This is a genomic window from Candidatus Dependentiae bacterium (genome assembly GCA_020431705.1).
GTDB lineage: Bacteria > Babelota > Babeliae > Babelales > Vermiphilaceae > JAGQHQ01.
The window spans coordinates 1-57,671 of sequence record JAGQHQ010000006.1 but is presented as its reverse complement, the minus strand read 5'-3'; the positions used below and the strand labels follow the sequence as shown (position 1 = coordinate 57,671).

The following is a 57,671-nucleotide window of genomic DNA, read 5'->3' as shown; positions in this document are numbered from 1 at the left end:
ACGAAAAGAAAATCCAAGTATGAGTATTGTTTTGATCACTCATTATCAGCGTATTTTACAGTATATTATTCCTGATGTTGTATATGTTTTGAAAGATGGTCATATTTGTAGTTCTGGTGATGCAACACTTGCACTAAAAATTGATGAACATGGCTATGCGGTATGAGTTTACAAAAAGGCCTCAACAAAAAAATTGTAAAAGATATTTCTACACAAAAAAATGAACCGAGTTGGATGACAGATTTTCGTTTAAAAGCGCTAGAAATTTTTGAGCAAAAACAAATGCCGCAATGGGGTAGTGATCTGTCGGGGTTAGATCCAAGCGATTTATATTTTTACGTTAAGCCATTAGTTGAAAAAAAAACATCGTGGGATGATGTACCAGATAAGATAAAAAATACGTTTGATAAACTGGGAATCAGAAAAGCGGAGCAAAAATATTTGGCTGGTGTTGGTGCGCAATATGAATCAGAGGTTGTCTACAAACAGCTAAAAAAAAAATGGGCAGACTGTGGTGTCATTTTTTGTGATACTGAAACAGCACTTAAACAATATCCTGAACTATTCAAAAAATACTTTGCAACTGTTGTACCGCCACATGATAACAAATTTGCTGCTCTTAATTCTGCTGTATGGTCTGGCGGTAGCTTTGTATATATTCCTAAGAATATAAAGATTGATATGCCGCTACAAGCCTATTTCAGAATTAATGCCCAGAGTATGGGACAATTTGAGCGGACGCTTATTATTGCTGAAGCTGGTAGTTTTGTACATTATGTTGAAGGGTGTAGTGCGCCAATTTATAAAAAAAACTCATTGCACAGTGCGGTAGTGGAATTAATTGCATTGCCCGGTTCGCATATTCGCTATACTACAATTCAAAATTGGTCAAATAATGTATATAATTTGGTAACCAAACGCGCAGTTGCACATGAAAATGCTACAGTTGAATGGATTGATGGTAATTTTGGTAGTAAAGTTACTATGAAATATCCGTGTGTTATTTTAGCTGGTAAAAAAGCGCAGGCACAGATTATTTCTATTGCTGTTGCTGGCAAGGGGCAACATCAAGATGCGGGTGGTAAGGTTATTCATCTAGCACCACAGACTATCTCTTCTATTGTTTCAAAATCAGTTAGTAAAAATGGTGGTCGTTCTAGTTATCGCGGTTTATTAAAGGTTACAGAAAAAGCGCAACATGCATATTCGCGTGTGCAGTGTGATGCGTTATTACTGGACGATATTTCTCGTTCTGATACATATCCTATTGTTTCAGTTAATAATAATAATACTTCTGATGTGGGCCATGAGGCGTCAGTTTCTACATTATCTGAAGAACAATTGTTTTATGTGATGTCTCGTGGATTTTCAGAGCAAACAGCACGTACAATGATTGTAAATGGTTTTATTGACGCGTTTACTCAGCAGTTACCTATGGAATATGCGGTTGAGATTAATCGACTTATTGCTATGGAGATGGAAGGATCTATAGGATAATGCAGCATATAATTGAAAAAAATTCAATTATTGTACTTTCTGAGTTAGAAAACGCAAAGCATAGTATCAAGCACTTTTCAGTGCATGAAAATGCTCATCTTACGTATTTTTTTTTAGTAACTGATTCTGCTGATATTACTATTTTTATTCAATTGCTGGGGCCTAAAGCGCAGGCTACTATTTTTTGTATTTGTTTGCTTTCTGAAGAGCAAACAGTAGTTATTAATACTCAACAAAAGCATAGTTCATCCCGAACTGAAAGTCAGGTGCTTGTCAAAAGTATTATGTGTGATGCGGCACGCTTAACCTATAATGGATCAATTATTATTGAAAAAGATGCTCATAAATCAGTAGCACAACAGCACAATAAAAACATGCTATTGAGTTCAGAGGCTTATATATGGGCAAATCCAAGTCTTGAAGTATTGACCAATGATGTGCAGTGTGCGCATGGTAGTGCTAGTGGTCAAGTATCTCAAGATCAGTTATTTTATCTGCAAAGTAGAGGATTAGGTGATGATGTGGCAAAAAAGCTTTTGTTACAAGGGTTTTTTGCTGATATACTCAATAATATGAGCGATAATGCAAAGCATAGTATTTTGGTAAAAAAAATTAATGAAAAACTTGAGAGCAGATTTTCCTATTTTACAAAAAAAAATTAACGATTATCCGTTAGTATATTTGGATAGTGCTTCAGCATCACAAAAGCCGCAGCATGTGGTTGATGCATTAGTACGCTTTTATACCAATGATAATGCAAATGTTGGCCGTGGTTTGTATTTTCTTGCCGAAAAAGCAACTCAGGAGTATGAGTATGCACGTAGTAAGGTAGCTCATTTTATTGGTGTGCGATCAGAAGAAATTGTTTTTACGAGTGGCACAACAGCCAGTATAAATTTTATAGCAACTGGGTGGGGGTTTGAGCACATACAAAAGGGTGATGAAATTTTATTGACCGAAATGGAGCATCATTCAAATTTGGTTCCTTGGCAACAAATAGCACAAAAAAAGGGTGCAGTGTTGAAGTTTATCCCAGTCAAGCAAAATGGAGTACTTGATTTAGAGTATTTGTTACACCTAATTACTAACAAAACAAAACTTGTTTCTGTTGTATATACTTCTAATGCATTAGGAATAACAAATAATGTTGATGCCATTATTCAAGCTGCACATGCGGTTGGGGCTAAAGTATTTCTTGATGCGCCACAAACAGTTCCACACAAAAAAATTGATGTAACAACATTAAATTGCGATTTTTTGGCGTTTTCTTCACAAAAAATGCTGGGGCCAACAGGGCTAGGAATTCTATATATAAAAAAAGAACTTCAAGATGAAGTGCTGCCTTATCAGTTTGGTGGTGGCATGGTTTTCTCTGTTGACTGGCATACTGCTATCTTTACAAAAGCACCGTATAAATTTGAAGCAGGTTCTCCACCAATAGCTCAAGTGATTGGCTTGGGTGCTGCAATTAATTATCTTAATAATAATGTTGATTTTGATGAGCTACAAAAACATGAGGCTACTTTATGTGCACAATTAATTGATGGGCTGCAAAAAATAAGAGGCATAACTATTTTGGGGCCCATGGAAGAACTAAAAAAAAGTGGCCATATAGTGAGCTTTGTAGTTGATGGTGTGCATGCGCATGATGTTGCTGCTTATTTGAATCAGTATGGCATTTGTGTACGTGCGGGTCATCATTGCACGCAGCCATTACATAAAAAATTAGGTATTACTGCATCAGTACGTGTTAGTTTTTATCTCTATAATACGCCACAAGAAGTTGACTTTTTACTTGCAAAACTTTCTGATCTTGTTTCACTATTTTCGTGATTATTGTATTTATGTATAACTATGGATATACTCTGCCGATATAATTTTTTTGACCGAATGGGTGTTCGGCTTTTTTTAACATCTTTATATACAATTTGTTATATCATTGGAGTAGGTATGATCTTTTTTAAGAAAAAAAAGTTTTTATTTTTATTGCTCGTTTTTTTTAATGGTAGTATGGCGTATGGGCTACCTTCAATGTGGTGGATTAAAAAAAATATTATGGATTTCAGTCCGCTGAATTTTATTATTGATATTAAACCAAGAAATGAGCTACTTGATGTAGAAAATACGTATAAAAATAAATTATTACATATTGCTGCGCATAGTTGTCGCGGTGTGGTACCAACAGTTGGTACAAAAGTAAAAAAAACAGCTTCTAGTGCAGGTGAAACATTGCTTGGTAAAGATAATAAATGGGGTATTGGTACAGTGAAAGTGAGTAGTAAAACTGTTTCGTATTACAGTGTTAATGGTGTCTATAGCGTTGTGTTTGCAGAAGGTACATTAAGACAAAGAGTATTATATACTTTGTATAAAATGTTTGTGCGTAAAGTACCAGCACATTATATAACCAACAAATTTTTAGTGCTAACAGCACTGCTTGGTATTAATAATTGTCTTGAGTCGACTTCGCGTTGGTGGATTGGAAAAGATGGCTACTGTGCCGTATTTGCAAAGGTTGCCAAAAAGGCAGTTAAAAGTACATTCGAATTATTGATAGATGAATGTGTGGGTTGCTATATTCTGCCTCATATATTCTAAGGATAACAAAAAATTTTAATCTACGTTGTTTACATATTCAATAACGCGTACAAATCGTGTGATACTACACCAAAGAACTAGCGTACTAAGAATACCAAGAATAATATGAATGTATTGAGGAAACAAAAGCATTGATGAAAAGGCAATAAATGCTTCAGCTCGCTCTACCAAGCTTTTATCATAATGTATACTTTTACTGCTTATATTGGGAAACAGCGTACCGGCTACTACAAAGGTAGAAAAGTGCAAAAGAAGTGCAACGAAAAAAAACAAATACCATAAATAATGTTGTGGATATAAAAAAGCAAAACCCATGATAAAAGCTGCTTCTACCATGCGATCGGCAATTAAATCGTAGTAAGCTCCAATTTTTTGTGTATTATTTGTTAATCGAGCGACGGTACCATCAAGTACATCAAAAAGCACAGAAAATAAAAGTAACACAAGTGCAATGTATAAGTGTGCACAATAAATACATCCACCAGCCGCAATACCAAACAAAAAGGCGATTAATGTTATTATGTTTGGCGTTAGTTTAAAAAAAACTAATGTTTTTCCAAGTATATCAAAAAATGGTTGTATATTGCTTCGTATTTTCGTTTCGATCATTTTAATTTTTTTCTTTAGGGATAAATAAAATAATACTACTCAAAAATGCGGCAAAAAAACACCAAATAGATGTTAAAAAATTAATATAGAAAAAGTATGTAATGGCATACGCAACAGTTAATCCAATACCAAGCAACCATACCATGGCATTAGGAGAAATAAAGCATGGCAATACAGTAGTACATCCATACAGTATCATAATAATAATGTACGGTTGTTCCATTAGATGAAGATCATACATAATGTGACTACACGAAATACTAGTAACTACACCATACATCATTAGACGAAATAAAAAATAAGTAGAGGTGATACATCCTATTACAAGGGTTAATGCAAGGGCTTTTTTTCTCCATGTATTATTTTTTGGTAATGTTGGCCATAATACACTAGAAATCCATACGGGCCATAGCAGTAGAGAAAAAAATAAAAAAGAATATGGCATTGCGCGTGTAAGTGTGGTTGTATGTTCTTGTGTGTGTGTGATCCATATAAGGCCTTCATTGAGCTGTTGTAATCCGAATAGCAGCGGAGTCATAGCTAAAAAACGATATGGTGTTTTTTTGTGCTTTATGATACTTGCAGTGCCAACCATAGAAAGTAGCGCACCAGCAGTAAAACTTGCAGACGCAGAAAAACACATAACTTATTCTCCTCTTTTCATTTTATCTAACACGGAAATAAATAGTACACAAGAGTAGAAAACGGTGAAGGCTATTGGCAAAAGTATTAAAGGTAAGTATAGTTTATAATCAATGTTATCATATTAAACTATTGTGGTGGGGTACAAAAAGGTATGAAGAAATCATTTCTTGATTTTGTATACTTTTTTCTTTTACTTATACATATTTTTTCTCAAAATCTTGTTGCCCATGGCTTTAAGGATGAGTTACTTATAGAAGAAGAAAAAATTAAAAATTTGGAAAATTGCTCTTGTTGGCTTTTTCCTTCTTCTAAGATTAAAGTAAATGAAAACAATAGAGATGAAAATTTTAGGCGATTTTTGCTTACTTCTAGTACATTATTATCACATATACTTATTGCTCCTGCAATAGCTAACTGGTTGTTTAAAAATAAGACTGATCCAGAAAAAAGATTAGAAAAAAAAATGGGTCAAGATAGTGCACAAAAACAAAATGAAACTCCAAGAAAAAGAAGGATAATTAAAAAAGGAGTTTTAAGGAGAAATAAAGCTCAATCAAAAAATATTGATACTGATTCAGGAACAGAAAAAGCTGATACAACCAGTAAAACACAGCTTCTAGAATTGGGAAAAAAATTAAATGAAATTATGAAAGACACTGTTTCATTTGATTCACAAAAACATCTTTTGGCTACAATGATTGCTAGTGGTGGGCAGGAAATAATTTTATTGGCGAGTGGTGATACAGATATAAAAAATGCTGGAGTCAATATTACTCACAATGCAGTTATTACTCTTTCGGGGGAAGTTGTTACCAATGTTATATGTGATCAACTAGGTATTACAAGAAATGGTGGTACAGCACGTACAATTCGTTCAATTGTGCGGATTATTATTTGCTATGGTACATGGTCTATTCGTGGTATATTACAAAGTCTGATTTGAAAGCAAAAGAAAATTTGTTTTTGCTGATGTATTGATTTTTTTAAAAGTAAGTTTACTCTTTGTAACGTGAGTTTAAGTGTTGTTATCGAATACTAGGTAGGGGTTTTTATGAAAAATATTTTAATTTTTTTATACACAGCTATGTATCGTATTGTCTTCATCAATGTTCTTATTTGTTGTTTTTTATTTGTGCCTGTTCATATACATGCAATGTTAGAAAAAAATACAAATGATTCTGCTTTTGATACAAAAACTAAAAATAGGTTAAATTCTGACGAAAAAAGTTTTAGAGGGGGAATTGGTTATGTTCTTGATTATAATTCTGATGAAGACAACAATATAGGAATACAAGATAATGATAGTGGAAGAGAAGAATCTTCGCCTTATTCATTATGCAGTCTGCTTTCACCTTCCTATTACCTTGAGCATGGTGGAACGTGGCTTGGCAAAAGTGTTTGTAAAGGAATTAGTCTGGTTCATTGTGTTTTAGCTGCAGATCAATGGTTTTCAAAAGAAGATCAGGTGAATCCGCATTGGCGTGGTCTATTGCGTGGTTTAGCTATGTCTGCAAGCAAAGAAGTTGTTGAAGAATGTGCCGGCCAAATTATTTTATATGGCGCGAAAGGTTCGTATTTAGGAGTTAGTAAGGCGGTAGAGTTATGGACTGGAGCATCACCAAAAGGCAGAGTTCAGTTGTCGGTTTTAAGTATTTTAAGTGGCGGTGCTATTTGGAAAGGTCTGCAGTTAGCACATGTTGGTATCAGTGCAGATAATAATCGCAGGCTGAGAGCTGTTAATAGCAGGGTTGATGATCTACACAAGGATCTTTACAGTGGCCTTGAAAGTGCTAAAAGAGATCGTCAAGAAAAACATGATTCTACATTCGATGCACTGACCTCTCTTAAAGATGACTTACAGAATACAAAAAATATATTAAGTGATCTTAGTAATAAGAGCGAGGAAGGTTTTGCTGACGTTAAAGCTAACCTTAGTGATGCAAAAAAAACGTTGGAGATACACATAAATACATTTAACGAAAAAGTGCAACGTATTGTAGGTAAAGCAAATGATAATCAAACAAAAAAGTTTGTTGAGCAGATGCAGAAGGATAAAGAAGAGATACTAGATGCAATTGAATTAGTTGATAATAAGTGTCTTTCTGAAGAAGAAAAAAAACAATTTATACAACAAATTAATAATTTTGGATTAATGCTTGACCGTTTAGCAAGCATTGAAAAAGAGGTAAAACAAATCAGTAATCAATTAAGTGTGCAGAGTGAAAAGTACAATTTATGGCAAAACAATACTAATGATACATTGGGTCATATTCAAAATGATGTAAGTGATATGAAAAAAGCTCAATTGTCTTCACTACAAGAATATGAAAATAAACAAAAAAAAGATGAAGAACGTGAGCAAAAAAATAGAGAGTTGCTTAATCAGCAAAAAGAAGGTTTGAGAAAAAGATATGATGCGTTTAATGCGTTTCTTTTGGCTCGGCATAAGCAGGAGAAACAGGATGAGAAGGAAGAACAGCCTAATATAGAAGGATGGCTAACGTTTCCTGAAGAGAGTACCTTTAATCTAGTGGATAATGATATCTTTCAAAATCAGCTTCAAAATGCTTGTTATGAGCTACAAAGAGCTGAAACTGAGGTACGAGAAAAGACTATTAATGAAATTTTAGAGAGTGTACAAAAGGTAGATGGTAAAATTAATAATCTTGATGAAAAGATGTCAAATATTTTTAATGGTTCTGATTTGAATACGCTTAATAATTTTAAGACAGCTTTGCTTAAGGATGTTGAGAAAAGACTGGTAGAGACAGAGAAAAAAATTGATAATATAGAGCAAGAGCAAGCGAAGCAAGTAGAAGCAATTAAAAATCAAGGGTTGACTCTTGATACATTAGTTGTAGAAAATAATGAACTTAAACAATTACTTGAAAATATGCAGAAACAAGTAGAACAAATGAGCAAGCAGCTAACTGAGAATGAAAAAAATCGTAAAAGAGATGTGGAAGATAATAAGCAAAGACAAGAATTATTTGTGGCACAAACTGATATGAATCAAAAACAATTGATGGATGCTATATATAGTGTAAGAGGAGAAGTCGTTGATTCTAATAGAAGAATTGAGGCATCTAAAAATTCTGATAGAGTAAATAAAGGATCAAGTGCTGCGAATAATAACGGATGGAGCAAGGCACAAGGAATAGTAATGGTAAGTTATAATAATAATGTAAATCCGCTTTTTGTTGGTGTCCTTGCGAGTATGGGTGGTGAAGCGAAATCTGTATTTAATAATAGCGACTATCAGCAAGAAGATAGTAGAAAAGAGGAAGACTAGTAATTCATATCTTGCATTTATAACAACTAAATACGGTATACTAAAAACCTAATTGAAAAAGGGGAGCGGTATGGCGTGCGACTATGATTTGGTTATTATTGGCGGTGGTGCAGCAGGTCTGACTGCTGCAAAAACGGCACAAGGCTTTGGAAAGAAAGTTTTAATTATAGAGAAAAAACAATTGGGTGGAGAATGCACTTGGACAGGGTGCGTGCCGAGTAAAGCATTAATAAAAATCGCTCAAGTGTCGCATTATGCAAACCGCTTGAGTGATTTTGGTTTAAAAACACTGCATCCTGTAGAAATCAACGCAGATAATTGTATGAGTGTTGTTCGCCAACGGGTGCAAGATGTATATGCAGCGCATACGCCAGAAGTTCTTAGAAGACTTGGTATTGGAGTGTTGATAGGAGCAGCTGTTTTTAAGGATAAACATACAGTTGTAGTTGACGACAAAACAATTTCGTTTAAAAAGTGTATTATAGCAACTGGATCACGCCCATATATTCCACATATTGAAGGGTTAGATGCCGTCGATTATTACACAAACAATACTATTTTTAATATCGATTCATTGCCACGATCATTGGTTATTTTGGGTGGTGGTGCTATTGGTTCAGAGTTTGCATGTGCGTTTAATAGACTTGGTGTGCAAATTACTATTATCGAAAAGCAAAAACGTATTTTACTACATGAAGATAGCGAGTGTGTAACATTACTTTCTCGCCATATGCAACAAGCAGGTATTCGTATTCTTGCTGATCATAAAGCAGCAAAAATTGTAAAACAGGAAAACGGCAATATTGCTCTTACGTGTGTAAATAGTGCGGGTAAACAACAAGATATCTATACAGATGCGTTGTTGATAGCTGTTGGGCGTGCGGTAAATATAGGTGGTTTGTACTTAGAAAGAGCAGGTGTCAAAACTCGCAAACGTGGTATTATTGTTGACAAGTATTTATGCACGACTGCGCGTAATATTTTTGCAGCTGGTGATGTAGTGGGGCCTTATCAATTTAGTCATATGGCATGGCATCAAGCAACGACAGCTGTATATAATGCTTTTCTTTTCTTTTTTAAAAAAACGGTTGACTATAAAAATGCAATGTGGGTTACTTTTACTTGCCCAGAATTGGCAACAGCAGGTTTGACTGAAGGTGCTGCACGCAAAAAATATGGTAAAAAAATCAGGGTATATAAAAAAGAATATAAATATTTTGACCGTGCTGTGTGCGATGATCAAAAAATTGGTATGCTCAAAGTTATTTGTGATAAAAAAGGTTTTATTATTGGTGCGCACGCAGTAGGTGCGCACGCGGGTGATATTATTCATGAGCTGCAAATAGCAAAAGTAAAAAAAATTAAATTTTCTGATTTAGTGTCAATCGTCCATGCATATCCAACGTATGCAGAAATTGTGTGGCATGTTGCTAAAAAGGCATATGTGCAAGGGTTGCAACAAAATATATTTTTGATGATACTAAAGAAATTGTTCGGTAAGTAATATTGGAAGTTTATGGAAAAGTACATCAAATATTTTTTGGCGCTACTAATTAGCATAAGTATACTTATCATGATTTATTGCATGGGCTTTGGTGATTGTTTTTCTATTGGGGCAATTAGTAGATATACTCGTGCATTAGATGTGTTGATCAGAACAAATTATTTGATGGCAATTTTTTTATTTTGCGTCATTTTTGCTGCACTTATCACCGCATCATTTCCTATTGTTGTACCTTTGACTTTGCTTGGTGGTTATTCATTTGGTGTATTACCGGGCACCCTTTATTCTTGCTTAGCTGCAACGGTTGGTTCGCTCATTTCATTTGCGCTTTTTCGTTATGTGTTTGCAAAAACGGTTCAGCAACATTACAAAGATCGTTTAGTTATATTTAACCAAAAAATAAAAGAAGAAGGGCATAGTTATTTACTTACTATGCACTTTATGCTTGTACCATTCTCTATTATTAATGTGCTTGCTGCCGTAACGCCAATATCGTGGTTTACCTTTATTTGGACTACGACTGTTGGTAGTTTTCCTGTACTACTTATTTATGCATTTGTCGGTAGGCAATTGCGTACGCTTAAATCTACTCATGGTATTATTTCCTGGCCAGTTATGATATTTTTGTTACTACTGGCAGCATTAGCATTTTCGCCAATTGTTATAAAAAGGTTATATAGGAAGTGAGCATAAAAATGTGCAACAAATGAAGCAGGTATATAATAAAATTATTATCACACTTATATTTATAGTGTTAATTATAGTTTTCTACTTTTCTGGTATCACAAGCTACATAAACTTAGCAGTAATCCAACAAAACAGTGTCTACTTAAAAAATAGTATACAAAATAATTACACTGTAGCAGTGCTAGTTTTTATATGTTTATATATTGTTACTATTTTTTTTTCATTACCTTTTGCATCGCTGCTTACCTTAAGCGGTGGTTTCTTTTTTGGAATAACCGCAGGTGTTTTATATGCAAACATTGGTGCGACCATTGGTGCAACATGTGGTTTTTTATTAGTACGCTATTTATTATATGATATAATACGCAAAAAGTATGCTTATTATGTACAAAAAATCAACCGAGCGATTCAAAAAAACGGAGTATGGTATTTGCTTTTATTGCGCTTAATCGCCTTTATTCCTTTCCCTATCGCTAACGCAGCTATTAGTTTAACTGATGTGTCTCTATTTGATTTTGTATGGACAACGAGTATTGGTATTGTGCCAGTATCATTGATATATGCCTATGCGGGTAGGCAATTGAGTACACTTACCTCGATTACTGATGTGTTTTCTATGACAGTGTTGCTTGCATTTATTTTTTTTGCATTTCTTACATTGTTGCCGACGTTATTAAAACGAGTTGGTTATGGTTCGTAATTATACGTGGCATATTGCAGGAATTGTTTTCTTTTTATTTGTTTTCTTTATCGCATATTATTTGGGCTTATTTGAGGCTGTTACCCTTACTACATTACAACAAAATGCCAGTGCACTATATTTTTTTGTACAAAGATATTTTGTCTTTTCAGTGTTTATTTTTTGTGCATTGTTTACAACAGCAACATTTCTTTTTCTACCTATTACTGTACTATTGACACTTGCTGCAGGATTTTTATTTGGGGTGAGTATTGGGACATTATTGGTTCTATTGAGTGCAACATGTGGCGGTGCTATTATGTTATTGGTAGTGCGGTATGCAATTGGCAATCGTGTGCAAGAAAAATATGCAGATGCGCTTCAGATGTTTAATGATGATATAAAAAAATATGGCAGTAGTTATTTATTGATGTTACAACTATTACCAATAACTCCGACGTTTGCTATTAATCTTTTTGCGGGTGTGATTCCTATTTCTTTATGGACATATATGTGGACAACAGCAGTGGGTATTTTACCTGGTACACTCATCTATGCTATTGCAGGTAGGCAATTGCATGTGATTAAGTCACTCAATGATATTATGTCGTGGCCGGCAATTATTATTTTATGCTTGCTCGCACTATTGGCATTACTTCCCATGATTGTGCGACGATATGTTATGAAATGAGTTTTTTATGATTTTGATTTTTTGAATAATCCCATATTCTTCAGTTGCTCTTCTGCATAGCCAAATTGTTGTTTTTTAGCATTGATAATTTGTAAACCAGCCTGTAATGCTGCCTTTTTGTTTGAGTTAAATGTAATAACAGCAACGGTATTTTCTGGGTTAAGGTTATACTCTTTCATTATGTACTGGTACATTTCTTTTTGTGTGTTGATTGCTTGTGCTTCAGATGAAGTAATTACTTCATCAAATAAATCAAAAACATCGGTGTGCTCTTTTTTAAGTGTAGCAACAATTTCTTTATTGCCATTTAAAATAAGATATAGTTTGTGTTGTGTATTCTCTTTTAACTGTTTAACAAGCTCAATACCATCATCTATGCGTGTCAAAATAGTATGATAGTCCGTTGTTGCTAGTGCTGCGCCGTTATATAATGTTTTCTTTTCTACATCATAAAGCTCTGTATTTTGTTTAATATTGGCACGATATATTCTCAACAATGTTTTGTTGTCTGTTGTACCAAGCCAGCAATGATACAAAATATCGGGAATTTCTTTGTCTCTATAGCGTATTGATTGATGTTTTTTAAATTCAGGAAGCTGTATTTTGGCAAGGAGATTAAAAAATTCTTCTTGTTGGCTAGCACCGGTAATGCCGGGAATTGCCAACTGTGCAGCTTTAAGCCACCCGATACACCGAGCCAAACTGATGTAGCCAAGACGGTCTGTTACTGCTTTACTATCTACACCAAACAAAAACTTTTCTAAGGTGAAAATAATGTTAGAATGGCGGGTATCTTTAGCGGCATATTGTGGGGTTTCTTTGTCATCGGGTAATGTGTCTTCCGTATGTGAATACAGGACTGCAGTACATAAAATGATGGAAAAAGCTAATAAACGCATAGGAACAAACCCCCTTTTATTAACTTTGATCATACTAATTGTCTTTTTAAATATAGGCTTTTTTACAAAAATAATCAATTGGGGTGCACATATAATAGGTTCAATGCGAATAATAGTTTAAAACTAAGGTCTATTTTTATTGTTGTTTTGATGTTGCCTGTAAATCATTAAATTGATGTTTATGTGTAATTTAAACGCACTCCACTCTTGCCTATTTGTAATTTTTTTTACTACACTAGAAGTAATAGATTCAAGGTAAAAACCGCACAAAAATAGGGGATAAGGTATGGATCACAATAAGGCGTGCCAAGTAATGTGTATTAGTAGTTGTGATGGGTGCAAAAAGTCATGTGTATCAGAGTGTTTAGCTATGCGTGAACAAGGTCAATATAACTGTGAAAAAACCTGTAAAGGGTGTTGCAATATATGCAAAGAGTTATGCGTTGAATCGTGCATTGATAGTTAAATTTTTTTTAAAATGATACTCCACATTTGATCCAAAACGCCCAGAGTTCCAGCGCTGTATTTTTTTGAGGGTATTCATATAATGCGCCGATAGTTATACAACCTTCTGTGTTTTTGCCATGAGCGACATATGAAAGTGCAGCATGAAATTTATGATTTATGGCAGCACGTGCACCAGCCGATTTTATGTCAAGATCATTTCTATCAATGGTAATGAATGTTTCAATATTTTCGCATTGCAGCTGATTATCATTGCAGATTGTTTGTTGTATCATATCATTCTCTGCGCGGGTAGTTATGGTACTCTGGCTTGCGGATCTTGCTAACCCTAGCATGTTAGCTCCGTTTCCCGCAATACCATATACTTCTTCGAATGTGCAAACACATTCTAGATCTTCATTACCGTGTGCCCATAAATCATAGCCAAATTCTGCTTCAATTGAGTTTATTTTAATGCGCCAACCAGTAGATAACTCAACTATATTGTATGGTTTTACTTGTGTTCTTAGGGTAAAAATTTTTGTTGCAGGAATATTTTGATCTGGCGGGCCACCTTTTCGATTGAGTAGCATATATCGGCTCCATGGTTTATTTTTTAAATCAAATGTACGCAGTTGCTCATTACGAATAAAAAAAGTAGTTTCAAGGTTTGCAAAAAAGCAGCCGGTAAAATAGCTTGTTTCATGACTTAAGTTGATTTGAAAATGTACGCCAGTTTGAAAACCAAAATGTTTGTTATTGCCAAGATATGAATCAAATAAAAAGTGTGCATTTTGTGCATGCGATCCAGGTATGCGTAAGCCACTATAGTAAATAACCTCAAAGTTGTCTTGAGCAAGATATGTACGGCCGAGCTTAATATTAATTTCTGCAATACCCAAATCATTTCTGCCGTTTTTTGCGATACGAGAAAAGCGCAACTGTTTTCTGCAAAGTGCTTCAATAATATCTTCTGGAAAGGTTTGTGCTCGATTTATAATATCAAATTGCTTTATGCGTAGATCATTTTCTACTGCAACAACTGGTACATTAATGCTTAACCACATGTTTTCAAAAAAGCTACTTTCGATGATACTATTTAAATCTTTATTTGCTTCTAAGAAAATAGCCATTTGTTTTTGATGAGGGTCGATGCTAAATTTACCACTAAACTCTGAGTTATTGATACCAAGCCATTCAGCTCTGATATCACGATTTTTTACATTTGAAGATTGATCTCCCGTAACAAGGAGTTCATTTTTACATTCAAATGGCAAAAAATAACGGGCGTTTTTTTTACTATCAATTGATGCTTGGTAGATACTATAACACTGAAAACTTATTTTATTTTTGCCAGGCTTATTGTACAAAATAGTGTGCCAGCCTGATTGTGTAGCAGCAATATTTTGATTAATAGGGCGAGTTGTCATAAAGGTCTGACTGTTACGTTCTATGCTCGATCGAGCATGCGTGTTGATTATTATAAGCAATAAAACAATGATACTATATTTTTTCATATTAAGAGTCCTTTTTTATACTCTGTATATCATGTAGCTTAGGATAGGTTGAATATAATGACAAGCCAAAGCTTATTATTCTTAGTAATAACTTGTTTTTACAGGCTGAAGTAATAATCTATCAATCAGAGCGATATATTTTTATTTGAACTTATTTAAATTGATTTTTTTATTAAATTTGATATTATTAGAAGCAAGAATTCAATAATTTCATGATAATGTAGTGGATAGTGTACATGTTTCGATTTTGTATGCTTACAAAGAAACTTTTATTTACTTTTACGTTAGTTCCATTTTTCTGCTCTATGCTTTTATTTTCTTTAGAAAAAAATAAAAGTTATGGTTGTCGAACTCGTAGTATTGTAGTGCTTCTTGAGCAGGGTATTTTTGAAGATGGTGTCAGTGAAATAAAGCCTATTCAGGTGAAGCTTATCAGTGCTATTAAAGAGAAGCAGATTTGTCTGATAAGTACCCCGGTATGGCAAATATTTTTGGAAAAATTGAATGAACTACGGATTTTAGGTAATGTAAATGGTACTGCTGAGTGCAGTGCGCTTTCATATCTTACCGCGCTAGAAGAGCGTTTAGTAGAGCTATCAAAAATGCTTAATACTGACTCGTGCGATGATATGTTACATCATCGCTCTATGGTTGTTGATTGTATTAATAATGAGTTTTTTAGTCCGGAAGCTGCTGATAAATTACGTAAGAACAATATGTTACTTCATAATGATATGTGTTCATATATTCAAAAGCTACTTCCATATTATTTGACGTATTTTAATGCGTCAGAGTGGTCTGTTTATAAAATTAATAAGGATTTTCGATTATTAGTGCCGCAAGAGGTTTTAACAGCACTTCCTACAGAACAATTAGGAAATGGTGATATTGAATATATAACCGAGAAAGAACGTATTCTTGGATTAAAAGTTGATCATTTAGATAAGGATTTGATTTTAGACAGTTGTTTGACTTCAGAACTTTTGGGTGACTATGAAAGAGAGCCTGGTACTTTTATTAATACGTTGCGTTCGATATTTGTTACCAAAAATGATACTGAACAAGAGACCTCTAGTTGGATTATATATCTATCAGGGCATGGTTATAATAGTCCAGGAGCTGTAAAAACAAAGTGTGACATAATAGCTGATTTATCTGTAGAAGAATTTAAAAATTTTTTACAGTTTTTAGAACACGATATTATCACGAAGTTTCTAATGTATAGCACTTGTTATGCTGGCGGTATGCATTTGAAAACTCCATATACAACAGGTGATGTGGCCGATTGTTATTCATACACAATTGTAACAGACTGTATATCTGATGTAGCTAGTATTACTACATGGTGCTTTCCTGTTATTTTTGATAAAAATGGACTTCTTTGTGTAGATTCCATTATGTGGGACGAGCAGCAAGGAATTCCTCAATTACGCTTTAGAAGCTCAGCACATTTTGGTGCGTTTTTTGAAAAAATTATTTCTGTACGTGATGCAGCAGAACTGCGTGAGGTTATTATTAGTGATATAGCTCCTCATATGCTATGTAATATCCCTTGGGTACGATTTGCAGGTAAAAAGAACTTTGTGCTTTTGTATCCATACAATACGTATCAAACTATTGATACCAAGCTTGTTATGCTAAAAAAGGTATCTGGTGGCTCTATAGATATATCTGAAAAAAAGGTAGCATTAATAAATACCCCATATATATATGTGCCTGTTATTATGAATAAGTCCCGCATTGATAGTACTATAGTTGGATTATTATCCGTTATGGGTGGTAGAGCGGTTCACGTATTTGAAAAATTAGATGCATCATGTATTCATGTAGAAGATATAATTAGTAGCTTCTGGCCATTTGGTGATCAGACTTTTGATGTTCTTTTTTTGTTTAAAGAGCTTGTATTAGCAAATGATCCAGAAAGTCCACTTGCTAAAGCAATAAATGCAACTGAAGAAAAGGTAATACTACGTAATGTTATACTGATTCAAAAAAGTAAGCCGTTGGTACGTATGGTGTTTGAGACAAAAGATGGTAAAGTGTTTTGCTCATATGCACGTAAAGTAGAAGATTGCAAAGAGCCTTCAATACGTAGCTTTATACTACTGGATGAAAAGGCAGCAGAAAAATATTTAGCACAGTTTAATACATTAGAAAAACAAGCTATTGATGATGAGCAAAAACTGCAAGAACAGTTTACTGAGCTAAAAGATAAGCTGAAAATACTTGTTGATGACAAAGAAAAAAGAGATACTGAGCAGCAGCATGTAGCAGTATAAATGCTTATTATTGAGCCAAACTTAGTGTTTGTTCTACTGTCTTACGTTCATATATAATTCTTGCAAGTGCATGTATCGTGGTTAAAGCTTTTTTTTGCGAATGCTGAAAAATATTTCTTCCTATAGCACTGCCAGCAATACCACCAAGGTGTATATGATTGTGTACGTCCTGTAAAAGTAATTCTAGCTCTTTCTGTGCACCGCCAGAACAAATAATTTTTGTATTACCAGCTGCTTGCGCTGCAACTTTAAGCCATTGCGAGCTTGTTTTGTCATTTATTGCTTGTGGGGACTGTAGCTTAACAAAGTCACTACCCAAACTATTGGCAATACCTGCAGCGCCAGCAATAATCATTGGGTCGGTAGGATTGCTGATACTTTTTCCGCGTGGATATACCCATAAAGTAGTAATTAAGCCATGTTGGTGTGCATGTAAGATTTGTTGTGCAGCAAAGCCAAGCATTTCTCTTTCATATATACTTCCCAAATAGAGGGTTATACCAACACCGCGGATATGCAAGCCGCTATTGATTGCGAAGGTAACTACATCATTAACAGTATATAATGGTGCATTAACAGGATCCAACAGATCTTTGTGTATTAAGTTTGTTTTACCATTCAACTTAACAATGTAGTTAATGTTTTTATAATCGCTACCATAGCGTGCAATCAAGCCTAAATGAGTTGCAAACGCGCCAGCTGCTTCATGTTGTGCAATTTCAAATGCATGTAATGGACTTGCCGCATCAGGGTGAATACTTTTGCCATAAAAATCATCATTTAGATGTTCTATTTTTTGATCATATGCAAATAACAACAAGTTGTCGGTTTGTTTAGTAATAATCTTATAATTCTCTATGTATGTTTGATGTTTTTGTTTTGGTACATCTGCTGGTACTTTAACGGTATATTGTGTAGTCATTATTTTTTCCATTAACAATTAAAGAATTTTATCATGAATTAACATTTTTTGTGCAACTTGTTCAAAGAGTGGTGCCGCAACGGTAGAGGCATATACTTGTTTGCATTGTGGTTCTTTTATAAACGTAACAATTACGCGTTTATAATCACCTTTTTCTACAATGCCAGCACAGGTAAAGATACTTTTATTATGGTCATATATACCATCGATAAGTAAATTTGCCGAACCAGTTTTTGTCATGATATTATAACCTTTAATGTGTGCTTTACGTCCGCTGCCTTCCTGCGTTGTTTTGTGTAAAATTATTTTTATATCTTCAATTGCTTTTTGGCTATAAAGTCGCTTTTTTTCTGGCATGTCTATTAATGTTTGTAGAGATCCTTTTACTAAGGGCTCTATAATTAGCTTTGGTTCAACAGCATAGCCATCATTAGCAATAATACAAAACGCACGTGCAAGTTGTAGTAACGTTGCACGAATTTCATAACCATATGATAAAGAAAAAATAGATTGTTTAGACCAATTGTGCGGTGGATTAACAAAACCGGCTTGCTCACCAGCGATAGGGATACCAGTTTTTTCACCAAATCCTAGGCGTTTATAATGATTGTATAATAAATGGTCTAATCGTTTAGCAACTTGTGCAATGCCAATATTATTTGAACGCGCAATAACATCCCAAAAAGGAACGATGTCTTGTGCGATAACGGTATTTATTTTTCTACCGTCAATATAACTTGTTTTTTTATTATGGCAATCGATTTCTTCATTAAGTGTAATGACTCCTTCTTCAAGCGCGGCAAGTGCGGTACAAATTTTCATAACAGAGCCAAGTTCATATGCTTCAGTTGATATTTTATTTTTAGTATGTACAGCTGCTATGATATTACGATTTTCTGGATCAAAGTCAGGATATTGTACCATTGCGTGAATATGGCCATTGGCTGGATTGATAATAATTACTGCGCCTTCAGGTGCATTAAAGATTTTTACCGTTTTATTAAGTTCTTCTTGGGCTAAGAATTGAAGATTACCATCAATAGTAAGAGTAACTGGTGTACCCGCTTTACCGCTGACCCGTGTTTCTTTTGTAAAATAGAAATGTCCTGAACGCGCATCTTTTTGTAATTGATGGGTTGTTGGTGTTCCGGCCAATTGAGTATTGCAGATTAACTCAATACCGCATACACCATTGTTATCGATGTCAGTGATGCCAGTAATACATGCAGCTGAAGGAATTGGATACATTCTATTTGGTTCTTGTAATAAATGTATATCTGGTACATTGCTATTTTTTATTGCAGCAATTTGTTGTGCATTCAAACGGCGTTGTATATACATGAAACTTTTTTTTCTGTGTTGCTCAAGTTTTTGTATTGTATGAGGAAAATGTTGACTTAAAAAAGCAATAAGTTTTTTGGGTTGTTCTAGTTTATTGGGCATAATAAATGCAGTAAGTACATCTCTATTGAGCGCAATTTTTTTACCGCTTCTATCGTAAATTGGTGCACGTGGAGGATGTGTTGTAATCGCAAAATTATATTGTTTATGCCCAAGACGTGCAAAAAAAGTGCTTTGGGTGATTTGCACTAGATATAAATTAAAAATAATGATGCTATACAAAGCGCAGAATAATAGAAAAACAAACGTGGTACGAATCTTATAGCCGTTTGTCATTGTCTTATCCAGCACTCGTTAATGTTTTTATTTGGCTGAGTCGCAGTGGTTGCATACCGAGTTTCTTGGTAGCAAAATCTTTGATAGCAGATTTATTTTTGTATGCATATAGTTGATGGGTAAGTGCCTGTTTCTTTTTTATAAGTAGTGTTTTTTCTTGTTCAAATTTTTGTTTGGTATACGAATTCTTAACTATTTGGCTATGCTTATGTATTTGTAGAAAGATAAAAAGGATATGGGCACCAACAAAAACAGTAATAAATGTTTTTTGCTTCATTTTTTGCTCACTATTTAATCGGTTTATTTATTGTACAAATTTTTTTCTGTATTACATGGTTTGTTTTAAGGAAGATAGCATACTCTAATGGTAAAAAAAAAGCTCTGCGGTTAATAACGCAGAGCTTTTTTTTTCTTATACTCTTTTATTGTGTGATTTTCTTATTTTTACCATTCCTCTTGAAGAAGTGTTCCTTCTTTCTCTAATGATTTTTCAGCAGGGCTTAAAGAGCGTTCGTATTCTTCGTGTCGTTTATAAATATCTTTTAATACATCGATTATGTTTACACAGTTATAGATTTTTTTTAGAAAATTATTTTCAACTTTTTCTTTATCTTCTTCTGTTATTTTACTTTCTTCTGCTATCATATGATTTTTTGATTGTTGAATGCCTTTTTTTTTAATAGTTTTTTTTTCTATTTCTGTTTCAAATTGCACCAGAACGCCTCTGGTTATTTCCGAGATGAAAATTTTTTCTAATTTATTATTAATAACGATATCATTATAGGATTTTATCAATGGTATAGAACCTGTATATATTGGTTTACCTGGGCTTACTATGGTAAAATCACCATATGCAACTGTTTCTTTTCCGAATCGTGAATATGAATAATTTATTGTATAATATACAATATGTTTTTTACCATCAAGCACTATACATATGAAATTACCGATGTGTTCTTTTTTTGATAAGAAAGGTTTTTCGTATACTTTTGGCTTAATCATAGTTTTAAAGTGACATTTTACTACTTCTTCTGTTTTAGACTTGATATTTTCTTTAAAGCAAAAAGTATTGCAAACACCGAAATTAATTGAAAAAATAAGAGCCAATAAATATCTATTCATGTATTATTCCCCTATTAGTAAGATATTAATAATGCAATATGAATTCGATAACTAAAACTACATAACCTCATAGGTTATAATATCTTATATATGCTTTTTATTCAAATAATTTTTCTTTTTTTATTACCAACCGTATGACATATTAAAATGTACTTCACTGGATGTTTCACCTTTGCGTGGGTCGATTTTAAATCCCCAATCAACGCTGAGTGGAACAGGGCTTAGCAATCGAATACCTACGCCAACGGCATGACGATAGTGGAACGAGTTATTTTTTAAAAAATTTTGTGTAATATCGCATCTAAATGGTGTATCCCAACCGGTACCACCATCATAAAATAGTAAGCCTTTCATATTCAGATCAGGTGTGATTGGGAAAATAAGTTCTACATTAACAAATAATGCTTTTTTGCCACCAATTGAATCGCTGGTACCGCCAGCATTAAACTGTGGCCCAAGTTGGCCAAATAGGAAACCACGAACACTTGCCGGGCCACCAATATGGAATAATTCACGATATGGAATGGCACGATTTTTAAACAAATGAATTAAACCGACATATCCGTGTAAATGTAATACCAAATCACGTTCACCAATAATTGGTGTATACCAGTGTGTGTCAATATCAAATTTTAAAAAGCCAATATTACTTCCTAAACTTGGAATAGCACATTGTGCACGAGAGAGCCAGCCTAAGCCTCTACTTGGGTGAATTGGGTGATTCTTTTTTTCTTGCCCTGCATGTAGAGCAAGCCATACATAATTACCAGGCTCAAACAATCTTGTTAAAATAGTGTTGTATTGCTGTTCAGCCAAGGTTCGTTGTGTACCATCGAGAGAAAAAACAGATGCAGATGGCATGCTTTCATAGCGTACATGGTCGCCACCAACAGTGGTACGGAAAAATATATCACGTAATAATTGATGATTCCAACTGGTCATCATACCAGTTGTGATTGAACCACCAGTATGTGTTTCGTTAACCGGGCGTGTATGATTAAACTCTTCATAACCAAGGCGGCGATGGTATGCGTCGAGTGAAAGATGAATTGGCCGGTCAAATAGCCATGGTTGTGTGACATTGAATAATACGTTTTGCTCATCCTTTGACAGTTTACCGGTTAAATTTAACCTAATACCAGTACCAAGTAAATTGCGATCGGAAATATTACCTTCAAAAGCAACACCACTCAATGGTGATTGGATTGTGTGCTCTGAACCTCCAAAACTTACTTGAATACTAGCGTTACCTGTTTTTGCTTCTTTGACCATTAAATCGAGATCGGCAATATCTTTATCTATTCGTTTAATTTTCCAGTTTACACCATCACGTTGGTCAAAGTAGCCAAGTGACTCGATGCGTGCTTTGGTAATTTCCATTTTCGAGTTGGTAATTAAACTTCCCTCATCAAGTAAAATTTGACGACGAATAATTTTATCTTTTGTCTTATGGTTGCCTTTAATATTGATTTCGTTAAGGGTGACTTGGTTGCCTAATTCTGAGTGAAAGGTAAGTGATACTGTTTTGTCTTCATCATTTGGAATAATTGATGGTTCGATATGTGCAAACAAATAACCAAGATCACCCCAAATAAATTCTAACATTTTAATGGTATCCACAATCATTTGACGTGAATATAAATAACCAGGCCGAATACCAATACGTGCAAGTAAATATTCTTCAGGCAGCACATCATTACCAGGTGCGTTGATTCGTTTGATTGTATATAAGTCCCCTTCTTGAATAACAAATGTGATAATGAAATTACCGTATTGATCCATATTTTGTTTTATATCAATAATATGCGCGTTTAAAAAACCTTGGTTTTGGTAAAACTGTTCAATCATATGCTTATCAGCTTCAAGGCGATCTGGTTGGTATATGCCTGTTTTATCTAACATAGAACCAATCCAGTCTTCATGGGTAAAGAGAATGCTACGTAATTCTTTACTGCGTATATGTTCGTTACCTTCAAATAAAATGCGCTTAACTAATGAGCGATTATTTTCTTTAATGGTAAAGATGGCCTGTGCTTTATTTTGTTTATCTATTTCCATACGTGCGTCGATAACAACACGGTGAAATCCTTTGTCTAAGTATAATCGTTTGATAGCACGGATGAATTTTTTGAGTTCTTGCTCGTCGAGTCCACGCATATCATCAAAATTAATTTTTTTACGAATATCTTTTTCCGAAATGGCACTGTTACCACGAAAAATAACTTCTTTTATAAGTGTTTTTTCTTCTACGAAGATGTAAATAATGATTTCATCAGTACCTATGTGTTCTGCTTGAATTGTAATATTTCTCAGGCGACCTAACTTATATAGATTTTTGATGCTTGGTCCGGTTTTTCTTGGGTCAAACAATTCTTTTTCTTTAAATGTTAAACGGTTTGTTATTGCATCATCAGGTACTAAATTGTTTCCCATAACAATAATTTTTTTGATTCTACGTGGTGTGGCAATTGCAACATTTTGTTGTTGTGTTTGTGGCGTATTATTATCTACTGTACTATAGTTGCCCATTGAATGTGTATCAGGGACTACAAAAAGTATGCTCAAGAAAAAAAGTACTGCTGTATTTTTTTTATAACGTTTCCTGCTCATTGATGACATGTACTGCTCCTGCTTGGGAAAGCAAATATGAGAATGTAAGCTTTTTTATCACGATGTTTTATGCTATGTTGTTCCGTATGATGAAAATTACTAATACGGTAACCGGAAAACGCGAAATTTTCAAGGCCCAGCGACCGCAAAAAGTGACATTGTATGTATGTGGTGTAACACCGTATGATGCTGCGCATATTGGCCATGGCCGTTGTTATACAGCTTTTGATTTATTATATAGGTTACTTTTGTTCCTTGATTTTGAAGTGGTGTATTGTCGCAATTTTACTGATATAGATGATAAACTTCTAAATCGAGCGCACAAAGAACTTGGTGATCGACTACAATATAAAAAGATTGCCGATCGTTTTATCAAGCAGTATCACGAAGATATGAAAGCGCTTAATTGCTTATCTCCGAAGTATGAGCCTCGCGTTACTGATCATATTCCAGAAATTATATCGTTTATTTCTGGTTTAATTGAGGCAGGACATGCGTATGAATCTGATGGCGATGTGTATTTTGATATCACAAGTTTTTCTACATATGGTAAACTTTCAAAGCATAAGTTAGAAGATATTTTCGCAGGTGCACGCGTGCAAATTAATGAGAAGAAAAAAAATGTACTAGATTTTGCATTGTGGAAAAGTGAGCCAGAAGGTGAATGCTGGCAAGGTCCGTGGGGATACGGCAGACCTGGTTGGCATATTGAGTGTTCTGCGCTTGCTGCAAAGTATTTAGGTAAAACAATTGATATTCATGCCGGCGGCCTTGACTTGGTGTTTCCCCATCATGAAAACGAAATTGCTCAATCAGAAGCATTACACAAAAAAACGTTTGCTAACTATTGGATGCATAACGGTTTAGTTCGAGTGAATGAAGAAAAGATGTCTAAATCGCTAGGCAATTTTTTTACTTTGCAAGATGTATTTAAACAATTTGATCCAATAGTTGTCCGCTATTATTTATTACAGCATCACTATCGTGGGCCAATGGACTTTTCCTTTGATGATATTAAAGGTTTTGAAAAAAGCTATCGCCGATTAGTGCGAGTGTTTGAACAATGTGATGTATTTATGCAGATTAAGAAAGAGGAGCTACAACAAATAATTCTTATACAAAGTATGCTTGCATGTTTAAAAGATGATCTTAACACATCAGGTATGTTTGGTATTTTGTTTGAAAATCTCGATAAAATACAACAGGATAAAAAAACTTTGTGTGCAATAAAACAGTTTTTGCAGCATGTACTCGGTCTAACACTAGAACCTTTGCCAGAAAAAATGATTAAGCTAACACCAGAAATAGAAGCGCTTATTGAAGAACGAAAAAAAACACGAGCCGAGAAAAACTGGGCCCGTGCTGATGAAATTCGTGACAAGCTACGTGAGCTTGGTGTTGATGTACAAGATAAAAAAAGTTAGCCAAAATATGTTTCTAATTTTGTTTTTAGATCATCTTTGCTCATGTAGCCAGTTTCTTTTGCTTTAACCTCTCCATCATTGATAAATATAAAAGTTGGTACTGAGCTGACACCATATTCAATAGAAATTTCTCGCGCCTCATCAACATTCAGTTTTGCAAACTTATACTTATCTTTAAGTTCAGTTGCGAGTTCTGCAAAAATAGGTTCCATTTGCTGGCATGGTCCACACCATGTTGCGTAAATTTCAAGTACAATAGGGCTGGTAACATCTTTGATTTCTTTATGAATATTTTCGTTGGTAATTGTTACTACCATGTATATTTCCTCTTAATCTTGGGAGTTTTTTATGTCTTATATCACAACAAGAATATCATATGTAATTAGAGTCAGACAACTATTGTGTAGTAATGTGCATAATAATTATCTCTTGTCTACTGGGCATGATGGTGTAGTAGGGCATTGCTTACCTTGCTGAGTTTCGCTTTCGCGTGAGGTAAAACCAGTAATTTGTATGTTTTTAATTGCAGGTAATGGAATATCTTTTTCTATGGGGCCAGCGCTGTTGATTTCATCACAAATAATTTTGCGATCAACTTCTATTAAATAGCGATGTTTTGTTTTTTCTGTATTACTTGAAATAACAATAATTTCGACATATTCAAGCTTCCGCATTCGTTTTTCTGGCTGAAAGCTCCAGATTGTCTCAGGCTCTGGCACTATGATTTTATCAATTTCAGATAAATCAATACGCGTTACGATTCCTTCTTTGGGATTTTTTTCTAGTTTTCCTTTTTTTGTTTTTTTATCGGGTGCATCATAAACTGGTATTTGTTTATACAGACGCGCAATAGAAATATTTTCTACGCTAATTTTTTCATTGTTTTGTGTCGTTATAATTCCTTTAAAATTAATTGCCTGCTTTTTTCTGCCTTCAACGCTCGTGCTTTGCTCGCTCCAATTGATGCATACTATAAAAATGGTGAAAATGAAGGATACGTGATAGACATGTCTCATATACTCTCCTACATAACTATTTTTTTGAGTTAATATGTATCACTTTACAGAAGTTGTATTGCTGGTGCAAGAACTGGCTGGACAACTCTTATTGCTAGAGCTATGGTAATATCGGTGTGTCTATGTGTTTGCTTAAAAAGGCAGTATACGGAAAGGAAAAGTAATGAGGTGTCATTTTGCAACATTATTATTTTTTATAAGTTGTGTTATTTTATTTCCTGAAATTCTCTATTCTCGTTCAAAAAAGCATAAAAGATGTATCAGAACTTGCTCTCGGCAATCGCAAGATACTAAAAAATATTGGCATGCATCAAAAGAAAGTGAACTTAATCGATTGATGGATGAAGGGGTTGTAGAAGTTGCGGATACTCAGGGGTTTGAGCATACTTCTAACGAATATGAAGATGGTATTCAAGAACAACCAGAAGGTACAGAAGAAAATGATCAGCAAGAGTTTGTAGACGAAATGGAACCAAAGGTTCTAGATAGGGAGCAAGAACCAGTTGATTTAGGAGAGCAAGATGAGCCTTCAGTTGAGTCTGTACGGGAGCAAAAAGAGAAGCCAACGGTTGATGATAAAGTGTTAGAAGAATCTGTTGGCGATGTGTCAGAACAATCATATCAAGATGACTCTGATGATCCAGATGCTGTTAATTTGCAAACAAAACGTGAACAAGTAATGGCATTGATAGAAAAAGGTGAAAAATATCTTAAAGAGCATCAGCCATATGAAGCGTTTAATATGTTTACGCACAACAAAGATTTTATTAAGGGTGAAATCTATTTATTTGTGTTAGATCGTGATGGAACGTGGCTTGCGCATGGGCAGCGTAGTGATTTAATTTGGCAAAATGCAGTAAATATGCGTGATACATTCGGTTCTCCTTTTGTAAAAGTAATGCTAAAAAAAGCACATCGTGGTGGCGGATGGGTTACGTATCAATGGCGTGGTGCAACTAAAATTTCATACGTAAAAGAAGTGAACGTAAAGGGTAGAACCTTTGTTATTGGGGCGGGATATTATCCACATTCAAAAGCTGATGCAGTTGTTAGTTTGGTTAAAGGTGCAGTTGCAATGTTCAAGCAAGCGATGAAAAATAGAGGAACTAAAGAAGAAGCGTTTAGCGCGTTGAGTTATCCACTCGGGCGCTTTATTTTTGGTGATTTATATTTATATGCGCTTGACTTTAAAGGTATTCATATGGCTCATGGTGATAGGCCAGGCTTGATTGGTACTAATGCTATCAACTATAAAGATGCTACTGGTAAATTGGTTAATCAGGAAATTATTAATAAGCTTAAGGAGGGTGCTGATGGTGTTTGGATTGAATATATTTCAAAAAATGCACCAAAGCGTTCCTATGCAGAAAAGGTTACTGACAGTGCTGGTAACGAGTATTTCATTGCCTGTGGGTACTATCCGGATGCCAATCGCAAACAATTAGTTGAGCTTGTTCGTCGTGGCTATGAATACATGAAAGGCCATGGAGAGAGTCTGGCTGTAAGTGAGTTTACTGATAAAAAGATAGGAACATTTAGATACGGCGATCTGTATTTAATTATTTTTGATATGAAAGGAGAAGTGGTAGCACATGGTGGTAATGCCGACTTTGTTGGACAAAACTTTTATAATATACAAGATCAAGATGGACGTTATTATGTTCGTGAAATAATAGAGCAAGCAAAAAAGCAACGCCTTAAATCAGCATCTGGTGAGGCCGATGGTGCATGGGTGAACTATAAAATAAAGAATTCTTTTGTTTCAGCGTATGTTAAACCAATACGACTTGGCCTAAAAGAATATGTAATTGTTGGTGGTCTTTTTCCTATTACCAAAAAAGAAACGACGGTATTGTTAGTGCATAGTGGTGCGGGTTTTTTGAGAACAGAAACGGAGAAGAAAGCATTTGCTGCATTTATAGAAACAAATGGTAAATTTATTCAAGGTGATCTTGGCATATTTGTTTATGCCTTTAATGGTATTTGTTTAGCTAATGCAGATAATAATAGTTTTATTTGGCGTAATATGCTGGATGCAAAAGATGATAAAAACATGCCGTATGTACAGGTGCTTATAAATACGGTCAGACAAGGCTCTGGTAAAGTTACATATACTATTAATGGTATTCAGCGTATTGTATTTATTGAACGAGTCGATAAAGGTGAACGTTCATATGTTGTTGGTTCTGGCTATTTTAAATGATATATCTATAAGGTATTTTTATGTAATATAACAGTTAGCTATGATAGAACTGGCCGTGCATAGTAAATGGTATATGATGTTCAACTGATGCGCGTGCAAGTTCTTTCATTGTTTTTGCGTTAAGAACAAGCAAGAACGACTGTTTTTTATGCGCATCAAGTACAACTGAAAGTAATATACCATCATCCTCTTCTTTTGCACCAGGTTTTGCTACAAAAATAGGTTCTGTTGTATAGCACCCTGCTTGATGCCAGTGGCAATGTGATTTCTTATGTGCATCTATTTTTATAATACTGTCGGCAAAGCTGTCTTGATTTTCGTGGCTAGTGCCATATGCATAACGATATGCGCAACCATTACACTTGTCGTTAATCCGTGGCATTTCTATATTTTCTTCTGATATTGTTTTTCTATCTACGCTTTTGCCTCCAAGATTGATTACAAAACGTTCAAATTTTGCGCGTGGAAAGCTACAACGTTTTTTGTCGCACAAATTATTAAAATGATATGCGTTGATTACTGATGTATCTTGATAAGTAGGAATATCAAGTGTGATAGTTTCTTTATTATCAAATGCATTGATATGGTGAAGAGAGAAAAACGCATCTGTTTTGTAATCACCAATTTTTTTTCCGCTGTTCTTATCAATAACGATAAATCGTGTTCCTTTGTTGGGCTCCCATTTAAAATATTCTAGAAATGTTTTCTTACCAAAAAGAAGATCTATAGGTTTGATGGTAAAGGGTACTTCAGTTAATACAACATAATTATCTGTTGAAGCAAAGCTATGCATATATCCAGGACGTTTAACCGAGATAGATGCTAATTTTTTTCTTGTTATGCTTTTTTTGTCCATCGTATAAATGACGTATGAACTTGTATTTCCGTAGGAAATAAAATAGTTGTACCATTGTTGTTTTTTTGAGTCAAATTGTGGGTGTGCGCAACAAAAGTGACCACCGAGTTTGTCTTTAAACTTTAATGACTCTATGGTTTTAAGGGTATTTGGATCAAAGGCAAGCGGCGTTGGTGTTTCTGTAACTGCAACGCAATGGTCACCATATTTTAAAATATTTACGTTAACATTGTCATAAAGTTGTTTTGGCGTAGAAAAGGATGAAGCTAAACGTCCAATAAATGACTTACCTTTATTGATTTGCGGAGGTTCTAAAATTCCTGTTTTTTTCGCTTTTTTATAATAATGACTTTTCAGTAATTTGTTGCTGTAGGATACTTTACCTTTTTTGATTTCAAAGCGATGTGCCATAGAAAATCCATCGAGCCAATGGTCTGCTTGAGAAACTTCACTGTTATTATCGTTATCTTTTATTTCAAATTTACCAGGGCCAACTCGCAAAAGAGTTCCAGAAAGCCATGTTGGTATTTTTCCTTGTATTGTTAGTTCTTTATTTTTTGATTTTTCATTGAGTGTAGTAAAGCCTATAGAGAATGGCATAGTGTCTATATTAGTGAAACTATGCTTGTGGGTATGTTTTTTTATTACAACAAAACTTTGAAAAATACTCGAAATAGGTGTATCAACGTAAATGAAGATACCGGCAGCGATAGCCCCAAAAAGGGTGCTAATAATAATTATAGGTTTTTTCATAAGTATTGCCTCCCTTAGGCAGGGTAAAAAAATAATGCTAAATTGTTAATTTTTAATATACCGAAATCTGAAGCTTCTGTCCATAAACTATGGCGTCGGATACCTATTTAAGGTTATTTAAAGGGGTTTTTGTTGTGAATAGCTATCCTCTCGGGCTTACAGCAAACATTTTCAATTTGACAATGTTGTTTTAAGCTAATGTAAGTTGATATGAAGAACTGTTTTTAGCTAATAACAGAGCTTGCTACAATAGATGGCTAGTTTGTAAGTTTTATGATTTTTAGCTGCTAAAGTTTCCTTTTAGAGCGATATATCGTAAAAAGCGCCTTCAGATAGCTTTTATGAATGTTGATGCCATTTGGATTTTTTTTTAATTGATGTTGACAAATGTTTTCTATTTGATAAAATAATAATAAGTAAAAATGGTAAGTTTATAGGGGGGCAATAATATGAAAAAGTTAATGACAGTTATATTCGTGTTTTCAGTGTTCTCTTATACTAGTTCAGAGGCAAACTGGCGTAGAATTTTGTGGGGCTCTGCAGCGGAACAAATAGTATCTAGAGCCTGGTCGTTTACCAAAATAACATCATGTACATCTCATTTGTTTGATTTTGCTACAGATGCGGCTCTTACAGTTTGTGGATTTGGATATTCGTATTATTCTTTTGATCGTTCTAGTAAAAATGAAGATGATCCTTATTTTAAGGCTCTTGGTATTCTTGCAATGTTAACGGCTTTTAAAGGCTCAAAAGGTTTATTGAAATCATTTGTAAAATTAAGAAAATGCTACAATGGTACTGGACGAGCTACTAGAAAATTTACTTATAAAAGAGTTCGAAGATTTTAAATTTAAACAAGCTGTTAAAATAGAACTGTAATATCGAACTAGTGAATTAATATTAAGTTTTGAGAACCCCACAAATCATTATTATGATGTAGGGTTCTTTTACTTATTGCAGATGAGCTCGTAACATCCATGCCATTTTTTCGTGTTTTTCAAGTAAATCTGTTAAGAAATTATTGGTACCCATATCATTAAATTCGTCAGCAGCACGTTGCAAATCAATACGTAACTGACGGATAATTGCTTCATGATTGTTTAATAAATCCTGCACCATTTCTTTTTCAGAGAGTAATTGATCAACTTGTTCTGTAAGTGAACTAAGTCGGCTGAATTCTTGTAACGTTCCAATAGCATGTTGATTGAGGGCTTTGATGCGTTCGGCAATTGAATCGATTATTTTAAGTAGTATTTCGTATTGATCACCAAAAAAGGTGTGTAAGCTACCAAAATGTACACCCTTAATATTCCAATGATAGTTGAGTGTTTTCGTGTATAAAACATATTCATTAGCCAATAATGCATTGAGTATTTGAGCTGATCCACTACATTGTTTATCAGTTAAACCAGTATTTAGTTGTATAATTTTTTCTGATTGAGCAATAGCAATGTTGTATATGAATATTAGTGCGGATGCTATACCTATATATTTTCTATGTTTCATTGATTTTTTCCTTTTTTTTGCTTACGCAGCGAATTTTCTTTTGTTAATGAGCTACAAAAGTTATAAACTGCCACCCTATCCTTTTTTCTAATAGTATTATTATATCTAAAAATATTAGGTTAACACCATAGTTTAGTGTAAAAATTGTATTAATATTTGATAAGTTAAGCTAGTAAAAGAATCCTGATAGCCAGACATAGAGGTTGATTCCAATTAAAATATTGAATGGCAATGTTGCGCCCAGAGAGTAGGTAAGAGCAAGTGGAATATTGTCATTTGGATAACTTGCTTCAAGCGAGGCGGGAACGGCAATATATGAAGCGCTTGCAGCTAACGTCATCAATAAGATACAGCCGCCTTGACTGAGGCCAATTAACTTTGCAAAGAATAGTCCAAGTATTGCCCCAGCAAGACAGAGAATGATGCTAGTGAAAATAATCTCTTTCAAATGTTTTTTTATTTCTGGGAGTTTTTTTCCGACGATTGTACCCATTTGAAGTAAAAAGAAAGCAAGTACACCTTTAAATAAATCAAAGAAGAGCGGAGCAATGCTGTTAGCACCATGTTGTCCCATGAGTAGGCCGATAACAATACTAGTAATAAGTGCAAAAATGCTTTTTGATTTAAGTGATGCAATAAGTGGCTCAAAAATACTATGTTTTTCTTGTTCGCCGTATTCAAGTAAAAGGGCGGCAACAATAATTGCAGGAAACTCTAATAAGGCAACAAAGAGTGGCATATATGGCTCATACAAAATACCGGCAGAGTTTACAATTGATGTTGCAACCGCGTAGGTACCAACACTGACTGATCCATAATGTGCTGCGATAACAATAACATCGCGATGAGGATGCTTGGTTAGAAGTTTTAATATAAAAAGTGCAATGCTAATGCAGGCAAGTCCAAGAAGAATAACTGCTATAGATTGCATAATCACGGTTGTACTCATCCAGTGAGCTAGCTCATATCCGCCTTTTAAACCAATTGCTATTAATAGATATAAACTTATTGTGTCGTACATTGCCTTTGGTAGGTGTAAGCTTGCGCCCCAGACGGAAGAGATAATGCCAATAATAAAGAAATAAACAATAGGATCAAAAAACATAATAGTACTCAGATGGTTTTAAGTGGATATTTTCAGATGACATGAGCTTCCATTATAGTACATGTAACACAATTGGTGAACTATTTACTATTGGTTTGGATTCTAAAGAATTAAAAGTGCTTTTACTAAAGAATATAAACCAAAGGCGGTGATAAAAATACTAGAGGTCTTGTTTGTGTATCTGAGCATTGTGATACTAAATTTTTTTCGTAGAAGTGTAACGATATTACATAATAAGATCCACCATGCAGTCGAGCCTAAAAAAACACCGAGAACAAAAACGAGAGCACTCAGATAATCAGAATTTGCTGTACCAATGCCGAGTCCAGCAAACAGGCTAATAAAAGATAAAATAGTTGTTGGATTTGTCAAAGTAAGTAGTACTGTGCTTGCATAAATTACAGGCAAACTTTCTGTTGATGATGTAACGTTACTGCTATTAACTGAACTAAGAAATGCTTTAACACCTAAGTAACACAAAAATAATCCACCAAAAAACTGTAAATAGGTTTGATAATCAAATAAAAGTTGAGTAATAAAAGTCATACTAAAGCCCGCGATACAACCAAATAATGCATCTGCTGTCGCAGCGCCAAGACCGGTAGCAAGACCTGGCCAAAAACCACGCGCCAATGTATTGCGAATACACAAAATACCTATGGGACCGACAATCATTGCAATTAAGAAACCAAAAGTAAGACCTTTGTATAATAAAAGAATCATTATTTTTAAATTTTTTTTATCACAGATAGTTTATATAAATAATTGATTAACTATACGAAATTAATTTATGGGTAAAGTATGGTGCCGGGGGCCGGACTCGAACCGGCATGGTATCGCTACCGCGGGATTTTGAGTCCCGTGCGTCTGCCAATTTCGCCACCCCGGCGTATAATTTCAAGGTGTTTTTAATGGTAGCCAAAAAGACAGTAATCGTCAATTAAAACCGACTACTTCAGATAAACTAAATATTGGTAAGTAGATAGAGAATAGTAAAGCCGTAACTAAAAGTCCTAAAATAATCATTAAAAGTGGCTGAAAAATCTTAGTAATAAATGATAGCATATGATTAATTTTTTTTTCATGCAATTCGGCTATATTGCGTAGCATAGCACTAATATTACCAGATTTTTGTGCAATGGAAATCATGGCTATACTTTCTTGTCCAAACCATTCTTGTTGACGCGCCATTGCGTCACTTAAAGTGTTGCCTGCTGCAACGTCAGAATTGATAATATCAATGTATTTTTCAAGCGTGGTGTTGGCGACTGCTTTTTTTGCGACAGCAATCGCAGGAGCTAGCTGCATGCCGCTATTGAGTAATAACGAGAGTGCGATGGAAAAATGTACAATGGCCTTTTGCTGAGTAATCGTACCAAGCAGTGGCATATATAAAATAATCTGATCAAAAAAGTGTTTACCACTTTTATAAGCAATATTTTTTATTCCAATAAAAAGGGTCATTGTGCAACAAGCAAAAATAAGTGCGGACCAGCTGCGCAAAAAACTGCTGACTCGAATCATTATTTGCGTTATGGATGGCAACGGTTTGTTACTTGAGGCGAAAATATCAGCAAAGCGTGGGATCACGCCGATGAAAATAACGAGAAGGACGAAAGCAAAAAATAAAAGAGTAATAAATGGCATTATTGCGCCAGAGCGAAGTTGTTTATGAAATTGTTCTTTTGTATTTAAATAATGTGAAATTGAGTCTGCTATATCAGCAATAGTTCCTGATTGTTGTCCAACATTGCACATAGTTATTGTTATTGTGTCAAAAATATTGGGATAGTTTTCTAAAATCGTGTGTAATGATTTACCTTTTTGTGTTTCTTGGGCTAAAGTGAGAGCGATTTCTTGAAAACGAATATTACTCATTTGTTGACAAATTATGTGTAATGCATCGTGGACTAAGAGGCCTGAGCGGACAAGTGAAGATAGCTGCTTGAAAAACTGTATTTTTGTTTGTAGAGTAATCGCTTTGGTAAAATAACAACTAGCTGGTGAGCACGAAAGAAGTGCAATATCACGTTTGAATAACAAGCTATCTAAATGATCTTGCGAGTATGCAAATAGTCTTCCTTTTTTTATATTGCCAGCTAAATTTACACCACGCCATTTAAAATACGGCATAATAATACTCCTTTTTAGGATTGGAACAAACCTAATTGTTTTTCAATACCAAATATACGCAATAGGCTGTCATAGCTAATATTATGCTCTAGCTTAATTCTTTTTTTTCTACTCGTTTGTCCATAAATAATGGTTACTTCTTTCTGTGATATTTTTAACTGTTTGGCAATGATTTTTACAAGCTCTTGATTGGCCTTGCCATTTTCTGGAGGATTGTTTAAGTAACATTTTAATTGGCCTGCAGAATCAAGCAACCATTTGTTTCTACCGGAGCTGGGAATTACCTTCACGTCAAAAATGAGTGCCATAAAAACCCTTTATTTTAGTTTATGTAGTAGCAGGCATTATAGACATAGCAGTATACCATATTTATTCATGACAAATCATGTTGGTAAGCTCAAATACCAGGTTTGGACTTGCACAATCAGCATAAATACTTTATCCTTTTTACATCATAAGTGCCTTGAAATTATACAAATTGTGTGTTTTGTAGTGGAGAGATGGCTGAGTGGTCTAAAGCGCTTGCCTGCTAAGCAAGAGTCTGGGAAACCGGGCACGAGGGTTCGAATCCCTCTCTCTCCACCAGTCTATTCTTAGATTTTTTTTTGGCCGGGCACTCTTTGTCTGGCTTTGATGACTTGGTATTGAATAAATTTTATAAGTAGTTAGACGCAAATCTGTCGGTATGAGAAATTGATTTTTTACGTCTTACAAGTATAATAAAAGCACGTTGAAATAGATTGTTGGCGCCCGTAGCTCAATTGGATAGAGCGTCAGACTACGGATCTGAAGGTTGAGGGTTCGACTCCTTCCGGGCGCACCATGTTGAAATATTTTTCTCAATGGAGAGGTGGCAGAGCGGTCGAATGCGGCGGTCTTGAAAACCGTTAAACCGTGAGAACGGTTTCGAGGGTTCGAATCCCTCCCTCTCCTCCAGAAACGAATTACTTTTCATTCATTTTGCTTTCTTGTACATTTTATTTAGCTATTAAACATTAAAGTTGTATTTTATCAAGAAAGTTCTGATTATGATTACCGTGAAACCTTGTATTTTTTGCCGAATTATTAAAAAAGAGTTGCCATCAAAGATTGTTCTAGAAAATGATGATGTAATGGTGATTGAAGACATTGCATCCAAAGCGCCAGTGCATTATTTAATTTTTCCTAAAAAACACATCAAAGATTTTATATCACTTCAAGCGGGTGATAGCGGTGTTCTTGCTGCTGTTGTCCAGGCAGTGAAAAAGTGTGCTAAAAAACTTTCTGGGTCACAATCATTTCAGTTAGTTACTAATAACGGACAAGATGCTGGGCAAAGCGTATTTCATTTACATTTTCATTTTTTGTCTGGCAAAAAAGTTATTGGTCTTTAATACAGAGTATTGGTAATGTCCAAGACAATACTTAAATATTTTTTTGGTATAGTAGTTTTTAGCGTACTTGTATTGGTAGGTATAGCAGCTTTGATTGTTGCAAAATTATGTTATCGGTCAGTTGTTGCTCAAGACAAAAATCAAAAATGGCAGAAGCAATCGGCAAAGCTTGTAAACAAATATGGTGCGAAACATATTTCCTTGATTACTGATGATGGCGTTTTACTTTCAACTGTTTTAATTGAAAGAGAGAATGCAGAACACATATTTATTTTGTGTCATGGCTATCGAGAAAATAAAGAAAAAATGCGGCGCTTTGTAAAACTATTTGACCGCGACACGATTGTTCTTTTTGACTTTCGTGCGCATGGTGCAAGTGGCGGTGAATTTACAACATTTGGTTATCATGAAAAGTATGATATTAAGGCTATAGTAGATTTTTTACGTACATATAAATCAACGGAATGTCTACCATTAGTTGGCCTTGGTCGCTCTATGGGTGGTGCAACACTGCTTGCAGCTGCTGCGGGTGGTCTTAAGTTTGACGCATTGATTATTGATTCTTCTTTTGCAAATCTGCATAAACAAGTTGAGCATGTTTTTACTCATAAAACTGGATTGCCAAAGATTCCCTTCATGTTTTTTACACCACATTGGTTTGAGTATTTAAGTGGAAGTAGTATTGCAGATATTAATCCGGAAGAGTATTCACGCACTATAACATGTCCGGTTTTGGTAATTCATTCACCACATGATACGTTTACGCCCGTTGAACACGGACGTAAAATATACCAAAATCTAGCAAGTTCAAGACATATTTGGCTTGTTGATAATGCGAAACATGCGCAAAGTGGCAAGAAATATCCACGGATATATAAGAAAAAAGTTGAAGAGTTTCTTATGCTATACGGTATTTAATTGTTTTTTATATTATGGAATTGGTTCTTCTCGTTCTTTATTAGTACTGCTAAGTTCGTCTTGATAGAATAAGTAGAGGCCAAGAAATACAATAGCTGCTGAGATATAAAAATGCCAGGTTACTGATTCTTCTAAGAAAAACCAACCGTAAAATGCCGTGAACAATGGGCCCATGAATCCAGCAAAAGAAACAAATGTTGCGGTGTAGTAGCGAAGTAGGTGACCATATAAATTAAAGCAAATGATATTACTAATAATAATTACACCAGTGAGATAGCCAAGAAATGGCATAACGTCAGACACCGGTGCAAAACCGTCCCAAAAAACAGATGTAATTAAGCTGAGAAGGCCGCCTGCTGTCATAGTGATACCGTTAACCATAGGGGGTTCGTAACTTTTATCCTTAACTAGTTTTCGCATCACAATCCAACTGTAGCTGTGTAGGGCAACTGAACCAATGACAGCAATTTCATACCACGATAGAAAGAAAAATTCACCAGCAGCTTGTTCTGTGGATGATGTGTTGAGAAGAATTGGTATAAAACCACAGAAACCAATTATGAGACCTAACCATTGTTTGCTAGTTATTACTTCCTTAAAAAATAAGTATGAATATAATGAAGCAAAAAATGGTGAAAGATTGTAAATAAAGCATGTTTTTGTTGCAGTGAGTTCACTTAATGCCCAGAAGCGAAGAATATAGGCCATATAAATACCGCAAAATATAATTTGTGCATAGTAAAAAATATGTTTACGCTTAAATTTAAATTCAGCATGGGTATGAAAATATTGATATGCAAGTAAAACAAGCCCAGCCAAAAACATTCGAGATCCGGCTAAAAAAAGTGGGGTTGTGTAATGTAAAAGCACTTTTCCCATCGGGAATGAGGCACCAAAAAGTGCATAAAGTAAAATTATTAATATCATATTATTGTTAAGTATCAAGTACTGTTTTAAAAAATTCAAGCACTTTTTCTTGATATACGTATTTATGTTTTAAATGGTTGCATGCGTGAGTTGAATATTCGATCCACCAACAGCTGCCTTTTAAAGCAGTACTTGCAAGTCTTATTGCATGTTCAATGGAAACGTAACGATCATTATACGCATGTATAAAAAAGATAGGACATTTAATTTTTCCAATCTTATCAAATAGATTAGTCTGCTTGTCGTTTTTTTGCAAGTATGATCGTATAAAATAGGTTGTAATATTAATAATTTTTGAAAAAATATAGTATGTTATCCGATATGGATACTTTTTTTGTACTGATTTTTTTGAATCATTTTGATAGCAAGTAGTAAAAAATGGTGGTAATACGTGCTGTTTTGTGTGATATGATAAAATATGAATGGTGTCACTAATAGAACCAAATCCGCTATCAAAAATTAAACCTTTAATTGCATATTTTTCTAAAGATGCTTTTTCTTGTATATATAATAATGCATGTACTGCATTAAAAGCTCCAGAGCACAATCCAATAATGATTGTTTTAATCGGAGCAATTTTGTGTATGTATTTAATGGCTCCAACAATATCTTGATAGTCATTAAGCCCATAATTATGTATATTAGACCAGAATGTACCGTTACTTTGTCCATGCCCACGTGCATCAAAAAACAAGATATTGCAATTTTGGGGGAATATTCTAAAAAAAGTAGCCATACTCTCTTTGAGGCCGGGATAAAATCCTGCGCAGCAAACTATGTTACAAAGAGCTTGCTGATGTATTTTTAATAATCCAGATAGTTGCACGTTATCTTCAGTAGAAAACATTACCTCTAGGAAATTATGTTTATCAACAAGTGTGTTTTTTACTCGTTTTGATTGACGTAAAAATTTTGTATCAAAAAATGGATCAGTTTCCCAATATGTGTTGATGAGTGAATGAGATAAAAAGATGATTGTTAGTAGTGTATATGTTACATATTTCATGTTAGTAGAGTATAATACTTTTCTTGCGCAACTTTAGCAATCTGCTACAGTTTTAAACGCATGTCGCAAAAAAGCCTCTACTACAAGGAGATGTTGCTTTGATGTTGTTACTCAGTATTATACTTTCAGTTTTTTCTACAGCGGTTATGGGCTATATCTCGATGGCCGTACCAATTGGACCTTGGATCGCGCCGATGCTTGTACTAATAGCATCACTTTTTTTTAGACTTTTGACGATAAAAAATGATACTAACAAAAAAATAGCACTTGTTGTGTCCTCAGCTTCAATTGGTGGTATTTTGGCGACCGCGTGTGGTTTTTCTTTTCCTACACTGTTCTTTTTAGATCCAGAATTATTTAATTCGTGGTTAGTACAGCCAGTTTATTTTGTAACTGTGATGGCAGGTCTTGCGTTTACTGCAGGTTGGTTTGGGGTATGGGTAGCAAACGTTATTGAAGAGCGTTTAATTGTGCAAGAAAATTATGAATTTCCTATTGGGCAGGTGATTTATAAAATGATTGAAGCGCAACAGCAAGCTCGCAAATCATTAGAGCTTGCAATAGGTTTTGTTGGTGCCATGTTGTTTTCTTTTTTTCAAAGTGGCCTTGCGTATTTAAAGTATACGTGCCATATTCCACGTTTTTTAGTTTTAGTGCCGCGTATGCGATTTGGCGTCTTGCATATTCCATTGACTCAAGTTGATTTTGCGATTTTCCCGATGCTTTTGGCTATAGGGTTTATTGCAGGACATTTAATTACTGTGCCGCTTTTTGTTGGTGCGTTTGCAAAAATATTTGTAACAGGCCCACTAAATATATGGTTTTTTTCATGGATAAGCTCTGTGGAATTTTTGTTAGCATTTTGTAGTGGTATGGTGATCGCTGGGGCAGTTGTTGGTTTTATTAAAACACCAAAGATGTTTTTAAAAAAAGTGAAAAAATTTCTTGATAAGAAAAATAATCAAAATGACATAAATGTGTGCAATGATGTGGGTATGTGTAGTTCAATGTTATTTTCTGGACTAACTAAGGAATGTGCTCTAGAACTAATTTTATTACTTGCGGTATGTGTTGTATTTTTAACCTATTTTGATTTTTCATTGCTTACGCAATTGTATTTATTGTTTTTTACGTTTATGTGCACGTATCAAGTTGCGGTTATTGCGGGTAAAATAGGGCTGGCTCAACTTGGACGATTTGCAACGTTTGTAATGGTGCCAGCAATGTTTTTGTTTAATCTTGATTTTGTACAGATTGTTTTTATTTCAACATTTGTGCAGATTGCTGGCGGTGTGTGTGCTGATGTTTTATTTAGCAGAAAGTTGGGTGTTCTTGCTAATCTTAATCATAGGAAATTACAGTGTTATCAGTATCTAGGGTTGCTTGTGAGTGTACTGGCTATAGGTATTGTTTTTTGTGTTTTAATTAAACATTTTGGTTTAGGTTCTGCAGAGCTATTTGCGCAAAAAGCATTCGCACGGCGACTTTTGATCGATGTTAAGAGTTTTAATGTGTATGTTTTACTGCTTGGTTTTATGTTTGGGTGGTTATTAAAGTTTATTAGAATTCATCCAATGTTGGTTCTTGGTGGTTTGTTAATGCCAACAGCAATTTCTCTTGGTCTTGTGCTTGGTGGTGTTCTTACGCTTTTTTATAAAGAAAAAGAAGAGGTAGTTCCGTTTTGGTCTGGTGTATTTGCAGGAAATTCTGTCTGGATGTTGATTAAAGCATTTATGGGTTAAAAATTTCAATGACAGTATTCTTTTTGTTTTAACTTCGTTTTTTTGACTAAAAAATTTTCTATTGTAACCTCTCCTCAAAGAGGAGTATTTGTCTTTTTTGGCCAAATATATAACTGATTTGTTTTTATTTGAGGTAGTACATGAGGCACTATCGCTATCTTTTCTTTTTTCTTTTTGTATATCTGTATATTACCTCTACCTTTGCTGTAGTAATTGGGGACATGAACAGTATTACGGTAGAAAAAGCAGTATATTTCCCATCAAAAGATACTAATAATATCCTTTCTGGTTTTGGGGTTCTTCAAAATGGTTTTACACTTGAGGATATGAATACAACCTGTAGTCTGGGGCTTTATTTTCCGGTATCTGGAACAATTGCTTTAAATGGTGGCAGTTTGTATTTGACTCAAGATTTGCTTCTGCGCGGTCCAGTTAGATTTGGGGCAGGCTATATCAATGGTAATAACTTTGCTATTGAATTTCCAACAAATGCTTCTGTGTTTGAATTTCCGGCTAGTGAATATTCAAAGCAATTAAATTTAGTTGCAACAGCTACTTTTACTGGATCAAACATTGTAATGGATTGGTCTTATGATGGTTCATATCTTGCAATTTCAGAGAATGTCGTCAATGAAGGAGTTACCCTTAAGATTTTTTCTGTGGAAGATAACAAACTTTCTTTGGTTGTCTCTAAAAAAATTGATTGTCCAAATGGTATACAAGTTCTTTGTTGGCATCCATCTGAATATATTTTTGTCTTGTCAGAGCATGAATGTTCAATACTAAGAGTCATTTCATTTGATTCTATTAAAAAATGCTTGAATGAGTACGTGCGTATAGATAGTGATGTAACGAGTGGGCTTTCTTGGTCTTCTGATGGCAAGTATTTAGCAGCAAGTAGTTCAGTTATTGCTGAAAACAAAAATAAATGTGGTGTTAGGATATATAAATGGGAAAATTCTCGTCTTGTTTCGATCGGATATGCCTTGATGAAAAAAGGATTTTTTCCATTAAAAAACATGATTTCTTGGGATCACACAAATACTTATGTTGTTGTTGCTGGATATGATAAAAAAAATCAGTGTATTGTATCAATTTTAAACATTGGTAAAGATGGTATTACCTCAGATTTGCTTCTTGAAGCAAAACGGCAGATAACTGCCCTTGCGTGGCATACTGAGCGCCCATTACTTGTTGTTGGTTTTTCTGATATTAAAACAAAAGGAATCTTATATTATTTCGATGCTGAAAGTAGTCGGTTGATAGAAGAACTTCCATTTACCTCACTGAAAATAGATGGACTTTATAATGCTATCTGGTCGAAAGACGGTTCATTTTTTGTAAGTTTAGTGAGTAGCAAAAAAAACTTACATGGGCCATATGTATTTGCAATATCGCAGTCAAGAAATGAGATTACAATTATTGCAAAAAATCATTTTATGCAAGAAATAAAAACGCTTACCAGTGTTAAAGCACAGGACCGTTTTTCTGTGTTAGATAAAAATGGAAAACTATATGTTTTTGAAATTGCTCCAGCAAGGTTTGTTGTTGAAGATGCAAAATTATTTTTTAGGACAGATGTTTTTCTTGAAGTTCCTATTATTTTTTATGGGCATTGTATTTTAAATGGTGGTGGTAACATTTTTGACTTGGGCTGTAAAGGTGCTATTCAAGTTGGAGAAAATAGCAAATTAGTTTTAGAAAATGCAATTCTTACAGGTGTTGCTCAAACAAATATAAAATGTCTGAGTGATACTGGTGTTTTAGTTTTACGTGATTTGATGTGGTTGCAAGATAATGATTTTACATTCTCTACGGGGAAATTGTGTATTAAAAACAGAGTTACTATGGAGGGCAATAGTATTTTTGCTTATTGTTCAAATCAAAGGAGTCTTATTTTGCCAAGATCAAGTTTAATACTTGATGGGGGGATCACTTTTAGCTATGATCCGACTTGTCTTTCTCGTTGTGATTTATTAGGGATGGCAGATAGCTCTTCGCAGTTAATTTTGCATGGAGCAACTCTCCATTCATCTGCTCAAAAATTATTACTAAAAAATGGAAGTTTAAAAGTAAAGACAGATTCAACTTTTTCATCAAATAATAGTGGCATTGAAGATGGTATAGTTATTGGTACTGGTGTACAAGGTGAAGATTGTACATGTACTATTGCAAGCGGGGCATTATTATTGTTGAAAAAGGGAATATTGAATTACAACAATATTTCTGCTGATTCATGGCGTATGGTAAGTAGTGGGTCAGTATTAAAATTAGGTTCTGCTGCAGAGCTTTGTTTACTACAGTCTCTTGATCTTGGCTTAGGTATGGCAATACTTTCTAAGAATGCAATATTACGTCGAATGGCAGGGAGAGAGCTTTTGGGTGGAGTACACGCTTTGGGTACTGTTATGTTTGATTGAGCGTGTGTATATTATCATGTATTAAAATTATATTTGTGTCCTTGACTAAATGAGGTTTGTTGTTAGTTTTTCTTACTAGGAAGTAGAGCTCAAAAAAAGTGGTAATGTGGTAGTAATGAATAAATCTATTAGGATTTTGTTTTTTTCTTTCGTAGTGTTGTTCTCTCGTCATATTGAGGCAATTATTTATGGATCGGAGATACTTGTTTCGGTTCAACCAACAGTAACGTTTCCTAGCTCAGATAACAACAATGAAATGCGTGGATTTGCTTGGTTTCGCAATGGGTTTACGTTAGAAAATTCCAGTACAGAATGTGATTTTAATTCTGTTTTTCCTATTTCAGGAGAAGTAAATTGTAATGGTGGAACCCTCTATTTAAGTCAAGATCTTTTTTTTAATAATAAAACAATTCTTTTAGGTTTGGGATCTATTGTTAATAATGGTGCTCAGCTTATTGATTTTTGTTCTACTATTACGTATTTACCAGATGATACTGAGCGCTTTGATAATCTTGTTTTTTCTTTTGAGCATGATCTGACATTAAATACTACGGTGCATTTTAAAAATAATTGTATAATTAACGGTAAGGGGAATGCGCTTGTGTTGGGTGATGATGCAGCTCTTATTATTGATCAAGGCGCGATGCTTGAACTTAGAGATATAGAATTAAAAAATGTTTCTGGATATAAAGTGAGATGTGCAGATGATACCGCTTCTCTTGTTTTTAATAGGGTTAAATGGATACAAGATTCTCATTATACATTTAGCATGGGAAGCATTACTTTTGTTGATCAAGTTGATTGTATTGGCCAGTATCATTTTGTCTATGAAAGTTCTCGAACAAGTACTATTCGATCAAATTCGTCTTTACTTATAACCGAGGGTATGCTTTTTTGTGCTGGTAAAAGTGATAATGGTGTTGAACCACTTCACTTCGATGATCAAACATCAATACTAAGAATTGATAATGGTTCATTGATAGTTTCCTCAAATGGGATGGTGTTGACTCGTGGTGTTCTTGATTTTTATAATGCCGTTAATCTTGATATACAATCGACAAATACTCAAACGGGATTAATTTGGGGTGATGGTACCGCGGAAAACGATGTAAAGATACGTTTTAATTCTGGTGCTGTAGTAAACCATATTTCTGGTCATTTAGTTTATAATAATGGCGTATCAAACGGTATAGAATCGACATCTATAGAGTCTCGACTGGTCCGGTATTTAGGTTCTCATCTTTATATAGCTCAAGATGTAACAATGCCCTCGTTTACTATCGAGATTGCATCAATGGCCGTTGAGCAAGTGCAAGTTGCACCAGGGGTTACTGTTCTAAATAAAAACTCTCGTGCAGAGTCACCTATTGGTTTATTTCAAATAACTGCCCAACGGTATGGTGATACAGCATTATTGTTAAATGGTGATGGTACTATTTCTATTTCCACGGGAAGCTTTCCAAGAGGGATCGTGGTTAATGGAACTGGTAACAGTGTTACTGGCAATGGAGATATCGTTTCTCCAATTGTTTTCCTTTCCCCAGCAGCAGAATTATCTATTTCTATTAATGGAGAAATGCAGGGAGATGCAACTCTTAACGGTGGTTTTTTTGGTTTAGAATCAAACTTGCAGCTTGGTCCGAGTACTATTATTACTGGGCCGGGAACTGTTGATTTAACAACCTGTGGTTTATTAACAGGAAGACAAGACACAAGTTGGGAAACTGCTATAACATGGGAAGGGAATGGTGGTTTTGTTGGGTTGCAATCAAACATCAATTTGAATACAGCTTGGACCTTTAATGGAGATTGCTCAATAGATGGTCAGAGTAACACATTAACACTGGGAGACTTTGCTGAAATTATTGTTAGTCCTGATTCTATTCTTGTTCTTAAAAATATGACAATTAAATATGTTGAAGGCACAAAGATTCGTTGTCTGTCTGATACAAGTAAAATTCTTCTTGACGATGTTACATTTTTAATGAGCGACAATATAACATTTTCAATAGGAAGTCTTAAAATTTTAGATGATGTAGATTTTTCTGGTTCTTATACGTTTTCTTATGAAAGTGCGCAAACATCAACAATCGATCTTAAATCAAGATGGAATTTTTCTGACGGTGCGACACTAAAAGTAGGTAAGCTGTCTGTAGATGATGTAGAGCCGATTGTATTTGAGGGCAGTTCATCGATTCTTGGATTAGAAAATTGTACGTTATGTATAACCAATTCTGGAACGACGATAACAAAGGGTAAAATCTCATGTTCTCGCGATGTAGTTGTAGATATTCTTGCAACAACTACGCCTGAGGGTTTGATACTTGGTAACGGAACCATAGATGGTAATGCTGTTCTTGAGTTAAACGCTGGTGCAACTATTAGTATTATAAACGGTTCCTTTGTTTATGATGTGGTAGATGTAAATGGTATTAAGTCTAGCTCTCAGACTGTAAAATTTTATAGATCAAACACAAGTAACATTTATATAAAACAAGACTTATTTCTTTCGAATTTGACCGTTGAAGCTGGGCCGCTAGCAGTGTTGAATGTTGCTGATGGTAAAACACTCAGCTATGATCGGTTTGTTGCATTACAAGATGATGGTGAATTTGAAATTACTGGAAGTAGAGTAAGCTGGTTTATGAATGCTCTTACCGGTAATAGTTCTATCTTTTTAAATAAGGGGCTAATTGCTTCATACCTTGCTATTTCAGGAGCGAATAATATTTTGCAGGGAAATGGTAATTTGACAGGTCAGATTATTCTTCAAAATGCATCGTCATCATTTGATTATAGTGTTAATGGTTTTGTCAACAACCATATTATACTCTCTGGTGGAATGTTATTATTGAGTGGTAACATGAACTTAGGAAGTGGTGTTTTAATTAACGGGCCTGGTGTTGTCAATCTTGGTGCGTATAAGCTATCGATTGGATCAAAAAATACTTCTTGGATAACGGACATTTATTGGCAGGGTGAAAATGCGGAATTAGAGCTTGGTGCTAATTTATCTTTGAGTGGGACGTGGACATTAAATAACTCATGTATTATTAACGGTAAGGGTAACGAGTTAGACCTTTCTGGCGGGGGTAGTATTGAGATTACTGGCGGTTCAACTATACAATTTAAAGATATAACATTAAATGGTTTAAGTAGTAGTAATATTCGATGTCTAGATGACTCTTCATCTATTCAACTGAATAATGTTGAATTGGTTCAGAATGGCGATTTTACTTTTGATACCGGTAGTATTTCATTTGAGAATAATGTTTCGATAATGGGAACGCATACATTTTCATATGAATCGTCTCAAACAAGTACTATTGAATCGGATTCTGGGTTGTTTATCACAGAAGGTTTGCATCTTCGTATTGGGCGACACAATCCTGCTAATGCTATTGAACCATTGTATTTTGTGGACTCAAGTTCATCAATAAATTTTGATCAAAGTTCACTTATCATAACATCTTCAGGAATGCAGTTGACGCGTGGGACTGTTACCTTTGACAGAGATGTGTTGTTCGATGTCCTTTCAACGACAACAGAGCATGGTCTTATTTGGGGTGATGGTAATAGTGAGAATGACGTTGTTGTTAGATTTGATCCTGGTTCTGCTGTTGTACATAAAGGTGGCTATTTTGTTTATAATAATGGTTCTCCTTATCGAATCTATGCACCTTCAAATAGTGCTGTCTATAAGCGACTTGAGGGTTCTCGCAGCTATATAGCTAAAGATGTTGTATTTCCATCATTTAAGCTAGAAGCAGAGTCGATGAATCTTGCTCCTATCGAAATAGCATCAGGTGTTTCACTAGAATTTGATGGATCTCGTATTGTTATGCCTATAGGCTCTCATACACTTAAGAGTCTTCAGCAGGAGGCTGGTGTATATAAGATGGATGGATCTGCTGATAATTTAACGTTGAATCAAGGAGTTATGCCGTTTGATGTCCAAGTTATTGATGATAATAATTTATTGAGTGGGACTGGGCGTGTTAGTGGGTTAGTATCGCTACAAAATAAAAGTTCTTCGCTTACTATTGACTTAAATGGGGATATACTTCAATCGATTCAGCTTTCAGGTGGTAAAATTATTTTGAATCGAGATGTTAAATTTGACTCAGGCGTTATATTGAAAGGTCCTGGTAGCATTAATTTAGATGTTTATACACTAGAACTTTCTCAAAAGGAAACTACGTGGGATCAATCAATCGGCTGGTCTGGTGATGGGGGTGTTCTTTCTATTAATGGAATTTTAAATCTTTCTGCAACATGGACTATGCAAGAAAGTTGTGTTATTCAGGGAAATGGTAATACAATTAACTTTGGGGATGAGGGTAATTTAGTTATTGCCAGTGATGCAACACTCCTTCTTAAGAACGTTCGTCTTAAAGGGCTTAAGAATAATAATATCAGGTGTCTTACCAATACAGGAAGGCTCATTTTGGATGATGTTGTGTGGCTTCAGGATAATGATTTTAGTTTTACAATGGGCTCTATTTATTTTGTTGATGATGTTGATTTTGCAGGAGAGCATACATTTTTTTACCAAAGCTCACAAACAAGTACTGTGGATGTCAAATCATCTTGGAATATTACAAATCGAATGACGCTTGAGATTGGTAAATTAGCAGCTGATGGAAATGAACCGTTGGCGTTTACTGATTCCACCTCTGTACTTGGTCTAAATAATTGTACATTTTATGTGAGTGAATATGGTATGCGAGGTACAAAAGGAACTATTACTGCTGAGCGTGATGTTGCTGTAGAAATAGTTTCGACTACTACTCAAAACGGTCTTATTTTTGGTGATGGAACTTCTGATAATGACATGGTTTTTGAGTTGTATCCAGGCACAACTGTGCGCGTTGAAAAAGGTGCACTTACGTATGATGTAACTTTACAGAATGGTATTAGATCTCGTTCAAAAACAGCGAAAATCGTAAGAACGGATAATAGTATTTTATACATAGCTCAGAATATTGAGCTTTCAAATATTACAGTGGAAGCAGGTCTTGCTGCAACGTTAAATGTTGCTGCTGGAAAAGTATTAAGTTATAACCCGATTGTTGCTCTTGATACCAACGGTGAATTTGAGGTAATTGGTAGTCGAGTTAACTGGTTTATGAATATGCTTGCTGGTAACCAATCAATTTTTGTTAATAAAGGTATTTTACCTACTTACGTACTTATTGCGGGTATCAATAATATTCTGCATGGCAATGGTATTATTACTGGTGGAATTATGTTTAATGATAGCTCTGCACACATGTTGTATCGATTAAATGGTGTTGTTTCAAATAATATTATGCTTACAGGTGGATCGCTCACATTGGAAAGAGATCTTGAATTTACCAAGGGTTTTGGTCTAATTGGGCCTGGATTAGTTACCATGAATAGTAATCAAATTGTTCTTGGTGCTGGTGAGTATTCTTGGACAACACCATTAATGTTGTCTGGCAGTGGCGCAAGTATTAACTTGCGTGGTAGCCTCGATCTTTCAAGTAGTTGGACTGTTGATGGTGTGTGCCAAATAAATGGTAATAGGAGTGTTCTATCTCTCGCACAGAATGGGCAAATAATTGTATCTGAAGGTTCAACCTTGGTATTGAAAGATCTGGTTATTCAAGGGGTAGCAGAGCATAATATTTGTTGTGTAGATAATGATGGGTCTCTTATAATTGATAATGTTGATTGGCAGCAGGATGGTGATTATACTTTTTCTATAGGAAGCATGTCGTTTATAAATAATGTAGTATTTCATGGCGATGGTACGAAGTTTATTTATCAATCTTCGCGAACAAGTACTATCAAGTCTGCCGCTACTCTGAAGTTAGATACAGGTTTAACATTTAGTTACGATCCCGTTGTTGTTGCATCTAAAAATTTGTTGGTATTTGAAAGTGATACAGCAACTCTTGCATTGCGAGATGCGTCACTGCATATAACTACGACAGGCATGCAGTTAGATTCTGGTAGGTTAAATATTAAAGGCAATTGTTGTATAAGCTCTGAAACTCAAGTAGTTGATTTTGAAACTACTATTGATGAGGGAGTTACTATTGGTTCGGGAAATATTGAAGATGATCTTTATGTTGAAATAGGTATTGGATCAATATTACGAGTTAAACAAGGAGCATTAATTTACAACAACGTTGATAGTTGGTCATTAAATATGGGCAATGCAGTATCTTCATTTGTTGTTGATCCAGAGGCTAGGTTAGATGTAGAGAAAACATTGAATTTAGGTGCTGGCAGGCTAATGTTGAGTAAGCGAGCAGTAATTAATCTTCAGCCTGGCCAGAAGGTTGTTGGTTCAGTAATCATGACTGACTAAGAACAGGGGTACTGTTATGCATATATTCAATATATTTACGTTTGCTTTAATATTTTATCTGAGTTTTTGTACTCAATCATATGGCATAGTTGTTGGCTCTGATACAACTGTTGCTCGTCAAAGAAAGCCAAAATTTCCATCGCAGGATGTTGACAATACAATGTTGGGGTTTTCGGTTTTTGAAAATGGTATTTATTTGGAAGATTCTAAAACAACATGTACATTTGATGCTTTTTTTCCAATTGCTGGAATTGTAGAACTAAATGGAGGTTCGTTGCACTTAGCTCATGACTTAAAGTTTAAAAATCCACTGCAGCTACATAGTGGGTGGATCTATGGAAATGGTTTTGCTGTTGAATTCCCGGGAAGTAGTTCTAATGTAGACATTCCAGTTTCACTCAACAATGTTAAAATTTTTTTACAATCAGATGCTACGATTACAGAAGATATAATGATTAAGAAAAGCTGTGTAATTAATTGTGGCGGTTATGCTTTATCTATAGGTGATAGTGGGTCAATAACAGTAGCTAATGATAGTCGATTACACTTTGAAAATGGTGTTATTAAGGGATTAAAAGAAGATAATATACGCTGTTATGACGATACTGGTGTGATGACATTAGATGATGTTGTTTGGAAGCAGGATGACGATTTTGTTTTTTTATATGGTGGCTTAATAATTAAAAATGATGTAGTGATGACTGGCAAGGGGAGCTTTGCTTACCAAACAAGTAAAACGTTTACTATTGCGAGCCGCTCATCGTTGCTATTAGATTCTGATTTTACGTTTAGCTATGATCCAATTAGAGTTGCTTCTAAAATATTGTTAGAATTTCAGAGTGATACTTCTCGTCTTATACTGGATGGTGCTACCTTACATGCGACTGTAACTGGTTTGCAGTTGACCCGCGGAGATTTGTTGGTCAAACGAGACTCATTTTTATCATCCGAGGTTACAAGTTTTGGTGAGCAGCTAATTGATGAGGGTATAATATTTGGCAGTGGTGTTTCAGAAAATGATGTTCGTTGTACTATTTTAAGTGGCAGTATCTTAGAGCTTTCAAGTGGTACGTTATTTTATGATAATGTTAATGCTGGATCTTTGAGAATGTTTAATGAACGTTCAAGACTATCCATTGCTTCTGGTGCAAGGCTTGGTTTATATCAAGATATTACGCTAGGAAAAGGTGTTTTATATTTTTCTAATGATACGACATTTGCTAGATATCCAGAAAAAAAAGTTATTGGATCTTTAGATATTGGTGGTGCGGTGGTAACAGAAGTTTTATAACTCAATTATGACACAAATAAAATGATAAAATGTTTTTTTGTTATTATATTTTGTTCTAGTGTTACTTTTTTACACATCTATGCTATTGTTGCTGGTGCCGATACGACAGTTGCGAGGCAATCGGCACCTTTCTTTATTAAATCTGATACTAATAATACATTACTTGGTTTTTCTTCATTTAAAAATGGTATTTTTTTGGAGGATAGTGTAACAAGTACAACATTTGATGGCTTTTTTCCGGTTGCAGGTAGTTTAGTTCTCAATGGTGGAACATTACATTTGGCACATGATTTGACGGTAGAAAAGCCGGTGAAATTTGGATCTGGTACAATAAATGGTAATGGCTTTGCAATTACATTTCCGAGGAATATTTCAACAATTACATTACCAACAACTGGTCATACAAGATTGCTTAATACTGTTGATGAGTATACCATTCAGATGCTCGGATATAGTGTTGATTGGTCACATGACAATCGTTTTATTGCTTTAAGTGGTTATGGCTATGCTACAGGTAAAGAATTGCAAATTTTGGAATTTGATGGAAGTTCTATAGTTAAACGTGCAGAATATGATGTGCCAGAAGCTACATATGCATATAATGTTCGGTGGCATCCAAGTGATTACTATTTGGCTCTTGCTTCATACGGAAGTACATATGCATTTAAAGTTCTATACTTTGACGAACATACATATGATCTCACCTTAACTGATAGTGCTAACTTGCAATATGTTTCATCGGTTGCGTGGAGTCCTAATGGTGATCATGTAGCTGTTAGTAGACTGTATGCCAATAGTTTTGATGTTTTTGATATTACTGATGGTGTACTTGGAGCAAAATATACAGGCAATTTCGGAGAGTTAGGTTATGTTCTCATGAATTGTCTTGAGTGGAAGGATGATGATAACATAGCGATTGGATTTTATTTGCACAATACTATGCCAGCGTTTCAAATATTTAGTTTTACTGGTTCTTCATTAAATTTCAGTGTTGGTATCAATAATAATTCTTCAGAAAGAATTTATTCTATCAATTGCTTACCTGAAACTTCTTTTATTGCTGTAGGTTATTTGACTGGATCACAAAAATTACGTGTTTATGAATATAACATGAACAATGCTACGTTAATAGACGTGACGGATAGTTTTTTTGGTGAGTTTTCTGCTGTTTATGGTGTTCACTGGCGAAATAACGGTGGTTTTTTAGCATATACTAAGCCGCCATCAACTAATGATTATGGAGTGAAGGTACTTAAGTTTGATTTAGAGAATAAAAAACTTGTTCATGTTGGTGGTTATAAGCCTTCCACGGTAGGCTGGCATCAGTTGCATTGGACAGGTAATGGTGACTATTTGGCTGTTGCAGCTCAACAAAAAATAACTGTTTTAGAGTTTGTTGATCAACCGCTAGTATTGAAAAATGCAAAATTATTTTTTAATTCAAATGTTAATGTTGGGGGAAATATCATTATTCAGGGAAGCTGTACGTTCGATTGTGGAGGATATTCCCTAGACTTGTCTGGTGGTGAAGTAACGGTTGATAAGGATGCTAATTTAATAATTGAAAAGGGAAAAATAAAAGGGCTTAGTGGTGAAGATTTGAGATGTGTTGATGATACTGGTGTATTGACGTTGCGTGATGTGAAGTGGTTACAAGATGATATAGTGACATTCTCACATGGTGCAATACGTTTTAGTGGAGATGTTGTAATGTCTGGTAATCATATGTTTGTTTATCAGTCAAGCAGAACAAGTACTTTACTTGCCAAATCATCATGGAAGTTAGATGAAGGGTTTACATTTAGTTATGATCCGATCGTGCTAACATCACAAAGTCTTTTGGAATTTGAGAATAAGAGTTCTGTTTTGATTCTGAATAGTTCAACATTACATACTACAGTTACTGGTTTGCAGTTAACAAGAGGTACTTTGCGTGTAGAAAGGGATTCATATCTTTCTTCAGAAAAGGAAATTATTGATGAGTATTTGACCATTGATGAAGGAATTATACTTGGTGATGGAATTCAAGAAAGCAATGATATGTCTATTGAAATTTTGAGCAATCAAATGTTACGAGTTTTAGAAGGGTCGCTTACATATAGAAATGTGGATCCATCATCATGGAGTATGGTGGGTCAAACTTCTATCTTATCGATTGTCTCAGGAGCGCGGCTTGCTTTACATCAATCAATTAATTTGGGTAATGGTAGAGCTCGATTTCAAAATAATACAGTTTGTGCTAAGGCCGATGGAAAAAATATTATAGGTGCAATAGATGTTTTAGGAGCACTGGTTTTTAGAAATTTGTAACTAGTTTTGTAATAAGCTGGAGGTGATGTGAAGCCTAAAATTATTTTTTATTTACTGTTGTATCTTTTCTTTTTTATTACAGATACTTTGGCCATCGTCGTTGGTTCTGATACGGTACCTTCTCGGCAATCTGCAGTAACATTTTTATCTTCTGATACAGATAATGAAATGCGTGGTTTTGCTGCGTTTGAAAATGGTTTTGTTTTTCAAAATTCTTATACAGAGTGTCTTTTTAACTCATTTTTTCCTGTTGGCGGCTCTGTGAAACTAAATGGTGGGATACTTAATTTAAATCGTGACCTTTTATTTGAAAGTAATGCTGTGCTGGAAAATGGTGGTACTATTTTTGGTAATGGTAACATAATCTTTTTACCAGATAAGATAACGGTATTTAGCTTTGGCGGGGCAATGGTTTTTAATAATGTCGATATTGTTTTAAATTCTCATCTTAATTTAAATGGGGAGATTCGCTTTGAGGGAGAGTGTCAGATTGAAGGTAATGGCTATCAAATGAATGTTTCTAGTGGTGCACTAGCGGTGGGCGAAGGAAGCATTGTTACTATAAAAAATACTACTATTTCTGGAGTAGCACAGGAAAGACTATATTGTACACATAATAGCGGAGTATTCTGTTTTGAAAATGTTTTATTGATTCAAGATGCTAATTACAGTTTTACTCAAGGTTCGATAGAAGTTATAGGAGGAAAATTGAAAATGTCTGGTTCGCATGTTTTTACATATGAAAGTGATCAAACGAGTACTGTTAGGTCAGGTGCGACTTGGCTTTTTGATATTAATATGAGTTTTAGCTATGCATCTTCTAGTTCACAGTTCATTGCGTTGGAGGATGAAAAGGCATTGTTATATTTGCGTGAGACAAATTTATATGTGACTTCTATTGGATTGCAACTTACAAAGGGATCATTGGTTGTTGAGGGTGAATGTTCAATATTTAGTGATGCGACGGAAGCTTCTGGAGGAATCATTTTTGGAGATGGTGTGCTGAGCAATAATAATCTTTTTGTAAATATTCTTGATGAATCAGGCTTAAAGATTGAATCCGGATTTGTGAGTAATAAAAATGTATAAGTGTAATATGATATATTTTATCATTTTTTTGTTCTTATTAACGCCGCATCTTGAGTCTGCTACAGTTGGCTCTGAAGTAGAAGTCTCGAAGGAATCAAACGTTACATATTCATCTAAAGAAAGCGATAATGAAGTAGTGGGTTTTACTGCGTTTGATGATGGATTTAAATTAGAAAATTCTGCTACGCGTGTTACGTATAATTCACTTTTTCCTGTTTCAGGTTCAATAACGTTGAATGGTGGAATTCTTGAATTGTCCAAGGATTTACTTTTAGGGGCTAGCTTTGATTCTGTGGGAAAAATTGATGGAAATTTTCACGCTGTGAGATTTACTACTACGGGCTCTATTCAGTTGCCATCGGGTATTGGACGCATAGTTGGTGGAATAAGATTTATAGATAATTACATTGATTCTTCTGCAATAATATCTGTTGATTGGTCTTTCGATGATGAGCATGTTCTTTCTGCTTCATCTAATGGCATAGTAAGAGCGTATAATTTTGATGGAGAGCAATTACTTTTTGATGTGGCAGAACAGCAGCAAAGATCGGTCTATGGAGCGCGTTTTTTGCCGATTGATTCATATCATTTTGCAAAGACTGCAAAGGGTAACGTTGTTGGTATAGAGATTTATAATCCAGATACAAACTCTTTAACTATTACTGATGTGGAAAAATTTGTCTCTGGTAAATGTGTTGTGTTTAATAAAAACGGTACTTATTTGGCTGTTGGTAGCTCCGTATTGTCTGTTTACTCATACTCGAATGGTCAACTGACATTTGTTAATAGTGTGGCTACTGGTGCAATAATTGGAAAAAAAGCAATTTCTTGGGATTCTACAGGAAATTATATCGCTGTCGGTTTAGCTGTTAATAAGGGGGCTGAATTGAAGATATATAATTTTAATGGTTCAAAGTTGACACTTGATTCTAGTGTAGATATTGGGAAATCGGTGCAAGCAATTGACTGGATGAGCGGTGATTCTTTTATTGCGGTTGGATTTTCAGATAGTGCAAATAATATTAGTGTATTCAAGCATAATGCAGTGTCGAAAACGTTAACAAATCAATCAGGAGCACAAATTGTTGAGAGAAAAATGGTAAATTCTCTTCATTGGAATTCTGATGGAAATTTTCTGGCTGTTGGTTTAGCATATTCTTCTGATACCAGTGAGGTCCGTGTTTATGAATTTGATAAAAAACAAACACTGCTTACTTTGAAATATGAACTTGATACTTCTGCAGGTGTTAATGATATTAGATGGTCTCACAATGATAAGTATCTAGTATGGGGAGATTCAAATTACGAGGTTAATATTTATGAGATTGTTGGTCCAGAAAATCCTTCTGGTAATTTGATATTTAAAAATGCTAAAATAACGTTTAATTCAAATGTAACGCTTAAAAATAAAGTATGTTTTGAGGGTAATTGTACTGTGAAAGGTAATGGGTACATAATTGATCTAGATTCACAGGGAGCAATTATTGTTGATAGTAGATCTTCGCTCTTACTTTGTGATGCTACTCTTAAAGGTGTTGTTGGTACGAATGTTCGGTGTTTAGATAGTTCAAGTACACTATCATTAGCAAATATTATTTGGATGCAAGAGCAAGACTACACTTTTACAAGTGGCTATATTGATATTGTTGGTGATGTAGCAATTACTGGAACACATACATTTTCTTATCAATCAGATCAGCAAAGTACGATTTTTCCTTATACAAAAGTTTTTTTTGATAAAGGTATGACATTAAGTTATGACCCTAAAACAGTCGCTCGAGACTTACTGGCTATGATAGATCAAACATCGATTCTTCATTTGTATGATACAGTATTTCACTCAACAGAAACAGGATTGCAGTTGACTAGAGGGACTTTGGTGATAGAGGGAAACTGTTTTATTAAAAGTGATGCATCTGTATTGGAGGAGGGAATTAATTTTGGTGATGGAATTTACCAATCTAATAATCTTTACGTTAGGATATTACCTGAGTCTTGCTTAGATATCAAATCAGGTTTTTTAGTTTACAAAAACGTCTAGGAAGGCTAACGTAAAATTGTAGTAGTGATCATCACGTATTGATAGTAATTTGTAGTGACGTAAAAAGGGAGCGTGGTGTATGAAGCGCCGCAGTAGTGTGTTAGTTGCTTTATTATTTATTTTTTTATCGATTTTTTGTATTTGTCGCGCAAATTTAAAGATGCGTGGTAATTCTTCTTTTATAAAGGTTTCTTCTGGAGCGACATTTGTTGCAGAGCAGCCAATTGTTTCTTTTGGTGGCGCATTAATTAGAGATTTAGGTGGTACTATATCAGGTGAAAATATTAGTTTTAATGGGGGGTTTCTGTGTGATATTGAGAATGATTTATTACTTAATGCTGTTTTTAAGCCTTCAACAAATGAAATCATTCTTTCTGGCAATAAGTTAGAAGCCAAAAATGGAATTCTTAAGCAATCGGTAATTGTTACTGGTATTAATAATTTATTAGTTGGGCAACCAATTTTTGATAATGATATTGTATTACAAGATCAAAATACAACCTTGAGCCTTGCTGTTCGTAGTGCAATAACTAAAAATATTGTATTGAATGAAGGTACTGTTTATTTAGATGATGATGTAAAGTTTGCAGGTTCTAATATTTTTACTGGTGCTGGTTATATACAGGGAAAGAATAGGAAGGTTTCAACGGGTGATAAACCGTTTACTTGGTCTGCTACTATAACATGGCAGGATGGTAGTAATCTTGAGCTGCATACTAAGATTGATTTAACTGGTGTTTTGTGCTTTCGTGGAGATTGTACAATAAATGGTCATGGAAATGTAATTGATTTAAGCAAAGGGGGAGCGCTAATTGCTGATGTTGGTTCGAAGTTATATCTGAACAATATATCTGTAAAAGGGATAGGTTATGGTGGTGGTACTCTAGGATGTGATAAGGCAGAGTTGGAGTTTTCTGATTCTACAATTGAGTTAGTGGGTAGCTATACTGTATATGGTGGAATGTTGGCTAAAGGGCCTACAACATTAGTTTTGAAGGCTTATAATTGGTACTTCGATGATATGGCATCGTTTACTGTTGATGGAGTTACTCTTTGGAAAGATCGTGCAGGAGCACCAATTGGAGGTGATATAGTATTTACTGATTCAACTAGTCAATTGACATTGCTTAACTATGGTGCAACTGCATATAAATATGGTGGTAATGATGATAAAGGAGGTGCAAGTACCTCTGCATTACAAAGTCTTATTACTCGAATTGAAGTTGTAGAAACATGCTGTGATGAATTACGTACAAGCACAGGAGAATTGATATCGATAATTGATGAATGTTGCTCAAGTCTGAAAACAAGTACAGGGCAATTACAGTCACAAATTGATGCAATAGATGATCTTATACAATCGTGTTGTGATGCGTTAGCAACAAGCACTGGAGAGTTGCAATCGCAGATTGATGAACTGGACGATAGGCATACGTCAGAACGAGAGATTATAGAATCGCGAATTGAAGTTGTAGAAACATGCTGTGATGAATTACATATCAGAAGAGCGTCGTGAAGAGCGAGAGTGTAGAACTCAGTGGTAGCC

45 protein-coding genes and 4 tRNA genes (1 of these 49 running past the window's edge) are annotated in these 57,671 nt (G+C 34.7%); 29 read left to right on the top strand and 20 right to left on the bottom strand.

Going from position 1 to position 57,671, the window contains the following annotated elements; all coding sequences use genetic code 11:
- The 5 genes from sufC to KC460_02685 all read left to right on the top strand — a co-directional run.
- On the top strand, window positions 1-166 hold the 3' end of the coding sequence (gene sufC, locus KC460_02705) for a Fe-S cluster assembly ATPase SufC (GenBank protein ID MCA9770255.1). The gene continues 557 nt to the left of window position 1, outside the view; the window shows 166 of its 723 coding nt (coding positions 558-723); its start codon lies off the left edge, out of view; its stop codon occupies window positions 164-166.
- Window positions 163-1,497, top strand: a complete 1,335-nt coding sequence (gene sufB, locus KC460_02700; GenBank protein MCA9770254.1) for a Fe-S cluster assembly protein SufB — start codon at window positions 163-165, stop codon at window positions 1,495-1,497. The genes sufC and sufB overlap by 4 nt, the downstream gene beginning before the upstream one ends.
- Window positions 1,497-2,159 (top strand): SufD family Fe-S cluster assembly protein, encoded by a 663-nt coding sequence (locus KC460_02695; GenBank protein ID MCA9770253.1) that lies wholly within the window; start codon window positions 1,497-1,499, stop codon window positions 2,157-2,159. The genes sufB and KC460_02695 overlap by 1 nt, the downstream gene beginning before the upstream one ends.
- The gene (locus tag KC460_02690; GenBank protein MCA9770252.1) at window positions 2,113-3,330 is read left to right on the top strand and encodes a SufS family cysteine desulfurase; all 1,218 of its coding nucleotides are present in this window, start codon (window positions 2,113-2,115) and stop codon (window positions 3,328-3,330) included. The genes KC460_02695 and KC460_02690 overlap by 47 nt, the downstream gene beginning before the upstream one ends.
- A gap of 117 nt (window positions 3,331-3,447) precedes the next feature.
- Complete coding sequence (locus tag KC460_02685; GenBank protein MCA9770251.1) at window positions 3,448-4,095, top strand: hypothetical protein; 648 nt, start codon at window positions 3,448-3,450, stop codon at window positions 4,093-4,095.
- A 15-nt stretch (window positions 4,096-4,110) separates the two neighbouring features.
- Here the strand turns inward: KC460_02685 and KC460_02680 are convergent, their stop codons facing one another.
- Window positions 4,111-4,704 carry a CDP-alcohol phosphatidyltransferase family protein gene (locus KC460_02680; GenBank protein ID MCA9770250.1) on the bottom strand — a complete coding sequence of 198 codons (594 nt, stop codon included), beginning with the start codon at window positions 4,702-4,704 and terminating at the stop codon, window positions 4,111-4,113.
- 1 nt (window position 4,705) lies between these two features.
- Window positions 4,706-5,347, bottom strand: coding sequence for a hypothetical protein (locus KC460_02675; GenBank protein ID MCA9770249.1), 642 nt, complete (start codon window positions 5,345-5,347; stop codon window positions 4,706-4,708).
- A 153-nt stretch (window positions 5,348-5,500) separates the two neighbouring features.
- Between KC460_02675 and KC460_02670 the strand changes: the two genes are divergently transcribed.
- From KC460_02670 to KC460_02645, 6 genes are all read left to right on the top strand, one after another.
- A complete protein-coding gene (locus tag KC460_02670) occupies window positions 5,501-6,292 on the top strand; it encodes a hypothetical protein (protein MCA9770248.1) in 792 nt (263 codons plus the stop codon).
- Between the two features lie 108 nt (window positions 6,293-6,400).
- Window positions 6,401-8,641, top strand: coding sequence for a hypothetical protein (locus KC460_02665; protein MCA9770247.1), 2,241 nt, complete (start codon window positions 6,401-6,403; stop codon window positions 8,639-8,641).
- A gap of 70 nt (window positions 8,642-8,711) precedes the next feature.
- Window positions 8,712-10,145, top strand: a complete 1,434-nt coding sequence (locus KC460_02660; protein MCA9770246.1) for an FAD-dependent oxidoreductase — start codon at window positions 8,712-8,714, stop codon at window positions 10,143-10,145.
- Window positions 10,146-10,157: 12 nt separating this feature from the next.
- Window positions 10,158-10,832 (top strand): TVP38/TMEM64 family protein, encoded by a 675-nt coding sequence (locus tag KC460_02655; protein ID MCA9770245.1) that lies wholly within the window; start codon window positions 10,158-10,160, stop codon window positions 10,830-10,832.
- Window positions 10,833-10,851: 19 nt separating this feature from the next.
- Entirely contained in the window at window positions 10,852-11,532 is a 681-nt protein-coding gene (locus KC460_02650; GenBank protein MCA9770244.1) for a TVP38/TMEM64 family protein, read from the top strand.
- Entirely contained in the window at window positions 11,522-12,202 is a 681-nt protein-coding gene (locus KC460_02645) for a TVP38/TMEM64 family protein (GenBank protein MCA9770243.1), read from the top strand. Before KC460_02650 ends, KC460_02645 begins: the two co-directional genes overlap by 11 nt.
- A 5-nt stretch (window positions 12,203-12,207) precedes the next feature.
- Here the strand turns inward: KC460_02645 and KC460_02640 are convergent, their stop codons facing one another.
- Window positions 12,208-13,134 (bottom strand): hypothetical protein, encoded by a 927-nt coding sequence (locus KC460_02640; protein ID MCA9770242.1) that lies wholly within the window; start codon window positions 13,132-13,134, stop codon window positions 12,208-12,210.
- A 253-nt stretch (window positions 13,135-13,387) separates the two neighbouring features.
- On the opposite strand from KC460_02640, the gene KC460_02635 reads away from it, so the two are divergent.
- Window positions 13,388-13,567: a hypothetical protein gene (locus KC460_02635; GenBank protein ID MCA9770241.1), complete on the top strand. Its 180-nt coding sequence runs from the start codon at window positions 13,388-13,390 to the stop codon at window positions 13,565-13,567.
- A 7-nt stretch (window positions 13,568-13,574) separates the two neighbouring features.
- Here the strand turns inward: KC460_02635 and KC460_02630 are convergent, their stop codons facing one another.
- Complete coding sequence (locus KC460_02630; protein ID MCA9770240.1) at window positions 13,575-15,062, bottom strand: hypothetical protein; 1,488 nt, start codon at window positions 15,060-15,062, stop codon at window positions 13,575-13,577.
- Window positions 15,063-15,298: 236 nt separating this feature from the next.
- Between KC460_02630 and KC460_02625 the strand changes: the two genes are divergently transcribed.
- The gene (locus KC460_02625) at window positions 15,299-17,341 is read left to right on the top strand and encodes a hypothetical protein (GenBank protein ID MCA9770239.1); all 2,043 of its coding nucleotides are present in this window, start codon (window positions 15,299-15,301) and stop codon (window positions 17,339-17,341) included.
- 7 nt (window positions 17,342-17,348) lie between these two features.
- Here KC460_02625 and KC460_02620 read toward each other — a convergent pair whose 3' ends face one another.
- The 5 genes from KC460_02620 to bamA all read right to left on the bottom strand — a co-directional run bounded on the left by KC460_02620 (window position 17,349) and on the right by bamA (window position 23,672).
- Window positions 17,349-18,263 carry an aldolase gene (locus tag KC460_02620; protein MCA9770238.1) on the bottom strand — a complete coding sequence of 305 codons (915 nt, stop codon included), beginning with the start codon at window positions 18,261-18,263 and terminating at the stop codon, window positions 17,349-17,351.
- Between the two features lie 18 nt (window positions 18,264-18,281).
- Entirely contained in the window at window positions 18,282-19,940 is a 1,659-nt protein-coding gene (locus KC460_02615; GenBank protein ID MCA9770237.1) for a penicillin-binding protein 2, read from the bottom strand.
- 4 nt (window positions 19,941-19,944) lie between these two features.
- Window positions 19,945-20,217 carry a hypothetical protein gene (locus KC460_02610; protein MCA9770236.1) on the bottom strand — a complete coding sequence of 91 codons (273 nt, stop codon included), beginning with the start codon at window positions 20,215-20,217 and terminating at the stop codon, window positions 19,945-19,947.
- A 167-nt stretch (window positions 20,218-20,384) separates the two neighbouring features.
- A complete protein-coding gene (locus KC460_02605; protein MCA9770235.1) occupies window positions 20,385-21,062 on the bottom strand; it encodes a hypothetical protein in 678 nt (225 codons plus the stop codon).
- 123 nt (window positions 21,063-21,185) lie between these two features.
- Window positions 21,186-23,672, bottom strand: a complete 2,487-nt coding sequence (gene bamA / locus KC460_02600) for an outer membrane protein assembly factor BamA (protein MCA9770234.1) — start codon at window positions 23,670-23,672, stop codon at window positions 21,186-21,188.
- 86 nt (window positions 23,673-23,758) lie between these two features.
- On the opposite strand from bamA, the gene cysS reads away from it, so the two are divergent.
- Window positions 23,759-25,096: a cysteine--tRNA ligase gene (gene cysS / locus KC460_02595; protein ID MCA9770233.1), complete on the top strand. Its 1,338-nt coding sequence runs from the start codon at window positions 23,759-23,761 to the stop codon at window positions 25,094-25,096.
- On the opposite strand, the gene trxA is transcribed toward cysS, so the two are convergent.
- Window positions 25,093-25,413: a thioredoxin gene (gene trxA / locus KC460_02590; protein ID MCA9770232.1), complete on the bottom strand. Its 321-nt coding sequence runs from the start codon at window positions 25,411-25,413 to the stop codon at window positions 25,093-25,095. The two genes, cysS and trxA, sit on opposite strands and share 4 nt — an antisense overlap.
- A gap of 105 nt (window positions 25,414-25,518) precedes the next feature.
- Entirely contained in the window at window positions 25,519-26,112 is a 594-nt protein-coding gene (locus tag KC460_02585) for a hypothetical protein (GenBank protein MCA9770231.1), read from the bottom strand.
- Window positions 26,113-26,275: 163 nt separating this feature from the next.
- On the opposite strand from KC460_02585, the gene KC460_02580 reads away from it, so the two are divergent.
- Window positions 26,276-28,315, top strand: a complete 2,040-nt coding sequence (locus tag KC460_02580) for a cache domain-containing protein (GenBank protein MCA9770230.1) — start codon at window positions 26,276-26,278, stop codon at window positions 28,313-28,315.
- Window positions 28,316-28,349: 34 nt separating this feature from the next.
- Here KC460_02580 and KC460_02575 read toward each other — a convergent pair whose 3' ends face one another.
- Complete coding sequence (locus KC460_02575) at window positions 28,350-29,924, bottom strand: carotenoid oxygenase family protein (GenBank protein ID MCA9770229.1); 1,575 nt, start codon at window positions 29,922-29,924, stop codon at window positions 28,350-28,352.
- Between the two features lie 449 nt (window positions 29,925-30,373).
- On the opposite strand from KC460_02575, the gene KC460_02570 reads away from it, so the two are divergent.
- Entirely contained in the window at window positions 30,374-30,772 is a 399-nt protein-coding gene (locus KC460_02570) for a hypothetical protein (GenBank protein MCA9770228.1), read from the top strand.
- Window positions 30,773-30,875: 103 nt separating this feature from the next.
- Here the strand turns inward: KC460_02570 and KC460_02565 are convergent, their stop codons facing one another.
- From KC460_02565 to KC460_02540, 6 genes are all read right to left on the bottom strand, one after another.
- Complete coding sequence (locus KC460_02565; protein ID MCA9770227.1) at window positions 30,876-31,430, bottom strand: DNA starvation/stationary phase protection protein; 555 nt, start codon at window positions 31,428-31,430, stop codon at window positions 30,876-30,878.
- Window positions 31,431-31,599: 169 nt separating this feature from the next.
- Window positions 31,600-32,535: a sodium-dependent bicarbonate transport family permease gene (locus KC460_02560; protein ID MCA9770226.1), complete on the bottom strand. Its 936-nt coding sequence runs from the start codon at window positions 32,533-32,535 to the stop codon at window positions 31,600-31,602.
- Window positions 32,536-32,637: 102 nt separating this feature from the next.
- Window positions 32,638-33,261, bottom strand: coding sequence for a LysE family transporter (locus KC460_02555; protein ID MCA9770225.1), 624 nt, complete (start codon window positions 33,259-33,261; stop codon window positions 32,638-32,640).
- Between the two features lie 76 nt (window positions 33,262-33,337).
- Window positions 33,338-33,424 (bottom strand) — tRNA-Leu (locus KC460_02550).
- Window positions 33,425-33,471: 47 nt separating this feature from the next.
- Window positions 33,472-34,668: a type II secretion system F family protein gene (locus KC460_02545; protein MCA9770224.1), complete on the bottom strand. Its 1,197-nt coding sequence runs from the start codon at window positions 34,666-34,668 to the stop codon at window positions 33,472-33,474.
- Between the two features lie 14 nt (window positions 34,669-34,682).
- Window positions 34,683-34,976, bottom strand: a complete 294-nt coding sequence (locus KC460_02540) for a DUF167 domain-containing protein (protein ID MCA9770223.1) — start codon at window positions 34,974-34,976, stop codon at window positions 34,683-34,685.
- A gap of 186 nt (window positions 34,977-35,162) precedes the next feature.
- Between KC460_02540 and KC460_02535 the strand changes: the two genes are divergently transcribed.
- From KC460_02535 to KC460_02515, 5 genes are all read left to right on the top strand, one after another.
- Window positions 35,163-35,253: transfer RNA gene (locus tag KC460_02535), tRNA-Ser, on the top strand.
- Window positions 35,254-35,414: 161 nt separating this feature from the next.
- Window positions 35,415-35,491, top strand: a tRNA-Arg gene (locus KC460_02530).
- A gap of 21 nt (window positions 35,492-35,512) precedes the next feature.
- Window positions 35,513-35,604: transfer RNA gene (locus KC460_02525), tRNA-Ser, on the top strand.
- Between the two features lie 92 nt (window positions 35,605-35,696).
- Window positions 35,697-36,041: an HIT domain-containing protein gene (locus tag KC460_02520; protein MCA9770222.1), complete on the top strand. Its 345-nt coding sequence runs from the start codon at window positions 35,697-35,699 to the stop codon at window positions 36,039-36,041.
- Window positions 36,042-36,056: 15 nt separating this feature from the next.
- Window positions 36,057-36,959, top strand: coding sequence for an alpha/beta hydrolase (locus tag KC460_02515; protein ID MCA9770221.1), 903 nt, complete (start codon window positions 36,057-36,059; stop codon window positions 36,957-36,959).
- 12 nt (window positions 36,960-36,971) lie between these two features.
- Here KC460_02515 and KC460_02510 read toward each other — a convergent pair whose 3' ends face one another.
- Together KC460_02510 and KC460_02505 are read right to left on the bottom strand one after the other, a co-directional pair.
- On the bottom strand, window positions 36,972-37,886 hold the full coding sequence (locus KC460_02510; GenBank protein ID MCA9770220.1) for a DMT family transporter: 915 nt from the start codon (window positions 37,884-37,886) through the stop codon (window positions 36,972-36,974).
- Window positions 37,887-37,893: 7 nt separating this feature from the next.
- Window positions 37,894-38,892 (bottom strand): alpha/beta hydrolase, encoded by a 999-nt coding sequence (locus KC460_02505; protein ID MCA9770219.1) that lies wholly within the window; start codon window positions 38,890-38,892, stop codon window positions 37,894-37,896.
- 101 nt (window positions 38,893-38,993) lie between these two features.
- Between KC460_02505 and KC460_02500 the strand changes: the two genes are divergently transcribed.
- From KC460_02500 to KC460_02465, 8 genes are all read left to right on the top strand, one after another.
- On the top strand, window positions 38,994-40,634 hold the full coding sequence (locus tag KC460_02500) for an OPT/YSL family transporter (protein MCA9770218.1): 1,641 nt from the start codon (window positions 38,994-38,996) through the stop codon (window positions 40,632-40,634).
- 221 nt (window positions 40,635-40,855) lie between these two features.
- Complete coding sequence (locus KC460_02495; protein ID MCA9770217.1) at window positions 40,856-43,054, top strand: hypothetical protein; 2,199 nt, start codon at window positions 40,856-40,858, stop codon at window positions 43,052-43,054.
- A gap of 115 nt (window positions 43,055-43,169) precedes the next feature.
- Window positions 43,170-49,394 carry a hypothetical protein gene (locus tag KC460_02490; GenBank protein MCA9770216.1) on the top strand — a complete coding sequence of 2,075 codons (6,225 nt, stop codon included), beginning with the start codon at window positions 43,170-43,172 and terminating at the stop codon, window positions 49,392-49,394.
- A 16-nt stretch (window positions 49,395-49,410) separates the two neighbouring features.
- Window positions 49,411-50,685, top strand: coding sequence for a hypothetical protein (locus KC460_02485; GenBank protein ID MCA9770215.1), 1,275 nt, complete (start codon window positions 49,411-49,413; stop codon window positions 50,683-50,685).
- A 21-nt stretch (window positions 50,686-50,706) separates the two neighbouring features.
- A complete protein-coding gene (locus KC460_02480; protein MCA9770214.1) occupies window positions 50,707-52,995 on the top strand; it encodes a WD40 repeat domain-containing protein in 2,289 nt (762 codons plus the stop codon).
- Between the two features lie 27 nt (window positions 52,996-53,022).
- Window positions 53,023-54,084: a hypothetical protein gene (locus KC460_02475; protein MCA9770213.1), complete on the top strand. Its 1,062-nt coding sequence runs from the start codon at window positions 53,023-53,025 to the stop codon at window positions 54,082-54,084.
- 7 nt (window positions 54,085-54,091) lie between these two features.
- Window positions 54,092-56,125: a hypothetical protein gene (locus KC460_02470; protein MCA9770212.1), complete on the top strand. Its 2,034-nt coding sequence runs from the start codon at window positions 54,092-54,094 to the stop codon at window positions 56,123-56,125.
- A gap of 79 nt (window positions 56,126-56,204) precedes the next feature.
- Window positions 56,205-57,641, top strand: coding sequence for a hypothetical protein (locus KC460_02465; GenBank protein ID MCA9770211.1), 1,437 nt, complete (start codon window positions 56,205-56,207; stop codon window positions 57,639-57,641).
- Window positions 57,642-57,671: the final 30 nt, after the last annotated feature.

Excerpts from the sequence above, each read along its gene's own strand:
- KC460_02675 (MCA9770249.1), bottom strand. The coding sequence starts at position 5,347 with ATGTGTTTTTCTGCGTCTGCAAGTTTTACTGCTGGTGCGCTACTTTCT.
- KC460_02585 (MCA9770231.1), bottom strand. The coding sequence starts at position 26,112 with ATGAGACATGTCTATCACGTATCCTTCATTTTCACCATTTTTATAGTA.
- KC460_02495 (MCA9770217.1), top strand. The coding sequence starts at position 40,856 with ATGAACAGTATTACGGTAGAAAAAGCAGTATATTTCCCATCAAAAGAT.
- KC460_02510 (MCA9770220.1), bottom strand. The coding sequence starts at position 37,886 with ATGATATTAATAATTTTACTTTATGCACTTTTTGGTGCCTCATTCCCG.
- KC460_02545 (MCA9770224.1), bottom strand. The coding sequence starts at position 34,668 with ATGCCGTATTTTAAATGGCGTGGTGTAAATTTAGCTGGCAATATAAAA.
- KC460_02690 (MCA9770252.1), top strand. The coding sequence starts at position 2,113 with ATGAAAAACTTGAGAGCAGATTTTCCTATTTTACAAAAAAAAATTAAC.
- bamA (MCA9770234.1), bottom strand. The coding sequence starts at position 23,672 with ATGAGCAGGAAACGTTATAAAAAAAATACAGCAGTACTTTTTTTCTTG.
- trxA (MCA9770232.1), bottom strand. The coding sequence starts at position 25,413 with ATGGTAGTAACAATTACCAACGAAAATATTCATAAAGAAATCAAAGAT.
- KC460_02520 (MCA9770222.1), top strand. The coding sequence starts at position 35,697 with ATGATTACCGTGAAACCTTGTATTTTTTGCCGAATTATTAAAAAAGAG.
- KC460_02485 (MCA9770215.1), top strand. The coding sequence starts at position 49,411 with ATGCATATATTCAATATATTTACGTTTGCTTTAATATTTTATCTGAGT.
- KC460_02635 (MCA9770241.1), top strand. The coding sequence starts at position 13,388 with ATGGATCACAATAAGGCGTGCCAAGTAATGTGTATTAGTAGTTGTGAT.
- KC460_02685 (MCA9770251.1), top strand. The coding sequence starts at position 3,448 with ATGATCTTTTTTAAGAAAAAAAAGTTTTTATTTTTATTGCTCGTTTTT.
- KC460_02500 (MCA9770218.1), top strand. The coding sequence starts at position 38,994 with ATGTTGTTACTCAGTATTATACTTTCAGTTTTTTCTACAGCGGTTATG.
- KC460_02565 (MCA9770227.1), bottom strand. The coding sequence starts at position 31,430 with ATGAAACATAGAAAATATATAGGTATAGCATCCGCACTAATATTCATA.
- KC460_02515 (MCA9770221.1), top strand. The coding sequence starts at position 36,057 with ATGTCCAAGACAATACTTAAATATTTTTTTGGTATAGTAGTTTTTAGC.
- KC460_02470 (MCA9770212.1), top strand. The coding sequence starts at position 54,092 with ATGATATATTTTATCATTTTTTTGTTCTTATTAACGCCGCATCTTGAG.
- KC460_02540 (MCA9770223.1), bottom strand. The coding sequence starts at position 34,976 with ATGGCACTCATTTTTGACGTGAAGGTAATTCCCAGCTCCGGTAGAAAC.
- KC460_02560 (MCA9770226.1), bottom strand. The coding sequence starts at position 32,535 with ATGTTTTTTGATCCTATTGTTTATTTCTTTATTATTGGCATTATCTCT.
- KC460_02480 (MCA9770214.1), top strand. The coding sequence starts at position 50,707 with ATGATAAAATGTTTTTTTGTTATTATATTTTGTTCTAGTGTTACTTTT.
- KC460_02620 (MCA9770238.1), bottom strand. The coding sequence starts at position 18,263 with ATGACTACACAATATACCGTTAAAGTACCAGCAGATGTACCAAAACAA.
- KC460_02505 (MCA9770219.1), bottom strand. The coding sequence starts at position 38,892 with ATGAAATATGTAACATATACACTACTAACAATCATCTTTTTATCTCAT.
- KC460_02605 (MCA9770235.1), bottom strand. The coding sequence starts at position 21,062 with ATGAATAGATATTTATTGGCTCTTATTTTTTCAATTAATTTCGGTGTT.
- KC460_02580 (MCA9770230.1), top strand. The coding sequence starts at position 26,276 with ATGAGGTGTCATTTTGCAACATTATTATTTTTTATAAGTTGTGTTATT.
- KC460_02615 (MCA9770237.1), bottom strand. The coding sequence starts at position 19,940 with ATGACAAACGGCTATAAGATTCGTACCACGTTTGTTTTTCTATTATTC.
- KC460_02610 (MCA9770236.1), bottom strand. The coding sequence starts at position 20,217 with ATGAAGCAAAAAACATTTATTACTGTTTTTGTTGGTGCCCATATCCTT.
- KC460_02490 (MCA9770216.1), top strand. The coding sequence starts at position 43,170 with ATGAATAAATCTATTAGGATTTTGTTTTTTTCTTTCGTAGTGTTGTTC.
- KC460_02570 (MCA9770228.1), top strand. The coding sequence starts at position 30,374 with ATGAAAAAGTTAATGACAGTTATATTCGTGTTTTCAGTGTTCTCTTAT.
- KC460_02655 (MCA9770245.1), top strand. The coding sequence starts at position 10,158 with ATGGAAAAGTACATCAAATATTTTTTGGCGCTACTAATTAGCATAAGT.
- cysS (MCA9770233.1), top strand. The coding sequence starts at position 23,759 with ATGATGAAAATTACTAATACGGTAACCGGAAAACGCGAAATTTTCAAG.
- KC460_02640 (MCA9770242.1), bottom strand. The coding sequence starts at position 13,134 with ATGATCAAAGTTAATAAAAGGGGGTTTGTTCCTATGCGTTTATTAGCT.
- KC460_02665 (MCA9770247.1), top strand. The coding sequence starts at position 6,401 with ATGAAAAATATTTTAATTTTTTTATACACAGCTATGTATCGTATTGTC.
- KC460_02680 (MCA9770250.1), bottom strand. The coding sequence starts at position 4,704 with ATGATCGAAACGAAAATACGAAGCAATATACAACCATTTTTTGATATA.
- KC460_02630 (MCA9770240.1), bottom strand. The coding sequence starts at position 15,062 with ATGAAAAAATATAGTATCATTGTTTTATTGCTTATAATAATCAACACG.
- KC460_02650 (MCA9770244.1), top strand. The coding sequence starts at position 10,852 with ATGAAGCAGGTATATAATAAAATTATTATCACACTTATATTTATAGTG.
- sufB (MCA9770254.1), top strand. The coding sequence starts at position 163 with ATGAGTTTACAAAAAGGCCTCAACAAAAAAATTGTAAAAGATATTTCT.
- KC460_02575 (MCA9770229.1), bottom strand. The coding sequence starts at position 29,924 with ATGAAAAAACCTATAATTATTATTAGCACCCTTTTTGGGGCTATCGCT.
- KC460_02670 (MCA9770248.1), top strand. The coding sequence starts at position 5,501 with ATGAAGAAATCATTTCTTGATTTTGTATACTTTTTTCTTTTACTTATA.
- KC460_02660 (MCA9770246.1), top strand. The coding sequence starts at position 8,712 with ATGGCGTGCGACTATGATTTGGTTATTATTGGCGGTGGTGCAGCAGGT.
- KC460_02465 (MCA9770211.1), top strand. The coding sequence starts at position 56,205 with ATGAAGCGCCGCAGTAGTGTGTTAGTTGCTTTATTATTTATTTTTTTA.
- KC460_02695 (MCA9770253.1), top strand. The coding sequence starts at position 1,497 with ATGCAGCATATAATTGAAAAAAATTCAATTATTGTACTTTCTGAGTTA.
- KC460_02645 (MCA9770243.1), top strand. The coding sequence starts at position 11,522 with ATGGTTCGTAATTATACGTGGCATATTGCAGGAATTGTTTTCTTTTTA.
- KC460_02625 (MCA9770239.1), top strand. The coding sequence starts at position 15,299 with ATGTTTCGATTTTGTATGCTTACAAAGAAACTTTTATTTACTTTTACG.